This is a genomic window from Streptomyces yangpuensis (genome assembly GCF_001005295.1).
GTDB lineage: Bacteria > Actinomycetota > Actinomycetes > Streptomycetales > Streptomycetaceae > Streptomyces > Streptomyces yangpuensis.
On sequence record NZ_LBMK01000001.1, the window covers coordinates 993,241 to 1,049,834 of the forward strand.

Annotated in this window: 48 protein-coding genes, 1 tRNA gene and 1 pseudogene; 26 read left to right on the forward strand and 24 right to left on the reverse strand. The window is 72.3% G+C overall.

Going from position 1 to position 56,594, the window contains the following annotated elements; genetic code table 11:
* A partial coding sequence (locus AAT21_RS38300; protein WP_200904324.1) for a hypothetical protein occupies positions 1–341 on the forward strand: 341 nt, incomplete at its 5' end.
* A 62-nt stretch (positions 342–403) separates the two neighbouring features.
* Here the strand turns inward: AAT21_RS38300 and AAT21_RS04495 are convergent.
* A complete protein-coding gene (locus tag AAT21_RS04495; RefSeq protein ID WP_046775334.1) occupies positions 404–2,212 on the reverse strand; it encodes a bifunctional metallophosphatase/5'-nucleotidase in 1,809 nt (602 codons plus the stop codon).
* Positions 2,213–2,338: 126 nt separating this feature from the next.
* Between AAT21_RS04495 and AAT21_RS04500 the strand changes: the two genes are divergently transcribed.
* The 4 genes from AAT21_RS04500 (at position 2,339) to AAT21_RS04515 (ending at position 5,848) form a co-directional block, all read left to right on the forward strand.
* On the forward strand, positions 2,339–3,064 hold the full coding sequence (locus AAT21_RS04500; protein WP_046775335.1) for an SIMPL domain-containing protein: 726 nt from the start codon (positions 2,339–2,341) through the stop codon (positions 3,062–3,064).
* Between the two features lie 160 nt (positions 3,065–3,224).
* Complete coding sequence (gene pyk, locus AAT21_RS04505; protein ID WP_046775336.1) at positions 3,225–4,652, forward strand: pyruvate kinase; 1,428 nt, start codon at positions 3,225–3,227, stop codon at positions 4,650–4,652.
* 102 nt (positions 4,653–4,754) lie between these two features.
* Positions 4,755–5,213 carry a MarR family winged helix-turn-helix transcriptional regulator gene (locus AAT21_RS04510; protein WP_046775337.1) on the forward strand — a complete coding sequence of 153 codons (459 nt, stop codon included), beginning with the start codon at positions 4,755–4,757 and terminating at the stop codon, positions 5,211–5,213.
* A gap of 50 nt (positions 5,214–5,263) precedes the next feature.
* A complete protein-coding gene (locus tag AAT21_RS04515; RefSeq protein ID WP_046775338.1) occupies positions 5,264–5,848 on the forward strand; it encodes a GNAT family N-acetyltransferase in 585 nt (194 codons plus the stop codon).
* Here the strand turns inward: AAT21_RS04515 and AAT21_RS04520 are convergent.
* Complete coding sequence (locus AAT21_RS04520) at positions 5,845–6,609, reverse strand: helix-turn-helix domain-containing protein (RefSeq protein ID WP_412180295.1); 765 nt, start codon at positions 6,607–6,609, stop codon at positions 5,845–5,847. The genes AAT21_RS04515 and AAT21_RS04520 overlap by 4 nt on opposite strands.
* A gap of 111 nt (positions 6,610–6,720) precedes the next feature.
* Positions 6,721–6,793 (reverse strand) — tRNA-Leu (locus tag AAT21_RS04525).
* 126 nt (positions 6,794–6,919) lie between these two features.
* Between AAT21_RS04525 and AAT21_RS04530 the strand changes: the two genes are divergently transcribed.
* Positions 6,920–7,546: an ANTAR domain-containing response regulator gene (locus tag AAT21_RS04530; protein WP_046775606.1), complete on the forward strand. Its 627-nt coding sequence runs from the start codon at positions 6,920–6,922 to the stop codon at positions 7,544–7,546.
* 72 nt (positions 7,547–7,618) lie between these two features.
* On the opposite strand, the gene AAT21_RS04535 is transcribed toward AAT21_RS04530, so the two are convergent.
* The 8 genes from AAT21_RS04535 to AAT21_RS04570 form a co-directional block, all read right to left on the reverse strand.
* Positions 7,619–8,335: an ABC transporter ATP-binding protein gene (locus AAT21_RS04535; RefSeq protein ID WP_046775340.1), complete on the reverse strand. Its 717-nt coding sequence runs from the start codon at positions 8,333–8,335 to the stop codon at positions 7,619–7,621.
* Positions 8,332–9,378: an ABC transporter ATP-binding protein gene (locus AAT21_RS04540; protein WP_046775607.1), complete on the reverse strand. Its 1,047-nt coding sequence runs from the start codon at positions 9,376–9,378 to the stop codon at positions 8,332–8,334. The genes AAT21_RS04535 and AAT21_RS04540 overlap by 4 nt, the downstream gene beginning before the upstream one ends.
* 5 nt (positions 9,379–9,383) lie before the next feature.
* Positions 9,384–11,114, reverse strand: a complete 1,731-nt coding sequence (locus tag AAT21_RS04545; protein WP_046775341.1) for a branched-chain amino acid ABC transporter permease — start codon at positions 11,112–11,114, stop codon at positions 9,384–9,386.
* Positions 11,115–11,119: 5 nt separating this feature from the next.
* Positions 11,120–12,052 carry a branched-chain amino acid ABC transporter permease gene (locus tag AAT21_RS04550; RefSeq protein WP_046775342.1) on the reverse strand — a complete coding sequence of 311 codons (933 nt, stop codon included), beginning with the start codon at positions 12,050–12,052 and terminating at the stop codon, positions 11,120–11,122.
* Between the two features lie 116 nt (positions 12,053–12,168).
* Positions 12,169–13,401, reverse strand: a complete 1,233-nt coding sequence (locus AAT21_RS04555) for a branched-chain amino acid ABC transporter substrate-binding protein (RefSeq protein WP_046775343.1) — start codon at positions 13,399–13,401, stop codon at positions 12,169–12,171.
* A 540-nt stretch (positions 13,402–13,941) separates the two neighbouring features.
* On the reverse strand, positions 13,942–14,343 hold the full coding sequence (locus AAT21_RS36515; protein ID WP_046775608.1) for a hypothetical protein: 402 nt from the start codon (positions 14,341–14,343) through the stop codon (positions 13,942–13,944).
* A 315-nt stretch (positions 14,344–14,658) separates the two neighbouring features.
* Positions 14,659–15,150, reverse strand: coding sequence for a PaaI family thioesterase (locus AAT21_RS04565; RefSeq protein WP_046775344.1), 492 nt, complete (start codon positions 15,148–15,150; stop codon positions 14,659–14,661).
* 54 nt (positions 15,151–15,204) lie between these two features.
* The gene (locus tag AAT21_RS04570) at positions 15,205–17,475 is read right to left on the reverse strand and encodes an FdhF/YdeP family oxidoreductase (RefSeq protein WP_046775609.1); all 2,271 of its coding nucleotides are present in this window, start codon (positions 17,473–17,475) and stop codon (positions 15,205–15,207) included.
* Positions 17,476–17,675: 200 nt separating this feature from the next.
* On the opposite strand from AAT21_RS04570, the gene polA reads away from it, so the two are divergent.
* Positions 17,676–20,399, forward strand: a complete 2,724-nt coding sequence (gene polA, locus AAT21_RS04575; RefSeq protein ID WP_046775345.1) for a DNA polymerase I — start codon at positions 17,676–17,678, stop codon at positions 20,397–20,399.
* Between the two features lie 40 nt (positions 20,400–20,439).
* On the opposite strand, the gene AAT21_RS04580 is transcribed toward polA, so the two are convergent.
* Complete coding sequence (locus AAT21_RS04580) at positions 20,440–21,300, reverse strand: DUF4184 family protein (protein WP_046775346.1); 861 nt, start codon at positions 21,298–21,300, stop codon at positions 20,440–20,442.
* 184 nt (positions 21,301–21,484) lie between these two features.
* Between AAT21_RS04580 and AAT21_RS04585 the strand changes: the two genes are divergently transcribed.
* The 4 genes from AAT21_RS04585 to AAT21_RS04595 all read left to right on the forward strand — a co-directional run bounded on the left by AAT21_RS04585 (position 21,485) and on the right by AAT21_RS04595 (position 25,235).
* Complete coding sequence (locus AAT21_RS04585; RefSeq protein WP_052757635.1) at positions 21,485–22,726, forward strand: lytic transglycosylase domain-containing protein; 1,242 nt, start codon at positions 21,485–21,487, stop codon at positions 22,724–22,726.
* A 71-nt stretch (positions 22,727–22,797) separates the two neighbouring features.
* Positions 22,798–23,847 carry a hypothetical protein gene (locus AAT21_RS04590; protein WP_046775347.1) on the forward strand — a complete coding sequence of 350 codons (1,050 nt, stop codon included), beginning with the start codon at positions 22,798–22,800 and terminating at the stop codon, positions 23,845–23,847.
* Positions 23,848–24,085: 238 nt separating this feature from the next.
* Positions 24,086–24,226 (forward strand): SPW_0924 family protein, encoded by a 141-nt coding sequence (locus AAT21_RS36520; protein WP_107081194.1) that lies wholly within the window; start codon positions 24,086–24,088, stop codon positions 24,224–24,226.
* A 13-nt stretch (positions 24,227–24,239) separates the two neighbouring features.
* A complete protein-coding gene (locus AAT21_RS04595) occupies positions 24,240–25,235 on the forward strand; it encodes a PorA family protein (RefSeq protein WP_046775348.1) in 996 nt (331 codons plus the stop codon).
* Here the strand turns inward: AAT21_RS04595 and AAT21_RS04600 are convergent.
* Both AAT21_RS04600 and AAT21_RS04605 read right to left on the reverse strand, forming a co-directional pair.
* Positions 25,222–28,050 (reverse strand): ATP-dependent RNA helicase, encoded by a 2,829-nt coding sequence (locus AAT21_RS04600; protein WP_046775349.1) that lies wholly within the window; start codon positions 28,048–28,050, stop codon positions 25,222–25,224. The genes AAT21_RS04595 and AAT21_RS04600 overlap by 14 nt on opposite strands.
* Positions 28,051–28,054: 4 nt before the next feature.
* Complete coding sequence (locus AAT21_RS04605) at positions 28,055–28,903, reverse strand: class I SAM-dependent methyltransferase (protein ID WP_046775350.1); 849 nt, start codon at positions 28,901–28,903, stop codon at positions 28,055–28,057.
* A gap of 352 nt (positions 28,904–29,255) precedes the next feature.
* Between AAT21_RS04605 and rpsA the strand changes: the two genes are divergently transcribed.
* From rpsA to AAT21_RS04625, 4 genes are all read left to right on the forward strand, one after another.
* Entirely contained in the window at positions 29,256–30,764 is a 1,509-nt protein-coding gene (rpsA, locus tag AAT21_RS04610) for a 30S ribosomal protein S1 (RefSeq protein ID WP_030666059.1), read from the forward strand.
* Positions 30,765–31,008: 244 nt separating this feature from the next.
* The gene (locus AAT21_RS04615; protein WP_046775611.1) at positions 31,009–31,947 is read left to right on the forward strand and encodes a PAC2 family protein; all 939 of its coding nucleotides are present in this window, start codon (positions 31,009–31,011) and stop codon (positions 31,945–31,947) included.
* A gap of 31 nt (positions 31,948–31,978) precedes the next feature.
* Positions 31,979–32,590: a dephospho-CoA kinase gene (gene coaE, locus AAT21_RS04620; protein ID WP_046775612.1), complete on the forward strand. Its 612-nt coding sequence runs from the start codon at positions 31,979–31,981 to the stop codon at positions 32,588–32,590.
* Positions 32,591–32,656: 66 nt separating this feature from the next.
* The gene (locus AAT21_RS04625) at positions 32,657–33,043 is read left to right on the forward strand and encodes a tetratricopeptide repeat protein (protein ID WP_046775351.1); all 387 of its coding nucleotides are present in this window, start codon (positions 32,657–32,659) and stop codon (positions 33,041–33,043) included.
* 69 nt (positions 33,044–33,112) lie between these two features.
* Here the strand turns inward: AAT21_RS04625 and AAT21_RS04630 are convergent, their stop codons facing one another.
* Both AAT21_RS04630 and AAT21_RS36525 read right to left on the reverse strand, forming a co-directional pair.
* Positions 33,113–33,373: a DUF6343 family protein gene (locus AAT21_RS04630; protein WP_046775613.1), complete on the reverse strand. Its 261-nt coding sequence runs from the start codon at positions 33,371–33,373 to the stop codon at positions 33,113–33,115.
* A 65-nt stretch (positions 33,374–33,438) separates the two neighbouring features.
* Positions 33,439–34,056, reverse strand: a complete 618-nt coding sequence (locus AAT21_RS36525; RefSeq protein ID WP_046775352.1) for a hypothetical protein — start codon at positions 34,054–34,056, stop codon at positions 33,439–33,441.
* 175 nt (positions 34,057–34,231) lie between these two features.
* Here AAT21_RS36525 and AAT21_RS39625 point away from each other — a divergent pair, with 175 nt between their 5' ends.
* The 3 genes from AAT21_RS39625 to AAT21_RS04650 all read left to right on the forward strand — a co-directional run bounded on the left by AAT21_RS39625 (position 34,232) and on the right by AAT21_RS04650 (position 39,846).
* Positions 34,232–35,584 carry a helix-turn-helix domain-containing protein gene (locus AAT21_RS39625; protein ID WP_157879625.1) on the forward strand — a complete coding sequence of 451 codons (1,353 nt, stop codon included), beginning with the start codon at positions 34,232–34,234 and terminating at the stop codon, positions 35,582–35,584.
* Positions 35,585–35,713: 129 nt separating this feature from the next.
* On the forward strand, positions 35,714–38,644 hold the full coding sequence (locus AAT21_RS04645; RefSeq protein WP_412180300.1) for a DEAD/DEAH box helicase: 2,931 nt from the start codon (positions 35,714–35,716) through the stop codon (positions 38,642–38,644).
* Complete coding sequence (locus AAT21_RS04650; protein ID WP_046775353.1) at positions 38,641–39,846, forward strand: SWIM zinc finger family protein; 1,206 nt, start codon at positions 38,641–38,643, stop codon at positions 39,844–39,846. The genes AAT21_RS04645 and AAT21_RS04650 overlap by 4 nt, the downstream gene beginning before the upstream one ends.
* Here the strand turns inward: AAT21_RS04650 and AAT21_RS04655 are convergent.
* Entirely contained in the window at positions 39,827–40,375 is a 549-nt protein-coding gene (locus AAT21_RS04655; protein ID WP_046775354.1) for a hypothetical protein, read from the reverse strand. The two genes, AAT21_RS04650 and AAT21_RS04655, sit on opposite strands and share 20 nt — an antisense overlap.
* 126 nt (positions 40,376–40,501) lie before the next feature.
* Here AAT21_RS04655 and AAT21_RS04660 point away from each other — a divergent pair, with 126 nt between their 5' ends.
* Positions 40,502–41,191 (forward strand): chaplin, encoded by a 690-nt coding sequence (locus tag AAT21_RS04660; protein ID WP_079025424.1) that lies wholly within the window; start codon positions 40,502–40,504, stop codon positions 41,189–41,191.
* 165 nt (positions 41,192–41,356) lie between these two features.
* On the opposite strand, the gene AAT21_RS04665 is transcribed toward AAT21_RS04660, so the two are convergent.
* Complete coding sequence (locus AAT21_RS04665) at positions 41,357–42,049, reverse strand: DUF2293 domain-containing protein (RefSeq protein WP_046775356.1); 693 nt, start codon at positions 42,047–42,049, stop codon at positions 41,357–41,359.
* A 147-nt stretch (positions 42,050–42,196) separates the two neighbouring features.
* Here AAT21_RS04665 and AAT21_RS04670 point away from each other — a divergent pair, with 147 nt between their 5' ends.
* Positions 42,197–42,595, forward strand: coding sequence for a cupin domain-containing protein (locus tag AAT21_RS04670; protein WP_157879626.1), 399 nt, complete (start codon positions 42,197–42,199; stop codon positions 42,593–42,595).
* Between the two features lie 27 nt (positions 42,596–42,622).
* Here the strand turns inward: AAT21_RS04670 and AAT21_RS04675 are convergent, their stop codons facing one another.
* Positions 42,623–44,077: a WGR domain-containing protein gene (locus AAT21_RS04675; RefSeq protein WP_046775357.1), complete on the reverse strand. Its 1,455-nt coding sequence runs from the start codon at positions 44,075–44,077 to the stop codon at positions 42,623–42,625.
* A 92-nt stretch (positions 44,078–44,169) separates the two neighbouring features.
* Here AAT21_RS04675 and AAT21_RS04680 point away from each other — a divergent pair, with 92 nt between their 5' ends.
* Positions 44,170–44,817 (forward strand): nucleoside/nucleotide kinase family protein, encoded by a 648-nt coding sequence (locus tag AAT21_RS04680; protein ID WP_046775358.1) that lies wholly within the window; start codon positions 44,170–44,172, stop codon positions 44,815–44,817.
* A gap of 396 nt (positions 44,818–45,213) precedes the next feature.
* Here AAT21_RS04680 and AAT21_RS04685 read toward each other — a convergent pair whose 3' ends face one another.
* Positions 45,214–46,119: a carbohydrate kinase family protein gene (locus tag AAT21_RS04685; protein WP_046775359.1), complete on the reverse strand. Its 906-nt coding sequence runs from the start codon at positions 46,117–46,119 to the stop codon at positions 45,214–45,216.
* Positions 46,116–47,060 (reverse strand): pseudouridine-5'-phosphate glycosidase, encoded by a 945-nt coding sequence (locus AAT21_RS04690; RefSeq protein ID WP_046775360.1) that lies wholly within the window; start codon positions 47,058–47,060, stop codon positions 46,116–46,118. The genes AAT21_RS04685 and AAT21_RS04690 overlap by 4 nt, the downstream gene beginning before the upstream one ends.
* 81 nt (positions 47,061–47,141) lie before the next feature.
* On the opposite strand from AAT21_RS04690, the pseudogene AAT21_RS04695 reads away from it, so the two are divergent.
* Positions 47,142–47,986 (forward strand): annotated as a pseudogene (locus AAT21_RS04695) (class I SAM-dependent methyltransferase).
* Positions 47,987–47,997: 11 nt separating this feature from the next.
* Positions 47,998–48,378 carry a cupin domain-containing protein gene (locus AAT21_RS04700; RefSeq protein WP_046775617.1) on the forward strand — a complete coding sequence of 127 codons (381 nt, stop codon included), beginning with the start codon at positions 47,998–48,000 and terminating at the stop codon, positions 48,376–48,378.
* Here AAT21_RS04700 and AAT21_RS04705 read toward each other — a convergent pair.
* The 3 genes from AAT21_RS04705 to AAT21_RS04715 form a co-directional block, all read right to left on the reverse strand.
* Positions 48,368–49,573 carry an MFS transporter gene (locus AAT21_RS04705; RefSeq protein ID WP_079025461.1) on the reverse strand — a complete coding sequence of 402 codons (1,206 nt, stop codon included), beginning with the start codon at positions 49,571–49,573 and terminating at the stop codon, positions 48,368–48,370. The genes AAT21_RS04700 and AAT21_RS04705 overlap by 11 nt on opposite strands.
* A 258-nt stretch (positions 49,574–49,831) precedes the next feature.
* Entirely contained in the window at positions 49,832–50,395 is a 564-nt protein-coding gene (locus AAT21_RS04710; protein ID WP_046775362.1) for a methylated-DNA--[protein]-cysteine S-methyltransferase, read from the reverse strand.
* A gap of 78 nt (positions 50,396–50,473) precedes the next feature.
* Positions 50,474–51,376: a glycerophosphodiester phosphodiesterase gene (locus AAT21_RS04715; RefSeq protein ID WP_046775363.1), complete on the reverse strand. Its 903-nt coding sequence runs from the start codon at positions 51,374–51,376 to the stop codon at positions 50,474–50,476.
* Positions 51,377–51,610: 234 nt separating this feature from the next.
* Between AAT21_RS04715 and uvrB the strand changes: the two genes are divergently transcribed.
* The 3 genes from uvrB to AAT21_RS04730 all read left to right on the forward strand — a co-directional run bounded on the left by uvrB (position 51,611) and on the right by AAT21_RS04730 (position 56,436).
* A complete protein-coding gene (uvrB, locus tag AAT21_RS04720) occupies positions 51,611–53,776 on the forward strand; it encodes an excinuclease ABC subunit UvrB (RefSeq protein WP_046775364.1) in 2,166 nt (721 codons plus the stop codon).
* A gap of 88 nt (positions 53,777–53,864) precedes the next feature.
* Positions 53,865–54,443, forward strand: coding sequence for a TerD family protein (locus AAT21_RS04725; protein WP_046775365.1), 579 nt, complete (start codon positions 53,865–53,867; stop codon positions 54,441–54,443).
* A 43-nt stretch (positions 54,444–54,486) separates the two neighbouring features.
* The gene (locus tag AAT21_RS04730) at positions 54,487–56,436 is read left to right on the forward strand and encodes a TerD family protein (protein WP_046775366.1); all 1,950 of its coding nucleotides are present in this window, start codon (positions 54,487–54,489) and stop codon (positions 56,434–56,436) included.
* The last annotated feature ends 158 nt before the right edge of the window (positions 56,437–56,594 follow it).

A 56,594-nucleotide genomic window follows, 5' to 3' on the forward strand; every position in this document is an offset into this window, starting at 1 on the left:
CCACCTGCTGGCGCTCCCACGGCGAGCACCCCGCCACCCCCCGCCCCGCCGGCACCCGCTTCCGCAAGAACCCCCTGCGCCGCCTCATCACCCCCCGCGACGAAAGCGGCGAATACCTCCTCACCTCCTGGGGCCTGGTCGTGAGCGACGGCAACCGCGACGAACACGACATCCGCTACGACGAGATCGCCCTCGTCCGCCACGAAGGCCCCGGCCGCGTCGTCCTCACCGGCTGCGGCTGCGACCTGCACATCCACCCGGACCACGTCGCCCGCGGCGAACGCCTCATCGCCGCCCTCGACGCCGCCGTCCCCGCCCACCTCGTCCACACCGACACCTGAAAACACGCGCGGGGCCGGTGCCCGCCGCCGCGGGCACCGGCCCCGTCACGCGCGAGGGCGAACTAGAACACCGGCACGCCCGCCCGCGTCAGCCGCCAGTCCACCGAGGCGAACTGCGCCGGGTCGATCGTCCCCTTCGCCTTCACCCACTGGATGATCGTGTTGCGGATCTCGTCCGAGTTCGACCACAACTGCTTCGCCTGCGGCACATGGGGGAAGTTCCCGCCACCCGACGCCCGGTAGTTGTTCACCGCCAGCACGAACTGCGCCGCCGGATCCACCGCCTTCCCCCCGAAGGACAACCCCGAGATCCGCGAACCCGCCGGCTGCGCGATGTCGATGTCGTACGCCAGCCCGTACACCGCGTCGTAGTTGTAGTCCGGAATCGACTCGGCGTTCGTCAGCTTCGCCGGATCCACCGCATCACCCGGCGCCGTCCGCACGAAGTACCGCGCCGAGTACTCCAGATACTCCTTCAGCTGCGCCCCCGTCAGCAGCCGCGCCTCCATCGTGTTCTCGAACGGGTACAGACCCGCCGCATCCCGGATCGTCACCTGCCCGGCCGGGATCGCCGCCGTCCGCGAGAAGCACGAAGCCTGCGACAGCACCGGCAGCGCCGCCCACTCGGTACCCGCCAGCGCCGCCTTCACCGTCTCCGCCTGCACATGGTTGATCAGATCGATGATCGGCACGTCCTTGACCGGACCCTCCGCCGAGGACATCGCCTGAGTCGAGGTACCGATCACCTGGTTCACGTACGCCACGACCTTGCGGTGCTCGTCCGACAGCAGCCGCGTGATCTTCGCGTCCTCCGCCACCGTGTTCGAGTTCAGCACCTTCGCCGCGACCTTCGCCACCGACCAGCGGCCCTTCTCCCACACCAGCTCGAAGTCGAACAGCGTCAGCCGCTGCCCCCACTTCAGCGGCTCCGACAGCACCACGTCCTTGCCGGTCGCCTTGTTCTTCACCCGGTACTCGGAGATCTCCGTGTGCGCGTGACCCACCAGGATCGCGTCGATCCCCGGCACCTGCTCCGCCACCAGCGCCGCCGCGTTCTCGATGTACGGCAGCTGGTCACCGTAGGACGACGTACCGCTCGACCCCGAGTGCGCCGACACGATCACCACGTCCGCACCCATCGACCGCAGCCGCGGCACATACTTCGCCGCCTGCTCCTCCAGCCCCGGGAACGTCATCTTCCCCTGCACGTTCGCCTTGTCCCACAGCGCGATGCCCGGGTTCGTCAGCCCCAGCACCGCCACCTTCACGTCCCGACCGCAGGGCGTGCGCAGCTTGTGCATGCTGTACGGCGCGAACGCCGGCTTCAGCGTCTTCGCATCCAGCGCGTTCGCCCCCAGCAACGGGAAGTCGCACTGCTCCTCGAACTTCCGCAGCACCGGAATGCCGTAATTGAACTCGTGGTTCCCCAACGCCGCCGCGTCATAACCGATCGCGTTCATCGCCTGCGCCATCGGGTGCACCGGACCACGCCGCGCCGTGATCGGATCGACCTTCGCGTAGTAGTACGACAGCTGCGTGCCCTGGATGGTGTCACCCGCGTCGATCAGCAGCGTGTTGCGCCGCCCCTTCTCCGCCCGCACCTGCTCCACCAGCGTCGAGATCTTCGCCAGACCGACGTCGTTGTGCGCCTTGTCGTCGAACTCCTTGTCCGTGAAGTAGTCCCAGTTGAAGACGTTCCCGTGCAGGTCGGTCGTCCCCATCACCGTGAACGCGTACGTCCGCGGCCCCTTCGCCTTCGCATCCTGCACCCCGGCGGCTGCCGAAGCCGGTGTGCTCGCGGCCCCCGCCAGCGCCACGGCCGCCCCCGTCGCGGCCGTGGTCCCTATGAAAGTCCTGCGGTCGAACGCCATGCCATCTCCCTCTTACGGCTGAACAACGCGCGTAGATTCTGACCCAGCAGTAACAAGCCGCAACACCCCCGCCAGGTTTCGATCCGGTGACCACACCCGAACGGGCGACAGTGCGAGAGTGAATCCATGACCCAGGACGCAGCGCACACACCGCACGCATCCCACCAGCCCTACGGCACCCCCGAAGTACCCCGCGTAGCAGTCCGCGGCGAAGCCCGCCTCGAAGTCGACCCCGAGATCGCCCGCATCGGCATCACCGTCAACGCCCGCGGCACCGACCGCCGCACGGCACTCGAAGACCTCACCCGCCGCAACAACACCGTCCTCGACCTCATCAAAAGCTACGGCGACCCCGTCGAGAAACTCGAAACCGGCGCCCTCTCCATCACCCCCGAACTCACCCGCCACGGCCGCGCCGAACGCGTCCGCGCCTACCACGGCCGAGTCCACATCACCGCCGAACTCAGCGACTTCACCACCCTCGGCGAACTCACCACCCGCCTCGCCGACCTCGAACTCACCCAGGTCGACGGCCCCTGGTGGGCCCTGCGCCCCACCTCACCCGCCCACGGCGAAGCCCGCCGGCAAGCCGTACTCGAAGCCGTCCAGCGCGCCCGCGAATACGCCGAAGCCCTCGGCGCCCGCCTCTCCGCCCTCGTCGAACTCGCCGACCTCGGAGCCGAGAACGCCGCCCCCTTCCCCCAGGCCCCCGGCGGATCCGGCATGCGCACCATGGCCTTCAGCACCGCCACCGAGGACGCCGGCCCCCCGCCGCTCGACCTCGAACCCCAGCGCCAGACCGTCTACGCCCAGGTGAACGCACGCTTCACCATGACCCCGCCCCAACTCTGAAACGCGGAACTCGGAAACGCGGATAAAACGGGCCCCGGGGGTGCTCATCAGAGCACCCCCACGCACATTCAACAATTGTCAACAACCTTTTGCCCATTGGTTGTTGAGAGGACACCAGGAAGCGATTACCTACCCGTTGGTAGGGGAATAGGCTCGCCCCATGCGCCGAGCGAAAATCGTATGTACCCTGGGCCCCGCCACCGACTCATACGACCAGATCAAAGCACTGGTCGAAGCCGGAATGGACATCGCCCGACTCAACCTCAGCCACGGCACCTACGCCGAACACGAGGAGCGCTACCAACGCGTACGCAAGGCCTCCGACGAGACCGGCCGCAGCGTCGGCATCCTCGCCGACCTTCAAGGCCCGAAGATCCGCCTCGGCCGCTTCCACGAAGGCCCCGTACTCCTTGAACGCGGCGACGACTTCACCATCACCGTCGAAGACCACCCCGGCGACCGCCACACCTGCGGCACCACCTACAAAGGACTCGCCGCAGACGTCACCACCGGCGAACGCATCCTCGTCGACGACGGCCGCGTCACCCTCGAAGTCACCCACGTCGACGGACCCCACGTCCACACCCGGGTCATCGAAGGCGGCATGGTCTCCGACCACAAAGGCCTCAACCTCCCCGGCGTAGCCGTCTCCGTCCCCGCCCTCTCCGACAAGGACATCGAAGACCTCCGCTGGGCCCTGCGCACCGGCGCCGACGTCATCGCCCTCTCCTTCGTCCGCAGCGGCCGCGACATCGAAGACGTCCACCGCATCATGGACGAAGAAGGCCGCCGCCTCCCCGTCATCGCCAAGATCGAAAAGCCCCAGGCCGTCGACAACATCGACGACATCGTCGCCGCGTTCGACGGCATCATGGTCGCCCGCGGCGACCTCGGCGTCGAAATGCCCCTGGAACACGTCCCGATCGTCCAGAAGCGCGCCATCAAACTTGCCAAGCGCAACGCCAAACCCGTCATCGTCGCCACCCAGATGCTCGACTCGATGATCGACAACTCCCGCCCCACCCGCGCCGAAGCCTCCGACGTCGCCAACGCCGTCATCGACGGCACCGACGCCGTCATGCTCTCCGGCGAGACCAGCGTCGGCAAATACCCCGTCGAAACCGTCCGCACCATGTCCCGCATCGTCGAAGCCGCCGAAGAGGACATCCTCGCCAAGGGCCTCCCGCCCCTCACCGACCGCAACAAGCCCCGCACCCAAGGCGGAGCCGTCGCCCGCGCCGCCGCCGAAATGGGCGACTTCCTCGACGCCAAGTTCCTCATCGCCTTCACCCAGAGCGGCGACACCGTCCGCCGACTCTCCCGCTACCGCTCACCCATCCCCCTCCTCGCCTTCACCCCCGACCCCGCCACCCGCTCCCAGCTCAACCTCACCTGGGGCGTCGAAACCTTCCTCGGCCCCCACGTCGACTCCACCGACGCCATGGTCGCCCAGGTCGAAGAAGAACTCTTGCGCATCGGCCGCTGCGTGACCGGCGACACCGTCGTCATCACCGCCGGCTCACCCCCCGGCGTCAGCGGCTCCACCAACCTCGTCCGCATCCACCACATCGGCGACCCCGTCCGCTGACCCCCACACCCACCACCGCGCCGGGCCCACCGAACGGCCCGGCGCGACGCCGGCGCGACACCCCTTGACCCCAAGTCCACTTGAGGTCCTACGGTCACCCACATGACCACCACCCGGCAGTACTCCCGCGAACAACTCGCCGCCCAGCCCATCGGCCACTGGAGCCGCACGGCCGCCGGCCTCGTCATCGCAGGCCTCCGCACCGCCCTCGCCGAGGAACACCTCACCCAACCCCACTGGTGGACCCTCAACCACGTCGCCGGCGCCCCGGGCCACTGGACCCGCCCCGCCCTCACCGCGAAGCTCACCCCGTACGACGACCAGCACACCGACTTCGACACCGTCTACGACGACCTCGCAGCCCGCGGCTGGCTCACCGAGACCACCGACGGCCTCACCCTGACCGAGGCGGGCGAGGCCGGACGCCTCCGCGCCCACGACCGCAACGCCAAGGTCCACACGAGGCTGCGAGAAGGCATCGACGACGCCGCATACGCCACCACGATCGACGTCCTGCGCCGCATCGTCGCCAACCTCGGCGGCGACGGCGACCTGCCGTAGCCGAAGAAAGGGCTGGCGGCAGGCCCCGGCCGCCCAGTAGGAAGGGCGGCATGAGCACCTCCATACGGACCTTCGCCCGCACCACGCTCGACCTCGGCGACGCGCAGCTCCACCCCTGGGGCCGCAAGCCCGCCGGACCGGAACTCCTCGACGACCTCGTCGCCGCCGCGGCCGACCCGGCGATCGCCCTCTGGAACCCCCTCCCGGCCGCCGACCACGAAGCCGCCCGCGCCTGGCTCGACGCCCGCGAGGACGGCTGGGACCGGGGCGCGGGCGCGGCCTTCGCGGTACTGGCCGCCACCGACGGCGCCCTGCTCGGCACCGTCAACCTCCGCTGGGTCGACCGCGCCGACGGCCTGGCCATGATCGGCTACTGGTTCCTGCCGGACGCCCGCGGTCGCGGCCTCGCCACCCGCGCCACCAGGGCGGTCACCACCTGGGGCTTCCGCACGGGCGGCGCCCGCCGGATCGAACTCGCCCACGCCGCCGGCAACGAGGCCTCCTGCCGCGTCGCCCACCGCTGCGGCTACCTCCCCGAGGGCGTCCTGCGCGAGTCCCACCTCTTCGGCGACGGCCGCCACCACGACGAACACCTCCACGCCCGCCTCGCCACCGACCCGGAACCGGGCCCCTAGTACTTCGGCCCGATGTGGGCGTCCATGAGGGCTACGCAGTCCTTGCGGGCGATGGAGACGTTGAAGGGGTCGCTGCCGCGCGCGAGGACGGTCCACCGGACGCCGACCTTCGCGAGGGTGTCGGTGCAGAGCTTCCGGATGTCGTCGGACTTGTTGGTGAAGAAGTACCGCGGGTACTCGTAACGCTTGCCGTTGCGCACGGTCCAGTTGGTGACCCGACACCCGTCGGAGTGGATCAGCCCCCGGAGGAACTCCCACGGGTGGGCGTCGACGATCTCCTGCTGCCAGTCTTCGAGGACGATCCGCCGCTCGTGCTTCTTCCCGGGCCCGTGCTGCGGGAACAGGCACGTCCAGTGCCATGTGTACGACTTGACTTCGACGCAGCCGTGCTGCCGGCGCCGGCCCACCTTCGGCTGGGGCATGACCCGGTGCATGGCTTCTTCCGCTGCGTCGATGAGCCCCGGCTGTGACGCGTTGCAGAAGATGGACAGGTGGTGCTGCTTGTACTTGGAGATGATGTGGCCGTCTCCGAGGTACAGGCCCAGGAGGTAGGCGTAGGCGGGGCGGTCCAATTCCCGAGTCGTGCAGCGCGGACAATCGGTGGGTTGGACGTACACCTCGCCGCGCTGTCTGCGGTCCTCGTGTCGCCACCAGCCGACTGTTCCTCGGGGGATGCCCAGGTGCTCGGCCACGACCCTGTTGGTCACACCTCTGCGCAGCAGAAGGACTGCTTCTTCGCGTATCGCGGGATTGTGCTCCACGTACGGGAGCTTTGCCGACATTCGGCCGGTCGGTCGCAATTCGAAGTTTCGTTCACTGCGACGAGTGAAGATCGCGAAATTCGCTTGGCGACCTTGAAATCGAAGGAGAAGTGCCCCGGGTCGGATTCGAACCGACGCTGAATGGGTTTTGAATCCATGGCCTCTGCCGCTGGGCTACCGGGGCCCCTTCGAAATGAAGGATACAGAAGACCCTCCGTGTCACAAACATACAGGAGCTAGGTAGGCTCGGGGGAGCTGAATCGCCTTGCAACAAGGAGCCCCCGTGACCGCCGAGCACGAGTCGACGCCCATGCCCGACGCCGACCAGTCGCACGTTCCGCCGATGACGACCCGGGTCGTCATCGCCGAGGACGAGGCGCTCATCCGTCTCGACCTCAAAGAGATGCTCGAAGAAGAGGGCTACTCCGTCGTCGGCGAGGCCGGCGACGGGCAGACGGCCGTCGAGCTCGCCCGCGAGCACCGGCCCGACCTGGTCATCCTCGACGTGAAGATGCCCGTCCTGGACGGGATCTCCGCCGCCGAGAAGATCGCCCAGGAGTCCATCGCCCCCGTCCTGATGCTGACGGCGTTCTCGCAGCGCGACCTCGTCGAGCGGGCCCGGGACGCCGGGGCCATGGCGTACCTGGTGAAGCCGTTCAGCAAGAGCGACGTGGTGCCGGCCATCGAGATGGCCGTGTCCCGGTTCGCCGAGCTGCGCGCGCTGGAGCAGGAGGTCGCCGACCTCTCGCAGCGGCTGGAGACCCGCAAGCTGGTCGACCGGGCGAAGAGCATCCTGCAGACGCAGTACGGGCTGACCGAGCCGGCGGCCTTCCGCTGGATCCAGAAGTCGTCCATGGACCGCCGGATGTCCATGCAGCAGGTCGCCGAGGTGGTCATCGAGGACGCCGAGGCGAAGAAGAAGGAGAGCGGGAAGTAGTTCCCGTCCCGGGCTTCCCGGAACATGCGTGAGGCCCGCCTCCCCCGAGGGAGGCGGGCCTCACACGTTGTGTCAGTCCTCGCCGAGGTAGGCCTTGCGGACGTCCTCGTTGTGGAGGAGGTCCTGGCCGGTGCCGGAGAGGACGATCTTGCCGATCTCCATGACGTGCGCCTGGTCGGCGAGGGAGAGCGCCGCCTGGGCGTTCTGCTCGACGAGGAGGATCGTCATGCCCGAGGCCTTGAGCTCGGAGATGGTCGACATGATCTTCTGCATCATCAGCGGGGAGAGGCCCATGGAGGGCTCGTCCAGCATGAGGAGCTTCGGCTGGCACATGAGCGCGCGGCCCATGGCGAGCATCTGCTGCTCACCGCCCGAGAGGGTGCCGGCGGCCTGCTTGCGACGCTCGCCCAGGATGGGGAAGAGGTCGTAGGCGCGCTGGATGTCCTTCTCGATGCCGTCCTTGTCGCTGCGGAGGAAGGCGCCGAGCTGGAGGTTCTCCTCGATCGTCAGCCGGGGGAAGATGTGGCGGCCCTCGGGGGAGTGCGCCAGCTTCAGGGCGACGATCTTGTGGGCGGGGACACCGACGAGGGGCTGGCCGTCGAAGGTGACGCTGCCCGCGGTGGGCTTCAGGAGCCCGGAGAGGGTGCGCAGGGTGGTCGTCTTGCCGGCGCCGTTGGTGCCGACGAGGCAGACGATTTCACCTTCGTTGACCTCGAAGGAGATTCCCTTGACGGCTTCGATCTTGCCGTAGGCGACCTTGAGGTCCTCGACCTTGAGCAGTGCGGTCACTTGGCCTCTCCTTCCGTGCTGGTGGTGCCGGTGGTGCTGTCCGCGTCGGCCTCGGCCTCGGCGTCCGCGGCCGGTGCGTCGTCGGAGTCGGCCGCGGGGGCCTCGTCGTCGTCCGCGGCTTCCGCCTCGGTCTCGGCGGCCGCGTCGGCCTCGGGCTCGGGCTCGGCCTCCGCCTCGGCCGCGGCCTCGGCGTGGGCCTCGGCGGCCTCGACCTCGGCGATCTCCGCCGCGCCCGGCTCGCCCTCGAAGGGGGTGCCGAGGTAGGCCGCGATGACGCGCTCGTCGCCCTGGACTTCGGAGGCGGTGCCTTCGATGAGCTTCTCGCCCTGGACGAGACAGGCGACGCGGTCGCACAGGTTGAAGATGAAGCGCATGTCGTGCTCGATGACGAGTACGGCGATGCCCATGTCCCGGATCGCGAAGATGAGCTCTTCGGCGGCGCGGGTCTCCTGCGGGTTCATGCCGGCGGTGGGCTCGTCCAGGAGGATGAGGCCGGGGTCGCTGGCAAGGGCGCGGGCGATCTCCAGCTTGCGCTGCTCGCCGTAGGGGAGGTTCTTCGCGAGGTGGTCGGCCTTGTGCTCCAGGCCGATGAACTCGAGGAGTTCCATGGCGCGTGCCTCGCTGGCGGCTTCGGCCTTCTTGAAGCCGGGGCCGCGCAGCAGGGCGGACCAGAGGCCTTCCTTCGTGCGGGTGTGGCGTCCGACGAGGACGTTCTCCAGCACGGTCATGTTGTGGAAGAGCCGGATGTTCTGGAAGGTGCGGGCGATGCCGGCCTCGGTGACCCGGTGGGGCTTGGGCGGGAGGACCTTGCCCTTGTAGCTGACGGAGCCCTCGGTGGGGACGTACAGCCCGGTGAGGCAGTTGAAGAAGGTGGTCTTGCCGGCGCCGTTGGGGCCGATGAGTCCGACGATCTCGCCTGCGTTGACCTGGAGGTCGACGCCCTTGACGGCGGTGAGGCCGCCGAAGCGCATGGTGACGCCCTTGGCTTCGAGGACCGTGGTCTTCGTGGTGGTCGTGGTGGTGGTGTCCGTGGTGGTCGTCATGTTGTTCACGCCCCCGCCTTGGCGGTGGCCAGGTCCTTGGGGGCCTGGTCAGCGGTGTCGTCGTGGAACTCGAGCTGCGCGCGCTTGTTGGCGATGAGGCCTTCAGGGCGGAAGCGCATGAGCAGGATGAGGGCGATGCCGAAGGCGAGGAGCTGGTAGTCCTGGAGGAAGGCCAGCTTCGCCGGGATCAGGAAGAGGAGTGCGGCGCCGAGGATGGGGCCGCGGATGGTGCCCATGCCGCCGAGGATGACGGCGGCGAGGAGGAACGCGGAGTTCGGCGGGACGGGCCCGGCGAAGACGTAGTTCTCGGGGACGACCGTGGTGTTGACGTGTGCCTGGACGGTGCCGGCGAGGCCGGCGAGGGTGGCGCCGAGGGCGAAGGCGATGAGCTTGACCTTGAAGCCGTTGATGCCCATGGCTTCGGCGGCGGTCTCGTCCTCGCGGATGGCGACCCAGGCGCGGCCGATGCGGCTGTTGCCTGCGCGGGCGAAGACCAGGACGACCAGGGCCATCACCAGCAGCATCAGGAAGTAGTAGTTGGCGTAGGCGCCGAGTTCGATGCCGGCGACGATGTGGGACTCGCCGAAGTTCCACCCGAAGATTTCGAGGTGGGGGATGTTCGGGATGCCGTTCGGGCCGTTGGTGACGTCGGGGCCGGAGGTGCCGTCGAGGTTGCCCATGGCGATGCGGAAGATTTCTCCGAAGCCGAGGGTGACGATGGCGAGGTAGTCGCCGCGCAGGCGGAGGGTCGGTGCACCGATGACCACGCCGAAGACGAGCGAGACGATGGCGCCGACGATGACCGCTGCCCAGAAGGGGAGGTGGATGCCGAAGGCGGAGGCGGTGCTGCCGGAGACCAGGGCGGCGGCGTAGGCGCCGACGCCGAGGAAGGCGACGTATCCGAGGTCGAGGAGGCCGGCGAGGCCGACGACGATGTTCAGGCCGAGGGCGACGGTCGCGAAGATCAGGATGTTGACCGCGATCAGCGTGTAGGTGTCGCCGCTCTGCTGGATGAACGGGAAGGCGATCGCGGCGGCCGCGGTGCCGAGGAGGGTGACCTGGCGGTTGTTCGCGGTGAGGACCGAGAAGCGGGCGAGGAGGCCCGACTTGTTCAGGGCGAGGGCCGCGAGGCCGACCGTGATCAGGTAGGCGACGAAGAGCTGGGGTTCCTTGTCATCGGTGTCGATGCCGAAGGTGATGACGAAGAGGCCGAGGGCGAAGACGCCGGTGATGATGAGGATTTCGGCCCAGTTGGGCAGCGTGCTCTTGGCCGGGGTGACCTTGCGGCTGTCGTCGGGGAGCTTGTACGCGGCGAGGGCCGGGACGAGGGAGCCGACGAGGGCGACGTAGGCGCCGGGTTCGAGGTTGATCACGCCGCCGAGGACGACGGTGATCGCGATGACCGTGAACCAGGTGGCTGCGGCGTTGCCGAGGGCGAGGAACCAGATGGCCTTGCGGGAGCCGGCGGGGGTGAGCCAGCCGAAGCCCTTGACGCCGAGCGCGGAGAGCGCGTGGACGAGGGTGAGGGCGGCGCCGGCCAGGGTGATGTACTGCAGGTCGGCGGGGCTGCCGTAGAAGGTGAGGTCGCCGGGGAAGTCGGCGGTCCACGTCCAGGCGAGGAAGGCGCTGACGATGGTGAGGAGGCTGCCACCGATGATCGCGTAGAGGAGCGCGGCGGGTGCGGGTGCCGTCTTCGCGGTCTGCGTCTGCGTCTGCGGGGTGGTGTCTGTGGTCATGGTTCTCACGCCCGATCCGTGACGCGCTGGCCGAGCAGGCCTTGGGGCCGCACGAGGAGGACGACGATGAGGAGAACGAAGGCCCAGACGTTGGACCAGGCTCCGCCGCCGAGCTGCTGCATGCCGGGGATCTCTTCGATGTAGGCGATCGAGAGGGCTTCGGCGAGGCCGAGGACGACGCCGCCGACCATGGCTCCGTAGATGTTGCCGATGCCGCCGAGGACGGCTGCGGTGAAGGCCTTGAGGCCGAGGATGAAGCCCATCTCGAAGTTGATCTGGCCCTTGTCGACGCCGTAGGCGACGGCGGCGACGGCGGCGAACGCGGCACCGATGGCGAAGGCCATGACGATGATGCGGTCGGTGTTGATGCCCATCAGCTTGGCGGTGTCGGGGTCCTGCGCGGTGGCCTGCATGGCGCGGCCGCTGCGGCTCTTCTGGACGAAGACGCCGAGGGCGAGCATGCAGAGCGGGGCGAGGATGAGGACGAAGAGGTCCGCACGCTGGATCGCGAGGTTTTCGGTGATCTTGAAGGCGGGGCCCGTGAACTCGGGGAAGCTGACGGCCTTCTTGGCGTCCGGGTAGAACTGCCAGACGAGCTGCTGGAGCGCGATCGAGAGGCCGATTGCGGTGATGAGGGGTGCGAGCCTGGGAGCGCTGCGCAGGGGGCGGTAGGCGAAGCGTTCGGCTGCGCATGCCACGGCGACGGAGCAGATGGCGCCGCCGATGATCATGACGGGTATCGCGATCAGCAGGCTGGTGCCGGTCGGGAGGATGGCGTAGGCGGTGAGCGCGCCGAAGCCGCCGATCATGAAGATCTCGCCGTGGGCGAAGTTGATGAGCTGGACGATGCCGTAGACCATGGTGTACCCGATGGCGATGAGGCCATAGAGAGCACCGAGGGCCAGGCCATTGGCCAGCTGTTGCGGCAGTTCGTGCACCGCAGGGCCTCCGATGAGCGTGTCGGATAAGACTCCGCGCGAGGGCACTGTTTGCGCCCTCGCGCGGCGTTGGTTCAGGTGTTGCGGGTGTTACGGGTGGCGCTGGGTGTTACGGATTACTGGTTGAAGGTGTCGCTCTTGACGTCGACCCACTTGCCGCCCTCGACCTTGTAGACGGTGAGCTGCTTGTTGGTGGTGTCGCCGTACTGGTCGAAGGCGACCTTGCCGGTCACGCCCTCGAAGGACACCTTGCCGAGAGCCTCGACGACCTTGGCGCGGGCGTCGGTGGGGAGCTTGCCGTTGTTGGCGGCGGCGACGGCCTTGACGGCCTGGATGACGGCCCAGCCGGCGTCGTAGGAGTAGCCACCGTAGGCGGCGTACGGGTCCTTGTAGCCCTCGGCCTTGTAGTCCTCGATGAACTTCTTGGCGGTGTCGAGCTTCTCGACCGGGTAGCCGATGGAGGTGGCGAGGTCGCCCTCGTTGGGCTCACCGGAGGCGCTGATGAAGGCGGGGTCCTGGATGCCGTCGCCGCCCATGAGCGGGACGTTGGCGCCGGTCTTCTTGATCTGGTCGGCGAGCAGGCCGCCCTCGGGGTACTGGCCGCCGAAGTAGACGGAGTCGGCGCCGGAGGACTTGACCTTGTCGGCGGTGGAGGAGAAGTCGGTCTCCTTCACGGTGACGTGGTCGGTGCCGACGACCTCGCCGCCGAGCTTCTTGAACTCGTCGGCGAAGATGGCGGCGAGGCCGGCGCCGTAGGTCTGCTTGTCGTCGACGATGAAGACCTTCTTCTTGCCGGCGTCCTTGAAGAGGTACTGGGCGGCGAACTTGCCCTGGACCACGTCGGTGGCGGCGGTGCGGAAGTAGGTGTCGAAGCCGCGCTTGAACTCGCCCTTGCCCCAGTTGTCGCCCTGGCTGAGCGCGGGGTTGGTGTTGGCGGGGGAGACCTGGGCCAGCTTGGCGGAGGCGAAGACGCCCTGCATCTGCTGGGCGACGCCCGAGTTCAGGGGGCCGACGACGCCGAGGACGTCCTTGTTGCCGACGAGCTTGGTGGCGTTGGCCTGACCGGAGGCCGGGACGGCCTGGTCGTCGAGGGCCTCGACCTTGAACTCGATGCCCGGGACCTCGTTGTTCTTGTTGGCCGTCTTGGCCGCGAGGTCCACGGAGTTCTTGATGCCCTGACCGAGAGCGGAGAGGGATCCGGTGAGCGGGGCGTCGACGCCGATGACGACGACGGTCTTCTTGCCGCCGCTGTTGTCCTTGGAGCCTCCGTCGCGCGATCCGCAAGCGGTGAGGGTCAGTGCTCCCGTGGTGATCACGGTGGTGAGGATGAGCAAAGAACGGTGTCGCACGATTCTTCCTTTCCCTGGCGCAGCCCTCTGTCGAGGTGCCGTTGGGTCGCCGGGCCGCACTGGAGAGGTCCACGGCCGTGCTGATTCGCGCCCTGCGGCGCGGTGACTGGCCGTGACTCTAGGGCCGAGGTGGTGAGCACCGGGAGGCGGGAAAGGAGGATGTGACGCTCTTGTTATGCCAAGGCCAAGAATGTGTGGTGGGAGTTTGAACAAACCGGACATTTAGATACCCCGGAGATCGTCCGCATCGTGAGAATTCGCAGTTCCTCTAAGGGGCTTGAGCCCTTCATGCTCCTGTCTTAGATCAAATTGAGCCGAATGTGGCTGCGTGTGTCCAAAAGAATCCTCCGGGTGGTCATTCCCGAGGGAAAAGGCGGATTCGAGCCGCCCTGGGCATTACGCAGCGTGATGATTGGGGCGGTGTGCCGGGACTGTGAAGGATCTTGGGTGGGTGGGGGAAAGGCCCCTCACCTGCGGTTCGGCCGTGCGGAGGCATCTGCCCGGAAGGCGGACAGCCTGCACGGAATGCGGTGACGCCGGTCACACCGGCGGGTGCTGGTTCTCCGAGCTGCGGGTCGCGCCGCCCTGCTCGGCGCAGCGCTGCGCCACGAACCGGTCGATCAGCTCAAGTGCCTTGTCCTGTCCGGCAGTTCGCTCCTCGGCCCGCCCCGCGGCCACCGCGTCCTCGTGGATCGCGTACTGGTCGTTGGAGAGCCCCTTCTGTTCCCAGTCGAGGCCGGACCATTTCGTGCCCAGGAGGGTCTCCTTCGCCCAGTAGGACACGAGGCTCGTGCACACCTGTACGGGAGAGGCGGGGGTGGGGGCGGAGGGGCTCGCGGAGCCCGCCGCGGAGGGTGGCGCGGAGGAGGAGCATCCGGTCAGGGCGAGCGCCGCGAGCAGGGTGTGGGCGGCGTACCGGGCCGTACAAGGCATGGTCCCCATGGGGGGACGGTAGGCGGTGGCCACCGGCGAGACAACAGATGTCACCGCGAAGCGTGCGGAGTGGCCAATTCCGGGCGGTTGACCGACCGGCGGCTCCGGCTGCCCGCGCCGCGGGGGCCTGGCGCGGACGCCGGCGACCGGGGCCGTGCTGCCAGTCGTCGAGGGGTTCCTCGGGCATCGGCGAGCCGGCGGTGCGCCGGGAGGCGGTCGACGCGGTGGGGGAGCTGCGCCGGCGCCTCCGGGGCGGCCGGGCGGGGCCGGCCTGAGCCCCGGCGGCGGGCGGGTGGCGTGCTCGTCGGGGCCGTGCGGGCCGGGTCAGGCCTGCGCGTGGGCCTCGGCGCCGCCGGCGACCTGGTCGACGTCGCGCAGCAGGCAGGTCAGGCGGGCGGTGCAGATCCGCTTGTCCTGCTCGTCGGTGATGACGATCTCGAAGGTGGTGGTGGAGCGGCCGCGGTGCACGGGGGTGGCGACGCCGGTGACGATGCCGCTGCGGGCGCCCCGGTGGTGGGTGCAGTTGAGGTCCACGCCGACGGCGATCTTGGTGATGCCGCCGTGCATCATGGCGCCGATCGAGCCGAGGGTCTCGGCCAGTACGGCGGAGGCCCCGCCGTGGAGCAGTCCGTAGGGCTGGGTGTTGCCCTTGACCGGCATGGTGCCGACGACGCGGTCGGCCGAGGCCTCCAGGATGCGGATGTCCATGCGCTCGCCGAGGTCCCCGGCCGAGAACAGCGCGGGCAGGTCGACGCCCAGGGCCGCGTACTCCTCCAGGACCTCCTGCGGGAACTTCACTGCGTGCTGCTCACCCATGGTCAGGCTCCGTTCGACAACGCTCGTTAACTTCATTTCCTGAAGGTCGTTCTATCAGGCCGGTTCGAAGCGCACGACGACGGACTTGCTGGCCGGGGTATTGCTGGTGTCCGCGGTCGAGTCGAGCGGGACCAGGACGTTCGTCTCGGGGTAGTACGCGGCCGCGCAGCCGCGGGCGGTGGGGTAGTGCACGACGCGGAAGCCGGGCGCGCGCCGTTCCACGCCGTCCTTCCACTCGCTCACCAGGTCGGTGTACGAGCCGTCGGCGAGGCCCAGCTCGGCGGCGTCGGCGGGGTTGACCATGACGACGCGGCGGCCGCCGGTGATGCCGCGGTAGCGGTCGTCGAGGCCGTAGATGGTGGTGTTGTACTGGTCGTGGCTGCGCAGGGTCTGCAGCAGCAGGCGGCCCTGCGGGACGCGGGGGTACTCCACGGGCGCGGCGGTGAAGTTCGCCTTGCCGGTCCTGGTGGGGAAGCGGCGTTCGTCGCGCGGGGCGTGGGGGAGGCGGAAGCCCTCGGGGCGGGCGGCGCGGGCGTTGAAGTCCTCGAAGCCGGGGACCACGCGGGAGATCCGGTCGCGGATGGTGGCATAGTCGCGTTCGAACTCCTCCCAGGGGGTGGTGGAGGCGGGGCCCAGGACGGCGCGGGCCATCCGGGCCACGATCGCGGGTTCGGAGAGCAGGTGCGGGGAGGCGGGGGCGAGGTTGCCGCGGGAGGCGTGGACCATGCCCATGGAGTCCTCGACGGTCACGAACTGCCTGCCCGTGGCCTGGACGTCCTTGTCGGTGCGGCCGAGGGTGGGCAGGATCAGGGCGCGCCGGCCGGTGACCGCGTGGGAGCGGTTGAGCTTGGTGGAGACGTGCACGGTCAGGGAGGTGCGGCGGATCGCGGCTTCGGTGACGTCGGTGTCGGGGGTGGCGCCGACGAAGTTGCCGCCCATGGCGAAGAGGACCTTGGCGTGGCCGTCGCGCATGGCCTGGATGGAGCGGACGACGTCGTAGCCGTGGCCGCGCGGCGAGGTGATGCCGAATTCTTTGTCGAGGGCGTCGAGGAAGGCGGGGGCGGGCCGTTCGAAGATGCCCATGGTGCGGTCGCCCTGGACGTTGGAGTGGCCGCGGACGGGGCAGACGCCGGCGCCGGGGCGGCCGATGTCGCCGCGCAGCAGGAGGAGGTTGACGACCTCGCGGATGGTGGCGACGGAGTGCTTGTGCTGGGTGAGGCCCATGGCCCAGCAGACGATGGTGCGCTTCGACGCCAGGATCATGGCGAGGGCGCGCTCGATCTCGGGGCGGGTCAGGCCGGTCGCGGTGAGAGTCTCCTCCCAGTCGGCTTCCTTCGCGGCGGCGGCGAGGTCCTCGTAGCCGTGGGTGTGCTCGCGGATGAAGGCCTCGTCGGTGGCGCCCTCGGTCTCGATGACGAGTTTGTTGAGGAGGCGGAAGAGGGCCTGGTCGCCGCCGATGCGGATCTGCAGGAAGAGGTCGCACAGGGCGGTGCCCCGGAGCATGCCGAGGGGGGTCTGCGGGTTCTTGAACCGCTCCAGGCCGGCCTCGGGCAGCGGGTTCACCGAGATGATCTTCGCGCCGGCGGCCTTGGCCTGTTCCAGGGCGGAGAGCATGCGCGGGTGGTTGGTGCCGGGGTTCTGCCCGGCGACGATGATCAGTTCGGCCTGGTGGAGGTCTTCGAGGGAGACGCTGCCCTTGCCGATCCCGATGGTCTCCGTCAGTGCGGAGCCGGAGGACTCGTGGCACATGTTGGAGCAGTCGGGCAGGTTGTTGGTGCCGAACTCGCGGGCGAAGAGCTGGAAGAGGAACGCGGCCTCGTTGCTGGTGCGGCCCGAGGTGTAGAAGAGGGCCTCGTCGGGCGAGCCGAGCGCGGTCAGCTCCTCCGCGATGATCGCGAAGGCGCGGTCCCAGCTGACGGCTTCGTACCGGTCGCCGCCCTCGGGGAGGTACATGGGCTGGGTGATGCGGCCCTGCTGGCCGAGCCAGTAGCCGGAGCGGCCGGCCAGGTCGGCCAGGGGGTGCGCGGCGAAGAACTCGGGGGTGACCCGGCGCAGGGTGGCTTCCTCCGCGACGGCCTTGGCGCCGTTCTCGCAGAATTCGGCGGTGTGCCGTTTGTCGCCCTCGGGCCAGGCGCAGCCGGGGCAGTCGAAGCCGTCCTTCTGGTTGACCTTGAGAAGCGTGCGGGCGGTGCGGGCCAGGCCCATCTGCTGCTGCGCGATCCGCAGGGTGTGGCCGATCGCCGGAAGGCCGGCCGCCGCGTGCTTGGGCGGTGTGACCTGCGGTGCGTCCTGTACCGGATCGCCTGTGGGCGGCTTGGTCGCCATCGCGCTCCCCTTCGAGCGTTCGTACGTGCGCAGCACGGGTGGCCGCGTGCTTCGATCCTTGCACGACCCACGGGAATCGGGGGAGGGCGGTCCGGTGTCCGTGGTGTCCGCCCGGGTGCGCCGGGGGCGTCCGGTGGGGCGGGTGCGCCGGTGGGGGCGACGGGCCGGAATTGTCGGTGGGGGCGCCTAGGATCGGGGACGTGGCAGATTCAGCATCGAAGAAGACGGACCAGACGACCGCAGCGGACCGCCCCCGCCTGATGCTCATGGACGGGCACTCCCTGGCGTACCGGGCGTTCTTCGCGCTGCCCGCGGAGAACTTCACGACCGCGACGGGGCAGCCGACGAACGCCATCTACGGCTTCGCGTCGATGCTGGCGAACACGCTGCGCGACGAGGCGCCCACGCACTTCGCGGTGGCGTTCGACGTGTCCCGCAAGACGTGGCGTTCGACGGAGTTCCCCGAGTACAAGGCGAACCGTTCCAAGACGCCCGACGAGTTCAAGGGGCAGGTCGAGCTGATCGGCGAGCTGCTCGACGCGATGAAGGTGCCGCGGTTCGCGATCGACGGCTTCGAGGCCGACGACGTGATCGCGACGCTGGCGACGCAGGCGGAGGCCCTCGGTTTCGAGGTGCTGATCGTGACCGGCGACCGGGACTCCTTCCAGCTCGTGTCCGAGCACACGACCGTGCTCTACCCCACCAAGGGCGTCTCGGAGCTGACGCGCTTCACGCCGGAGAAGGTCGAGGAGAAGTACGGGCTCACCCCGCAGCAGTACCCGGACTTCGCGGCCCTGCGCGGCGACCCGTCCGACAACCTCCCGGGCATTCCGGGCGTCGGTGAGAAGACCGCCGCCAAGTGGATCACGCAGTTCGGGTCGTTCGCGGAGCTCGTGGAGCGCGCCGAGGAGGTCAAGGGCAAGGCCGGGCAGAACTTCCGGGACCACCTGGAGGCCGTCAAGCTCAACCGGGTCCTGACCGAGATGGTCAAGGACGTGGAGCTGCCCAAGGGCGCCGCCGACCTGGGGCGCCTGCCGTACGACCGGGCCGCGGTGACCGGTGTGCTGGACGTGCTGGAGATCCGCAACCCGTCGCTGCGGGAGCGGCTGCTGGCCGTGGACCCGGGCGCGGCCGAGGAGGAGGCGGCCCCGGCGCCCGCCGCGGGCGTCGAGCTCGACGCGTCCGTGCTGGGCACGGGCGAGCTGGCGCCGTGGCTGGAGAGCCACGCGGGCGGGCCGCTGGGTGTCGCGACCGTCGACAGCTGGGCGCTGGGCCAGGGCAGCGTCGCCGAGATCGCGCTGGCCGCCGCCGGGGGAGCCGCCGCCTGGTTCACGCCGGCCGAGCTGGACGAGAGCGACGAGCGGGCCTTCGCGGCCTGGGCGGCGGACGCGGCCCGTCCCAAGGTCGTGCACAACGCCAAGGGCCTGATGCGGGTCTTCCCCGAGCACGGCTGGAGCCTCGCCGGCGTCACCATGGACACCGCGCTCGCCGCCTACCTGGTCAAGCCGGGCCGGCGGTCCTTCGCGCTGGACGCCCTGTCCACCGAGTACCTGCACCGTGAGCTGGCCCCCGCCGCCGCGGACGGGCAGCTCGCCTTCGGCGCCGACGAGACCGCCGAGGCCGAGGCGCTGATGGCGCAGGCCCGCGCCGTCCTGGACCTGGGCGACGCCTTCTCCGGCAAGCTCGCCGAGGTCGGCGCGGCCGAGCTGCTGCACGACATGGAGCTGCCGACCTCCGAGCTGCTGGCCCGGATGGAGCGCGCGGGCATCGCCGCCGACCGCGACCACCTGGAAGCCATGGAGCAGCAGTTCGCCGGCGCCGTGCAGCAGGCGGTCAAGGAGGCGCACGCGGCGGTCGGCCACGAGTTCAACCTCGGCTCGCCCAAGCAGCTCCAGGAGGTCTTCTTCGGTGAGCTGGACCTGCCGAAGACGAAGAAGACCAAGACCGGCTACACCACGGACGCCGACGCGCTGGCCTGGCTGGCCACGCAGACCGACCACGAACTCCCGGTGATCATGCTCCGGCACCGGGAGCAGGCCAAGCTGCGCGTCACCGTCGAGGGCCTGGTGAAGACCATCGCCGCCGACGGCCGGGTGCACACCAGCTTCAGCCAGACCGTCGCCGCGACCGGCCGGCTGTCCTCCACCGACCCGAACCTGCAGAACGTGCCCGTGCGCACCGACGAGGGCCGGGCCATCCGCCGCGGCTTCGTCGTCGGCGAGGGCTTCGAGTCGCTGATGACGGCCGACTACAGCCAGATCGAGCTGCGCGTGATGGCCCACCTCTCCGAGGACGAGGGGCTGATCGAGGCGTTCGCCTCCGGCGAGGACCTGCACACCACGGTCGCCTCCCAGGTGTTCGGGGTGGAGCGCGACCAGGTCGACGCCGAGATGCGCCGCAAGATCAAGGCCATGTCCTACGGCCTGGCCTACGGGCTGTCCGCCTTCGGCCTGTCCCAGCAGCTGGGCATCGAGCCGGCCGAGGCGCGCGGCCTGATGGAGACCTTCTTCGAGCGCTTCGGCGGGGTCCGCGACTACCTCCAGCGCGTCGTGGACGAGGCCCGGGCCACCGGATACACGGCGACGGTCTTCGGCCGCCGCCGGTACCTGCCCGACCTCAACAGCGACAACCGTCAGCGCCGCGAGGCCGCCGAGCGGATGGCGCTCAACGCCCCGATCCAGGGCACCGCCGCCGACATCGTCAAGGTCGCGATGCTGCGCGTCGACAAGGCGATCACCGAGGCCGGTCTGCGCTCGCGGATGCTGCTCCAGGTCCACGACGAAATCGTGCTGGAGATCGCCCCCGGAGAGCGGGAGCAGGTGGAGGAGCTGGTGCGCCGCGAGATGGGCGCCGCCGTCGAGCTCCGTGCCCCGCTGGACGTATCGGTGGGCGTCGGCTCCGACTGGGAGTCCGCCGCGCACTGACCTGCATGGCGATGCGCGGGCAGCGCCCGTCCCCGTCCGCTCAGGCGGCGGGGACGGGCGTTCGCGTCTCCTCGTCCGAGCGCGGCCTGTCCCGGTCGCGGCGCTGCCGCAGGCGTACGAGGACCCCGTAGACCAGCAGGGCCACGCAGAGGCCGCCGCCCGCCCCGAAGCAGATGGTCGGGATGATGTCGAGGGGCGTACGGATCCGGTCGAAGAAGGTGAAGAAGCGGATCACGCGGAAGGTCACCCCGATCGCGATGCCCGCCCCGATCAGCGCCAGCGCACCCCAGTACTCCGCGCGGCCCAGCACCGGCACCGACGCGGGCGGCGGGGACGCCGGCAGGCGGCGCAGCGCGGTCGCCGTGAACCACAGCAGCGCACCGGCCGCGATCGCCGAAGTGCCGTACTGCAGGAAGGTGTAGGGCGGGAAGCCGAAGGCGATGGGCTCGCCGAGCCAGGGCAGTGCGTTCGTCCCCCAGCGGTCCATGTGCGTGAAGCTGTCCCACAGCACGTGCGTGAGCGAACCGATGACGGCCGAGACGTAGAACCAGGCGAGGAGCGCGGGCAGTCGACGGTGTACGCGCCATTCCTCGCCCCGGACGAAGGCGTGGACCCGGCCCTGCAGGCGGCGCGGCAGGAGCGCGACGAGCGGCTCGCGCAGCAGCAGCCAGCACCCCACGAGGGCGGCGGTGAGCACCGCGTCCAGCGTGAGGATCCCGGGCAGTGAGTGCGTGACGCTCCCGTACGCCATGAAGCCTTCGACGACCGCGTCGGTGAAGTAGAAGGTGTCCGGTGCGAAGGAGCCGAGGACCATCGCGGAGGCGACGAGGGGACCTCGTGCACGTCCCGTCCGGCGGATGGCCGGAAGTACGGCGGCCGCATGGCTGAGAGTGAACGGCATGGCACCTCTTCTGTGCGTTGCTGCGGTCGTTCCCTCTTTCGGGCCAATGCGCCCGAAGGGTCCCGACAGTATGCGTGAGCTGCCTGTGGACGTGGGGATCCGGTGAATTCCGGCCCGTGGTGCGTGCCCATTGCAGGGAGTTGACGTAGGGTCACGCGGACGTCGAGGGGGAGGGGTCCGGCTCATGTCGTCTCGGATATTCGGCCGCAGGCTGCGCAGGGGAACGACGGCCGCGCTGGTCTGTGCGCTGACGGCCGCCGCGCTGACCGCTTCGCGGGGCCCGGCGGGCGCGGTCTGGGACACGGCGGTCACGGCCGGCGGCAGCGCGGACCGGCCGCTCCCGGCGCAGGAGAGCGGCGGCGACTCGGCCTACTTCACCGAACTGCCGCCGCTGGTGAGCCCGCAACCGCCGCCGGTGCTGCTGCCGGACGGGCCGCCCGAGACCCGGCCGCAGGAGCAGCCGGCGCCACAGCCGGCGACGGCGGTCGCCGTGGGCGGGGCCTCGCAGGGGATACCGGCGAGCGTCCTCGCGGCGTACCAGCGGGCCGAGGAGACGGTGGGGCAGAGCGACCCCGGATGCGGACTGCGCTGGCAACTCCTCGCGGCCATCGGCAAGGTGGAGTCCGGGCAGGCGCGCGGCGGCCAGGTGGACGCGGCCGGCACCACCCTGCGGCCCATCCTCGGTCCGGTGCTCGACGGCAACGGCTTCGCGAACATCGCGGACACCGACGGCGGCGCGTACGACGGCGACGCGAGATACGACCGGGCGGTCGGTCCGATGCAGTTCATCCCCTCCACGTGGGCGGCCTGGGGCCAGGACGCGGACGGCGACGGGCGCCGCAACCCGAACAACGTGCACGACGCGGCCCTCGCGGCCGCCCGCTACCTGTGCGCGGGCACCAGGGACCTCCGGGTGGAGGCGGACCTGGACCGTGCGGTGCTGTCCTACAACCGTTCCACGGAGTACCTGCGGACGGTGCGGTCCTGGTTCACGTACTACCTGAAGGGCACGCACGAGGTCCCGGACAGCGGCGGTACGACGGCCCCCGCACCCACGGCCCCGTCGCCGAAGCCCACCCCGAAGCCGGACCCGACACCGACGCCCACCCCGAAGCCGGACCCGACGCCGACGCCCACCCCGGACCCGAAGCCGAGCCCGACACCGACTCCTGACCCGAAGCCCTCGCCGACGCCGACGCCGACGCCGACCCCGGAGCCGAAGCCCTCCCCGACGCCCACTCCCACCCCCACGCCTACGCCGGACCCGAAGCCGACACCCACACCGACTCCGACGCCCAGTCCGGCCGTGACCCCGTCGCCGAAGCCCAGCCCCACGGCGAGCTCCGAGCCGACCCGGCGTCCGACTCCGACTCCCACGCCGACTCGGACCTCGACGCCGAGCGCGAGCCCGACCGGTACCCCTTAGGGCAAAAGGAGTTGGCGACCCGTCATCCGACCCCTGATGATTCCGGTGGTTCAGGGGGCGGAGGAGGGTGCATGGCCGATGCGTTCGCGTGTGCGGGGTGCGGAGCCCCGCTGACGGCCTCCCTGACGCGGGTCGCGCTCCCCGCCCGCGCCCACCAGCGCTACGGGCACGATCTGCTGCCCGCCCTGATGGAACAGGGCACTTACGCCGTCGACCCGGAGCCGTCCGGCCCGCCCTGGCAGCCGTGGAGCGGTATCGGGGCAGACGAGGCGGCCGCCCGCGGTGTGTTCGCCCCGGTCCCCTCCCTCTCCTTCGGGCCGCCGGGCGCGTTCCTCGCCGCTCCGGGCGATACCCGCGGCACCGTCCTGATCCCCGAGCGCTGCGACGGCTACTGCCTGGGCCTGGACGGGCGGGCCGGCCCGAACCTGGCCTGCGCGCACTGCGGACGGGCGGTGGCCACCCGCATCGACGACTGCACGTTCTGGCAGGTGGTGCGGCTCGACCCGACCGCCGTCGACCGGATCCCCTCCGCAGACTCCGCCCCGACCGCCGACTGGGCCGGGCTCACCCGTGCTCCGGAGTCCGCGCCGCCGATCGAACCGCCCGGCCGCTGGAGCCCCCAATGGGAGGCGGCCGTGGCGGTCGCCCTGGCCCACCTCCTGGCCGTCTCGGGAGGTGACCGCGTCAGCGTCCCCGCCGGCCTCCTCGCGACCGCCTTCGGCCGCGCGCTCGACGGGCTGCTCCCGGCCGGGCCGACGACGAAGATCCTGGCCCTGGCCGGACCGGGCCTGCCCACCCCCGCTCCCGCCACCGGCATCGTCCTCGTCCCGCAGCACCCGCAGACGGGCGAAGCCTGGCAGTCGCCGTCCGGCACCGCCGAGGCCGTGCCGCTGGCCGCCGACGTATGGACGCATCTGGCCTTCCACGACGACCGGCGGCTGGTCCCCGCGACCGGCGTGCTTCCCCACGGAGTCCTGCGTGACGATCCACTGCCCCGCCATCCCTGGGGAGTCTTCCGCCCCGACCCGCGCGTGCTCCTGCACACCCTGTCCCGGCTACCCGCCGTTCGCGAACCCTGGCTGCGCGCGATCCACGACCGCCTGAGCAGCCGCCCCTGGTAGGCCCCGTCGTCAGAGGGGGTCCCCCGGCGCCCGTGCGCCGGTGCCGGGTACTCGGTGCGTCCCTGGGGCGCGGGAGCCTTGGACCACGCTCAGGGGCGACCCTCACGGCCTTGGCGTGGAGAGCCGGCCGAGGGCAGGGGCCGTTCCCGCTGATCCACGGTCCGGACAGTTCTCATCTCGACCCCGCGTTGCTACGGTGCCCCATCTCTGACGCCTCATCAGATTTCGGAGCCCCGGCATGCGCGCATTCGTCGCCGCCGTCGTCGGCCTCGCGGCCGCGCTGGCCCTCGTGTTCGCCATCACGGCGTCCGGGGTGCCCGAAGGCGAGACCTCACCCAAGCCCCTGCTCACCACCGCGCCCCCCGCGCCCGGAAAGTAGAGGAGGGCCGGGCGTGCGACGCAGAGCGAGCCTTGTCCTGCTGGCCGTTGCCGTGTTCTGCGCGGCCCTCGCGCCGCTGCTGCGCTGGTACGCGTACCCGCGACTCGCCAAGATCCCGCCGAACCAGTACCAGGAGATGGTGCTGGAGGCGAAGGACGCGACCCTCCTCGACTACACCGGCGGCATGCAGCCCAAGAAGGTCGACAAGGTCACGATCGTCCAGACCCTCAAGGGCAACGTGGAGGCGTCCAGGGAGATCGAGACCAGCGCCGGCAAGGATGTCGTCGTCTGGGACACGCTGTCCTACATCATCGGGCCCGACGGCAAGATGGTCTCCCAGATCCCCGAGCGCTACATCTTCGACGCCCACACCCAGGACCCCGTCCACGCCACGGGCGAGATGGTCGACGGCGACCCCGTCAGACGCGAGGGCATCGAGTTCAAGTGGCCCTTCTTCACCGAGCCGCGCGACTACCTCTACTTCGACGCCCAGACCCGCACCTCCTCGCCGATCCACTACGTCGGACCGCGCAAGTACCGGGGTATGGACGTCTACTACTTCGAGCAGACCGTCCCCTGGACCAAGGTCCCCATGCCGAAGAAGATGCCGATCGAGGGCATCGACCCGGCCACGATCGAGGCGGCCACCGGCACCACCCTCTGGTACACGACGAAGGCGATGTTCTGGGTCGACCCGGTGACCGGGGCGCCCGTCAACGCCGAGCAGGAGATCCAGCAGGAGATGCGCGGCGGGATCGCGGCGGGCGGCCCCGACGGCAAGCTCACCGCCTTCGCCGGGCATGTGAAGATGCGCGAGGACTACGCCGAACACACCCTCGACCTGGTCGCCTCCAACCGTACGAAGATCCTCGCACTGCACACCTACGCCCCGGCCGCCCTGGCCGCCGGCGGGCTGGCCTTCCTCGGGCTTGCCCTGTGGCTGGAGGCCCGCGGCCGTCGCGTACGGGACGGGGTGCGGGAGGGCGGGGAAGGGATCAGCCCCGCCTGAGCCGGGCGTTGGTGTGGCGGGTGGGCTCGGCGGTGGCCGGGTCCTCCGGCCACGGGTGCTTGGGGTAGCGGCCGCGCAGCTCCGCGCGGACGGCCCGGTAGCCGCCCTGCCAGAACGAGGCCAGGTCCGCGGTGACCGCCGCGGGCCGCCCGGCCGGCGACAGCAGGTGGACGAGTACGGGAACCCCCGCCACCCGCGGGGTCTCGGCCAGCCCGAACAGCTCCTGGAGCTTCACCGCGAGCACCGGCTGCTCGGAGGTGTAGTCGACGCGGATCCGGGAGCCGCTGGGGACCTCGATCCGCTCGGGCGCCAGCTCGTCCAGCCGGACCGCCTCGCCGGTGGCCCACGGCAGCAGCCGGTTCAGGGCCTGGCCGGCGTCGATCCGGGCGAGGTCCGCGCGGCGCCGGGCCCGGGACAGCTCCGGCTCCAGCCAGTCGTCGGCACGCGCCAGCAGTACGGCGTCGTCCGCCACGTCGGGCCAGGCGCCGCCGAGCGTCCGGTGCAGGAACCCGAGGCGGGCCCGGAGCCCTTCCGCGTCCGCGGACCAGCGCAGGAGCCCCAGCCCCTCGGCGCGGAGCCCGTCGAGCAGGGCCGCTCGTACGAGCGCCGGGTCGGGGGTGCGCAGCGGGCGTACCGCGAGTTCGATCGCGCCCAGCCGCTGCGCCGCTCGGGCGACGAGGTCCCCGTCCTCCCAGCGCACCTCCTCGACGTCGGTCCGCAGGTGCGCGGCGGCGGCCAGGGCGGTGTCCTCGTCGATGACGGCGGCCAGCCGGATGCGTGCGGCGGCCGAGTGCGGGGGCCGGTCGGCGACGGCGACTGCCAGCCAGGGCGCGTGCCGCAGCGGTGACCCGTCCCCGAGCCCCGCCCCGGTCCCGGAGGCCATGAGGAAGGCCCCCTCGCCCCTGGCCTTCGCCACCCGCTCGGGGAAGGCGAGGGCGGCGACGAGCCCGGCGGCGAGGTCATCGGGTGCGGCTCCACCGCCGGGGCTCCGCCCCGCACCCCGCTCCTCGAACGCCGGAGGGGCTGGATTCGCCGACTGCCGTGCACCGGTGTCCGCGGCGGAGGCCGGGATCCCGGCCCCGGCCGCAGAGCCCGGCCCCATGGTGCCGGTGCCGGTGCCGGTGCCGGTGCCGGTGCCGGTGCCGGTCGCGGGCACGCGCCCGGCGACTCCGGCCCCGGTTCCGGGCGGGCGCCCCGCGGCCCCGGACGGGGTCCCGGTCCCGAATTCGGCAGTGCGCCCCGCCCCGGCTCCTGCCCCAGTCTCTGCCCAGGTCCCGGACGGGGTCCCGGAGGCGGGTTCCGCAGTGCCCCCCGCAGGGGCAGCGGCGCGCTCCAGACGGCGGGCCTCCGTGCGCCAGCGTGTCGCGTAGGCGTCGGTGCCCGCGCGGGCCGCGCGCCAGGCCGCGGCCAGGTCGTCCCCGTACTCGCGCGGCGGCTCCTCGCTCAGCAGGGCCACCACCTCCGCCGCCCGGCGGGCGCCGAGCGCGGCGCTGCCGTCCAGCAGGGCCCGCGCCAGCCTCGGGTGCAGCCCGAGCCGGGCCATCCGCAGCCCCCGCGGGCTCGGCCGGCCGGCCGAGTCCACCGCGCCGACGGCCACGAGGACCTCCCGCGCCGCGGCCATCGCCCCGGCCGGCGGGGCGTCGAGCAGCGCCAGCCCGGCCGCGTCCGGGTCGCCCCAGCACGCCGCCTGCAGGGCGAACTGCGCCAGGTCGGCGATGCGGATCTCCGGCGCCGGGAACGCCGGCAGCCAGCCGTCCTCCGCCTCCGTCCAGCAGCGGTACACCACTCCCGGCGCCTCGCGTCCGGCCCGGCCCGCCCGCTGGCGCCCGGCCGCGCGGGAGGCCCGTACGGTCGCCAGCGCACCCAGCCCGCGGGCATGGTCCACCCGCGGTTCGCGGGCCAGCCCCGAGTCGACCACCACCCGCACCCCGGGGACGGTCAGGCTCGACTCCGCGACCGCCGTCGCCAGGATCACCCGGCGGTGGTCCGCAGCCGTCAGCGCCGCGTCCTGCACGGCCGCCGGGGCCCGGCCGTGGACCTGGAGCACCTCCGCGTCCACCCCGCCCAGCTGCCCCGCCACCCGGGCGATCTCGCCGACGCCGGGCAGGAAGCACAGCACGTCACCGGAACGTTCCGCCAGCGCCCGCCGCACCACCGAGGCCACGTGCGCGAGCTGCGCCGGATCCACCCGCATCCCGTGCGGGGGCCGCACCGGGCGGGCCGGGGGCGCCCAGACGGTCTCCACCGGGTACGACACCGCTGCCGCCTCCACCACCGGCGCACCCCCGAGCACCCGGGCCCAGCCCGCGGAGTCCGTCGTCGCCGAAGCCGCCACGAGCCGCAGTTCCGGGCGCAGGGTCTCCCGTACGTCGAGGAGGAACGCCGCGACCGTGTCGGCGTCCAGGTGCCGCTCGTGGCACTCGTCCAGGACGACCACGTCCACGCCGGACAGCTCCTGGTCGCGCTGGAGCCGCTGGAGCAGCACCCCGGTGGTCACCACCTCCACCACCGTGCCCGGCCCGGTCACCCGCTCGCCGCGGACCGTGAAGCCGACCGAACCGCCGGTCCGCTCGCCCAGCAGCCACGCCATCCGGCGCGCCGCCGCCCGGGCGGCGATCCGCCGCGGTTCGGCCACGACCACCCGGCGCCGCGGGCCGCCGCCGACCAGGCCCGCGAGGACCAGCGGGACCAGCGTCGTCTTGCCGGTGCCGGGCGGCGCGCACAGCACCGCGGCGCCGTGCGCGTCGAGTGCGCAGACGAGCCCGGGCAGGGCCTCGCGTACGGGGAGGGCGTCGAGGGCGGCCTGGCGGATCAAGGGGTCAGGCCCTCTCGCAGACGAAGATCGCGGTGCCGGGGATGAGGTTGCCGCGCAGCGGGGACCAGCCGCCCCACTCCTGGCCGTTCCAGTCGGGCCACTCGGGCTCGACGAGGTCGAGCAGGCGGAAGCCGCCCGCGACCACGTCGCGGACCCGGTCGCCGACGGTGCGGTGGTGCTCGACGTACACGGCGCGGCCCTGCTCGTCCTGCTCGACGTACGGCGTCCGGTCGAAGTAGGAGGCGGAGACGGTCAGGCCCTCGGGGCCGGGCTCGTCGGGGAAGGCCCAGCGGACGGGGTGGGTCACGGAGAAGACCCAGCGGCCGCCGGGGCGCAGGACGCGGTGTACCTCGCGCATGACGCCCACCGGGTCGGCGACGAAGGGGACGGCGCCGTAGGCGGAGCAGGCCAGGTCGAAGGAGCCGTCGCGGAAGGGGAGCCGGCCGGCGTCGGCCTCGACGAGGGGGACGTCGTCGCCGATGCGCAGGGCGTGCTGGAGCTGGCGGTGGGAGAGGTCCAGGGCCACGGGCCGGGCGCCCTGGGCGGCCAGCCAGCGGGAGCACTGGGCGGCGCCGGCGCCGATCTCCAGCACGTCCTTGTCCTTCAGGGAGGCGGCGGGGCCGAGGAGGGCCGCGTCCGCCTCGTCGAGGCCCTCGGGGCCCCAGACGAAGCGGTCGTCGCCGAGGAAGGCGCCGTGCTCGCTCTGGTACTCGTCGGCGTTGCGGTCCCACCAGCCGCGGCTCGCCCGGCTGCTCTCCGCTTCCCCGGCGTCACGGCGTGTGGCCTCGGCGTCGTCCGTGGAGCCCGGATCGGCCGTGTACGCGTTCTCGGGGGCGTCGTCCTCTTGGTTCATGGGGCCCGTCGTCGTAGTCTGCGAGTGTCTTGGGAAGTGGCAGGAACCGCCATCAGGGCGTTCCCGCCCATGAATTGTGCCGGTTGTGCGGTGATCCGCCCGGGCTGTGGGCCTTCGCGCATTGACCCTGTCCGGCCGCCCCCGTATGCTACAAGTTGCGCTGCGAGCCTGTGCTCCTCAGACCTAGCAGGCTGCGCTTGCATCTGTTGATGTCCCCTCGGTTTTCGAGGCCTCCCCGCTGCTGCGGATCAGGGGCTTCCTTGGCTGTCCGGCTTCTTCGGCAGATGCCGATAAGGGCTCCCGGCGTAGCAGTACCTACGACTTTCTGTCCGTAACCGGAGCCCTTTCCCACATGACGAGCAGCACCGAGACCACCTCTACCACTCCGCAGGTAGCGGTCAACGACATCGGTAACGAGGAAGCCTTCCTCGCCGCGATCGACGAGACGATCAAGTACTTCAACGACGGCGACATCGTCGACGGCGTCATCGTGAAGGTCGACCGGGACGAGGTCCTGCTCGACATCGGTTACAAGACGGAAGGCGTGATCCCGAGCCGCGAGCTCTCGATCAAGCACGACGTCGACCCGAACGAGGTCGTCAAGGTCGGCGACGAGATCGAGGCCCTGGTTCTCCAGAAGGAGGACAAGGAAGGCCGTCTGATCCTGTCCAAGAAGCGCGCTCAGTACGAGCGTGCCTGGGGCACGATCGAGAAGATCAAGGAAGAGGACGGCATCGTCACCGGTACCGTCATCGAGGTCGTCAAGGGTGGTCTCATCCTCGACATCGGCCTCCGCGGCTTCCTCCCGGCCTCCCTGGTCGAGATGCGCCGTGTCCGCGACCTCCAGCCCTACGTGGGCAAGGAGCTCGAGGCGAAGATCATCGAGCTGGACAAGAACCGCAACAACGTGGTCCTGTCCCGCCGTGCCTGGCTGGAGCAGACCCAGTCCGAGGTCCGCCAGACGTTCCTCACCACCCTGCAGAAGGGTCAGGTCCGCTCCGGCGTCGTGTCCTCGATCGTCAACTTCGGTGCCTTCGTGGACCTGGGTGGCGTCGACGGTCTCGTCCACGTCTCCGAGCTGTCCTGGAAGCACATCGACCACCCGTCCGAGGTTGTCGAGGTCGGCCAGGAAGTCACCGTCGAGGTCCTCGACGTCGACATGGACCGTGAGCGTGTCTCCCTGTCGCTGAAGGCGACGCAGGAGGACCCGTGGCAGCAGTTCGCCCGTACGCACCAGATCGGTCAGGTCGTCCCGGGTAAGGTCACCAAGCTGGTTCCGTTCGGTGCGTTCGTCCGCGTGGACGAGGGCATCGAGGGTCTGGTCCACATCTCCGAGCTGGCCGAGCGCCACGTGGAGATCCCGGAGCAGGTCGTCCAGGTCAACGACGAGATCTTCGTCAAGGTCATCGACATCGACCTCGAGCGTCGCCGGATCTCGCTGTCCCTGAAGCAGGCCAACGAGTCCTTCGGTGCCGACCCGGCGTCGGTCGAGTTCGACCCGACCCTGTACGGCATGGCCGCGTCCTACGACGACCAGGGCAACTACATCTACCCCGAGGGCTTCGACCCCGAGACCAACGACTGGCTCGAGGGCTACGAGAAGCAGCGCGAGGCCTGGGAGACCCAGTACGCCGAGGCGCAGGCTCGCTTCGAGCAGCACCAGGCTCAGGTCATCAAGAGCCGCGAGGCCGACGAGGCCGCCGCTGCCGAGGGCGCTGCCGCCCCGGCCGCCGGTGGCAACGCCGGTGCGGGCATCTCGGGTGGTTCCTACTCCTCGGAGTCGGACGAGACCTCCGGCGCCCTGGCGTCGGACGAGGCCCTGGCCGCGCTCCGCGAGAAGCTGGCCGGCGGCCAGAGCTGATCGCAGCGCGCATCGCACTGACGGTGTGAGCAGAGCTGATCGAGTACGACGGTGAGGCCCGTCCCCTTCGGGGGGCGGGCCTCACCGCGTTCCCGGCACGAGCCGGCGCGGATACCGGTGCCGGTGCGGATGCCGGGTGCCGATGCCGTGATCCGTTGCGTTCCTGTGAATGCGGCCAACTGGGGAATGGCGCCGCCGCCTTGGACGTTCTTCGCAGAGAACGAGACGAGGAGGAGTGGTGGCGGTGCTTGATCCACAGGGCTTGTACGAATGGGATGCCAAGGGTCTGGCGGTGGCGGACCTGGCGGTCGCCCAGGACTCGGCCGGGCTGGTCATGCTGTACCACTTCGAGGGGTACATCGACGCGGGAGAGGCCGGCGAGCAGATCGTCGAGCGGCTCCTGGACACCCTGCCCCACCAGGTGGTCGCCCGCTTCGACGCGGACCGCCTCGTGGACTACCGGGCACGCCGGCCGCTGCTGACCTTCCAGCGCGACCACTGGGCCGAGTTCGAGGAGCCGCGGCTGGAGGTCCGGCTGGTCCAGGACGCCACCGGAGCGCCCTTCCTGCTGCTGTCCGGCCCGGAGCCGGACGTGGAGTGGGAGCGCTTCGCCGTCGCCGTCCGGCAGATCGTCGAGCGCCTCGGGGTCCGGCTCTCGGTCAACTTCCACGGCATCCCGATGGGCGTCCCGCACACCCGGCCCGTCGGCATCACCCCGCACGGCAACCGGACCGACCTCATGCCGGGCCACCGCAGCCCCTTCGAGGAGGCCCAGGTGCCCGGCAGCGCGGAGTCCCTGGTGGAGTTCCGCCTGTCCCAGGCCGGGCACGACGTCCTCGGTGTCGCCGCGCACGTGCCGCACTACGTGGCGCGCTCCGCGTACCCGGACGCCGCGCTGACAGTGCTGGAGGCGATCACGGCGGCGACCGGCCTGGTGCTGCCGGCCGTGGCGCACGCGCTGCGGACCGAGGCGCACCGTACGCAGACGGAGATCGACCGGCAGATCCGCGAGGGCGACGAGGAGCTGGTCAGCCTCGTACAGGGGCTGGAGCACCAGTACGACGCCGCCGCGGGCGCCGAGACCCGGGGCAACATGATCGCCGAGCCGGCGGAGCTCCCGTCGGCGGACGAGATCGGCCGCGAGTTCGAGCGCTTCCTGGCGGAGCGGGAGGGCGAGAACTGACGTACGGGCGGCGCCCCCTATGCTGCGGGGCATGCTGAAAGTGGGCCTGACGGGCGGAATCGGTGCCGGTAAGAGCGAGGTCTCGCGACTGCTGGCGGGGTACGGGGCGATCGTCGTCGACGCCGATCGGATCGCACGGGAGGTCGTCGAACCCGGTACGCCGGGCCTCGCGGCCGTCGTGGCGGCCTTCGGGGAAGAGGTGCTGACCCCCGAAGGAACGCTGGACCGGCCGAAACTGGGCTCCGTCGTCTTCGCCGACCAGGACAAGCTCCGGACCCTCAACGCGATCGTGCACCCGCTCGTCGGCGCCCGGTCCGCCGAGCTGGAGGCCGCCGCGGGCCCTGACGCGATCGTCGTGCACGATGTACCGCTGCTCACCGAGAACGGCCTCGCACCCCTCTACGACCTGGTGGTCGTGGTGGACGCGGCGCCGTCCACGCAGCTCGCCCGGCTGACCGGGCTGCGCGCGATGGCCGAGGAGGAGGCCCGGGCCCGGATGGCCGCGCAGGCCACGCGCGAGCAGCGGCTGGCGGTGGCCACCCTCGTCATCGACAACGACGGGCCGCTGGAGGCGCTGGAGCCCCAGGTGCGCAGGGTGTGGGAAGAGCTCACCGCGCGGGCGGCGGGCGGCCGCACCGCCTGACGTGTGCATGGAATAGTGGCTGGGGCGGGGGCGTTGAAGGCGCCGGTAGAGGGAAGGATTCATACCGTGTCCGAGACCGCACGCCCCACGCCGTCCAGCCCGGAAACACACGTCATCGACTTCCGGGCGGCCGAGCAGCTGCTCGCCGTATGCGACCCGCGCGGTGCGGTCAAGCTGCTCGACTCGGTCGTGGCCGCCCACCCGGAGAACACCGCGGCCCGGCTGCTGCGCGCCCGGGCCTTCTTCGCCGCCGCGCAACTGCGCCCGGCGGAGCTGGAGTTCGAGCTGGTGCTGGAGCGGGAGCCGGACAACGCCTTCGCCCACTTCGCGCTGGCACGCACGCACGAACGTGCCGGCCGGCCCGAGCAGGCCCGCAAGCATTTCCGGCTGGCCGCGGCCCTCGACCCGCAGCCCGACTACCTCGCGGCGGCCCGCTTCGAGGAGCAGGCCTGACCGCTCCGCGCGTTTCGTCCGCGGGTTCGTTCCGGGTCCGTGTTGCGTGGGGCTCGTCCAGCGTGCCGCTCACCGGCTGCCGGGCGGCTCGTACGGGGGGATGTTCCGGCCGGGCTGGTAGTGCGGGCCCTGGCGGATGTGGCGCACGATCATGCACAGGTCCACGCTCACCACGACCGCCAGCGCACCGCACGCGGCCGCCCATCCGGGACGGCCCGCCAGCGAGAAGGCGGCCGTCCCGGCGGCGGCCCAGACCAGCCCCCAGACGCCCAGCCAGAATCGCAGCCGCAGCGGACTGCGTGCTGTGACCGGTTCGTTCCCGGACCGCATGGCCATCGCCTCTCGCTGTCCATGGTCCCACCCGGCCGGGCGCCGGGCGGGGCCGGGGCGCGCGGCTACGGGTTGAGCCTGTTCACGGCCTTCGTCGTCGTCTTCTTGAAGGCGGCGACCGGGGCCTGGGAGAGGTCACCCATCTGGCCCCACTTCACGACGGTCACGGTGGAGCCGTCGCGCCCGATCCCGTACAGGTGCACGCCCGGCTCGGACTCCGGGATCGAGGTGTGGACCCCGTAGACGTGAGCGCCCTCCTCGACGGGGAGGGTCCCGTAGTCCTGCCACGAGGCCGTGCCGCCCGGGGTCGTGCGCAGCCAGTCGGCGGCGCAGGCGGCGACCCTGCGCTCCAGCGTGCCGACGAGCTTGGCGGCCGCGGCGGGCGAGGCGGACCGTACGGAGACCTGCACGGCGCCCGTGTCGAACTCGGTGCCGAACGTGCGGTGCCAGCTGCCCGCCGCCGGGAGCGCGCCGTCCAGGCAGAACGGCGCCGTCTCGGGCAGCCCCGCGGTGATCTCGCCGGCGTACCAGGCGGACGACGGGTGGGGCGGCAGATCGGTGCCGTTGAGGAAGCCGGGCGCGGTGGCGGCCGCGGCGGAGGTCGAGGCGGTCAGGGCGAGGGCGGCGGCCGCCGCGACCAGCGCGGTCGCGAGGCCGGCGGCGGTGTCGGTACGTCGGAACATGTCGGTTCTCCCCGTGGATGCATCGGTGTGCGTGCCTGACGAGACTGTTCCCCGGCCGGGGGCGGGGGCCACGGTTCGGGGCGAAATCGGGACACTGGAACGCCCGTACACGCTGTCACCTGGGGTAACACCTCAGGCATGGAACGGAGCCACGGGACGGGGGACGGGGGACACCGTGAGTGAGGCCGAGGATTTCGCGCGGCTGATGCGGGAGCTGAAGGAACGCGGCGGGCTGAGTTACGGCGTACTGGCGCGCAGACTGCACACGAGTACGTCGACGCTGCACCGCTACTGCAGCGGGGAAGCGCTGCCCGTGGAGTTCGCCGTGGTGGACCGCTTCGCGCGGGCCTGCGGGGTCTCGGCGGCGGAGGCGGTGGACCTGCACCGGGCGTGGCTGCTGGCGGACGCCCGGCGGCGCGCGGGGGCGGCGGCATCCCGGCCCGCGCCGGAGCCCGCGCCGGAGCCGTCGGCCGTGCCCGCGCCGGAGCCGGTGCCGGCGCCGACCGTCGCTGTGGAGCCGGAGCCCGCTGTCGCCGGGGAGCCGGCCGTGGTGGTGGGCCCGGCCGGGGCGGCAGGGCCGGGGGCCCGCCCGTCCTGGTACCGGCGCCGGGCGGCCGTGGTCGCCGCCGCCGGGCTCGCGGCGGGGGCGGTGGCCGTGGCACTGCTGGCGGTGACCGGGCCGGACCCGGGGGCGCCGTCCGCCGGTACGGGGGCAGGGGGCGGGGCCGGTACGCGGGGGCCTTCGGGATCCGCCTCCGCGGGGCGGACCCCGCCGGAGGCCGGAGCGGCTCCACCGGAGTCGGCGACGGGTTCCGCGACGGGTTCGCCGCCGCCATCGGAACCGGGGGCAGGATCCGCCACCGCGTCGGCTCCGTCCTCCGCCTCGCCACCCGGCCCGGCCCCCGGCCGGGTACCGGCGGCGCCTCTGAAGGCGGCGGTGCGGTCGCACGTGTGGGCCGCGGGCTGCGATCACGCGTACCTGACCGAGCGGGGTCCCGGTTCGGTGCCCCCACCGCCGGTGGAGGCCGACGCGCCCGCCTGGGCGGCGGCGCAGCGCGCCGTGCACGCGGGGTCCCAGATCGTCGAGGTCACCCTGCACGGCACGGATGCGGGAGCGGTTGTCCTGGAGGGTCTGGAGGTGCGGGTGGGTGCCCGCCGTACGCCGCCCGCCTGGAACGTCTACCAGATGTCCCAGGGCTGCGGTGGAGGTCTCACCCCGGCCGCCTTCGCCGTCAACCTGGACGCGCCGCGCCCCCTCGCCCGCCCCGTCGCCGGGAACGACGCGGGGGGCCGGCAGCCGGCCCCGGCCTTTCCGATGCGGGTCTCGGCGGCCGAGCCGGTCGTCCTGCGGGTGGAGGCCGCCACCACGGGCTGCGACTGCGACTGGTCCCTCGACCTGCGGTGGACCTCGCCGGCCGGCTCGGGCACCCTGCGCGTCGACGACGGGGGACGCCCGCTGCGCACGAGCGCCGCGCCCGGGCGGCCGGTCTACGGGTACGCGCTGGAGCAGGGCCGCTGGGCACGCTGAAACAGCAGGTCAGGAGCGTTGTCGGTGGGCGCGCCTAAACTCGTGGCAAAGGGGCCGGAAGGTCCGCGAGGACCGTGTGAGCACGTCGTGAGGGAGCGGGAGGGGGACATCATGACAGCGCAGCCGGATATGCAGCCGGAGACACAGGCACAGACGCCTGCGCAGACGTCTGCGTATACGTCTGCGCAGGCGCCGCGGTGGTCGCAGCAACAGCAACAGCAGCCGCAGTCTCAGCAGCCGACGCCGCAGCCGTCGGCGCTGTTGCGCCACGCCGCCGTCTTCCTGCCCGCCGCCGTCCCCCGGGAGGGCCGGGTCGCCTTCTGGTCGCCCGACGGGGACCCGCTGCCCGAGGCCGGCACACCGGGGCCGCTCACCGTCGTCCGTCCGCACGGCACCGGGGTCCGCAGCCGGACCGTGCCCGCGGTGACCTTCTCCGTGGCCGCCGCCCTGCCCCTGCTGGTACGGGCCCCCCGCAGCCCCGCCGCGCATCCCGCCACCCGGGCCTGGGGCACCGCCGCCACGCAGGCCCTCACCCTGGCCGCGCGCGGCAGGCTGCTCCCCGGGCTCACCCCCGAGGGCGTCGACGCCTGGCGGGTCGGCCCGCCAGGCGCCGCGGACATCGCCCATCTGCGTGCGATCGCCGCCGCCCTGCCCCACGAGGGGTATGCGACGCCCCTCGCCGGGCGCCGCCCGCTCCGGCTGCCCGAACCGGAGGCGCTGGTCCGCGCCTTCCTCGACGCCGTCGCCGACAGCCTGCCCCGCACCCCGGCGGCGGCCGTCGCCGCCGGGCGGCCGTTCGCCGCGCGGGAGCCGCAGCGGGTCCCCGGGATACAGGAGTGGGCCGCGCAGGTCGCGGCCGGGGCCGACACCGGAGTCGGGCTCTCGCTCCGGCTCGACCTGTCCTCCTTCCGCCTCTTCGACGAGGCCGAGGGGGAGGAGACCCGGCGCGCCGGCGCCGCCGTCGTCCAGGTGCACAGCCTCGCCGACCCGACGCTGGTCACCGATGCCGGGCAGCTGTGGGCCGGCACGGCCGGGGCCGGCTTCGGGCCGCGCGCCCGGATCGACGCCGTGCTCGCGCTGCGCCGGGCCGCGCGGATCTGGCCGCCCCTGCTGCGCCTGCTGGACCAGCCCGTGCCCGACGCCCTGGCACTGTCCGACCCCGAGCTGGAGGACCTGCTGGGGGTGGCCGCGACCCGGCTGGCGGCCGCCGGGGTCGTGGTCCACTGGCCGCGCGAGCTGGCCCGTACGCTGTCCGCGACCGCCGTCGTACGGTCCACCGCGCCCGGGTCCGCCACCGACGGGACCGCCTTCTTCGACGCGGAACACCTCTTCGCCTTCTCCTGGGAGCTGGCCCTCGGCGGCGACCGGCTCACCCCCGGCGAGATGGACGCCCTGGCCCAGGCCCACCGGCCCGTCGTGCGGCTGCGCGACCAATGGGTACGGGTCGATCCGGAGCTGGTGCGCAAGGCGCGCCGGCGCGAGCTGGGTCTGCTCGACCCGGTCGACGCGCTGGCCACCGCGCTGTCGGGCACGGCCGAGATCGACGGCGAGCAGGTCGAGGCGGTGCCCGTGGGGGCGCTCGCCGCCCTGCGGGAACGGCTGACGGCGGAGCTCGCCCCGCTCCCGCAGCCCGCCGCGCTCAAGGCCACCCTGCGCGACTACCAGGCGCGCGGCCTGGCCTGGCTCGACCTGATGACCTCTCTCGGTCTCGGCGGCTGCCTCGCCGACGACATGGGCCTGGGCAAGACCGTCACCCTGATCGCGCTGCACCTGCACCGCGACCGCCGCGAGCCCACCCTCGTGGTGTGCCCCGCCTCCCTCCTGGGCAACTGGCAGCGGGAGATCGAGAAGTTCGCGCCGGGCACCCCCGTACGCCGCTTCCACGGCGGCGGTCGCAGCACCGAGGACCTGACGTCCTGCACGGGCGGGTTCGTGCTCACCACCTACGGGACGATGCGCGCCAGCGCCGCCCTGCTCGCCGAACAGCGCTGGGGCATGGTCGTCGCCGACGAGGCGCAGCACGTCAAGAACCCCCACTCGGCGACCGCGAAGGCGCTGCGCACGATCCCGGCGCCGGCCCGGGTGGCGCTGACCGGCACCCCGGTGGAGAACAACCTCTCCGAACTGTGGGCGCTGCTCGACTGGACCACGCCGGGGCTGCTGGGTCCGCTGACCACGTTCCGGGCCCGGCACGCCCGCCCGGTGGAGCACCAGCAGGAGGAGGACGGCGGCAACGAGGCGGCGGTCGCCCGGCTGGCGGCGCTGGTCCGGCCGTTCCTGCTGCGGCGCAAGAAGTCCGACCCGGGTATCGCGCCCGAGCTGCCGCCGAAGACGGAGACCGACCACCCTGTGTCGCTCACGCGTGAGCAGGTCTCGCTGTACCAGGCCGCGGTGGACGAGGCGATGGCCGTGATCGAGTCCAGCGAGGGCATCGAGCGGCGCGGCATGATCATGAAGCTGCTGGCGTCGCTCAAGCAGATCTGCAACCACCCCGCGCAGTACCTGAAGGAGGAGCAGCCCCGGCTCCCGCACCGCTCGGGCAAGCTCGCCCTGCTGGACGAGCTGCTGGACACGATCGTCGCCGAGGGCGGGTCGGTGCTGGTCTTCACGCAGTACGTGACGATGGCCCGGCTCATCGAGCGGCACCTGGCGGCCCGCGGGATCGCCGCGCAGCTCCTGCACGGCGGCACCCCGGTCGCCCGCCGCGAGGAGCTCGTGGACCGCTTCCAGGCGGGCGAGGTCCCCGTCTTCCTGCTGTCCCTGAAGGCGGCGGGCACCGGCCTCAACCTGACCCGCGCCGGCCACGTCGTCCACTTCGACCGCTGGTGGAACCCGGCCGTCGAGGAACAGGCCACCGACCGCGCCTACCGCATCGGCCAGACCCAGCCCGTACAGGTCCACCGGATCATCGCCGAGGGCACCGTCGAGGACCGCATCGCCGAGATGCTGGAGGCGAAGCGGGCCCTGGCCGACGCCGTCCTCGGCTCCGGCGAGGCGGCGCTGACCGAGCTGACCGACCGCGAGCTCGCCGACCTCGTCTCCCTGCGGAGGCCCGCATGATCACCGCCCGGGACGACCGCCGCCGCACCTTCGAGACCGTGCCCGCCGGGGTGGAGGCGGTGAGCTGGTGGGGCCGGGCCTGGGTGGCCGCCCTGGAGGAGGTCTCCCGCGACCCGGCCCGGCTGGCCCGGGGCCGCGGGTACGCCGAGGGCGGGCACGTCGACGCGGTGACCGTCACCCCCGGCCGGATCGTCGCGTACGTCCGGGGCAGCAGGCCCCGCCCGTACCGCACCGAGCTGATCCTGCCCGCCTTCGCGGACGCGGAGTGGAGCGAGCTGCTGGAAGAGGTCGCGGCCGACCCCGCGGCGCTCGGCGCCCTCCTGGAGCGAGAGGTTCCGCAGTCGCTGGCGGGGACCGTCCTGCCCGGGGCGGGCGAGCTCGTCCCGCACTGCTCCTGCCCGGACACCGGGCGCCCGCCGTGCAAGCATGCCGCCGCCCTCTGCTACCGGGCGGCCCGCCTCCTCGACGAGGACCCCTTCGTCCTGCTGCTCCTGCGCGGCCGCGGCGAGCGGGAGCTCCTGGACGACCTGACCCGCCGCAATGCCGCCCACGCCGCCCGGGAACAGCCCGAGGAGGCACCGGACTTCCCCGGGGTACCGGCCCGGGAGGCGCTCACCCGGACCGTGCTGCCGCCGCTGCCCGCGCCGCTCGCCGCGCCCGCGGCGGCGGGCCTTCCGCCCGCCTACCCGGCCGACCCGGCGGCCCCGGACCCGCTGGCACTCGACCAGTTGGCCTCCGACGCGGCCGCCCGCGCCCTCGCGCTGCTCACCACCGGCGAGGACCCGATCGCCGGGCTCACCCTCTGGCAGGACGCCGTCCGGCTGGCCTCCGCGGATCCCACGGCGGGCCTGACGGGTGCGGCCCGCGTCCTCTACCGGGACCTGGCCCGCGCCACCGGGCGTACCACCACCGACCTCGCGCGGGCCGCGGCGGCCTGGCGCCAGGGCGGGCGTGCCGCCCTGGCCGCGCTCGAAGAGGCCTGGGACCCGCCGGCCGGACCCTTCGACCGGGCCCGTCCGGCGCTCCTCGCCGCGTCGCAGGGGGTCTTCCGCCCCGAGCGCAACCGCCTGACGTCCCGCACCCGCCAGCTCCGGCTCGGCCGGGACGCCCTCTGGTACGCCTACGAGTCCCGGCCGGGCGACGACGACTGGTGGCCCACGGGCCGCCCCGCCCAGGACCCGGTCAGCGCCCTGCTGGGCTGAGACCCTCCGCCCATCGGGTCAGGGCCGTGAAGTCGCGGTCCCGCAGGCCGTGGCGCGGGTGGACGCGCAGCAGGAGGGCCGGGGCCGGATGGTGGGCGGCGACCCACGCCCGGTCCCGCGGGGTGATCATGTCGTCGACCCAGGCGAAGGGGCGGCCGGCGGCCCAGTCCCTCAGGTGCCGGGTCTTCCAGGAGAGGCCGTCGGGGTCCTCGGCGAACAGTTCGGGCCATTCGACGACGGACAGGTCGCCGGGGAGCCCGATGTGCGGGGAGATCAGGGTGTTGGCCTGGTGCGTCCACGCGGTGGCCCAGGTGAGCTCGAAGGGCAGGGCCAGCAGCCGGGCGCCGTGGGAGGGGTGGAGGCGGATCCGGGCACCGCGTCGTGCCCTGCGGGATTCGGGGTCGCGGTAGGAGAGCCAGACCTCCGGCCACATGCGGTGGCTCTTGTACCCGCGCAGCCCGGCGAAGGGGGCGCGGAAGGGGTTGAGGGGGCCGTCCACGTCGAGGAGGAGCAGCGGGCGTGCAGTCATGAAGTACCCAGTACCCAGTACACGATTGAGTGAAATGCCTACCGCTTCTATAACCCGTATGGGTTCGCAGGCGTTGTCTCCGGTGCGGGGCGAGGCCCCGAAATCCACCGGAAGGCAGGGAAAGTGATGCGTAACAGTCGTCGAAGCGGCTTGATCGCGGCGGTCGTTGCGGGCGGCGGTCTGGCCGTCGCGGGTGTGGGCGGCTTCGCCCACGCCGACGCGGACGCGGACGGCAGGGCCGAGCGCTCGCCGGGTCTGCTGTCCGGGAACCTGATCCAGCTGCCCGTGAACCTGCCGGTGAACGCCTGCGGGAACACCGTGAACGTGGTCGGCGTGCTGAATCCCGCGGCCGGCAACCGCTGTGCGAACGAGTCCGGGGGCGGCGGCCATGCCGAGCAGGGCGGCGGGAACGGCGGGGGAGCCGTGGCAGAGGGGCGCGGAAAGGATTCTCCGGGCGTATTGTCAGGCAATGGGATCCAGTTGCCCGTCGACCTCCCGCTGAACGTCAGCGGCAACTCCGTCAACGTGGTCGGCATCGGGAACCCCGTGTACGGCAACTCGTCCGTCAACGGCGAGAAGCCCACCCCCGGCAAGCCCGTCCAGCCGCCCGTCGTCGAGAAGCCGGTCATCCCGGCCGAGCCGGCCAAGCCGGCCACCCCCGTCACGCCGGTCGTCCCGGTCACCGAGGTCCAGCCGCCGCGGCACAGTGAGGCGCTCGCCCACACCGGCGCCGACGGTGTCGGCTACCTGGTGCCCGCCGGTGGTGCCCTGCTGCTCGGGGGCGCCCTGCTCTACCGCCGCTTCCGCCTCAACTAGGCCGTCTCTTCCGGATCTTGCCTGACCCGCGCCGCCCGGCACCGCACCTCACCGCGTTGTCGAGGCACCCGAGTGCGTCCGGTACACGGGCGCCTCTCCGTCTTGCGATGCTTCCCCTCGGCCCTGCGGGCCTGGGGAGGCCCCATGGCACCGGACGACGCGGGCTCAATCGGCAAGATCCGAAAGAGACGACCTGGCCTCCCTCCGCGGCACGGTGCGCCACCCGTCCAGGATGGCGTCGATCCGCGCGGCCAGCCGGGCGCGGGCCGCGAAGCGGGGGACGCCCGCCATCAGCAGGGCGTCGTACTCGGTGTCGGTGTGCCGTACGGCCGCCCGCACCGCCACCGAGACCGCCGCCTCGTCCAGGGCCCGCCCGGCCGCGGTGCGGCCCACCCGGCCGCTGCCGCGCAGCGAGGCATGGGCGGCGATCGCCACGGCCCGGTCGGCCGGGCAGCCGGGGAACAGCCGCACTATCTCGGCGGCGAACGCCGCCGTGAAGCGGACGTCCTGCGCCGCGCGGCGCAGCCGGTCGCGCTCCCGGCGGCGCGCCCGCGCCTCGGAGTCCGCCAGGCAGGCCCGTTCCGCGCCGGCCAGCGCCGCCTCCTCGACGAGGAGCCCGAGACGCTCGTACCGGCGGCGCCGCCTGTGGAAGCGGACCACGACCGCGCTGAGCGCACTCGCCTCGCGCGAACGGCGGGTCAGCGCGGCGTCCCCGCGCGGCAGGTAGACGAGATGCCCCAGATCCGCGCAGTCCAGACACCGGGGCACACCGGCCTCGCGCACCAGGTGCCGGAGGGGCCCCTGTCGGCACTCCGCGCAGTGGATCTGCTTCAGCGACTCGAAAACGACCAGGCTCATACAGGTGTGATACCGCCGTCCGGCCCTCATATCACCTGGTGGGGAAGGACGTTGAGGTTTCACCGACTCTTCCGGATCCGGCCTGATCACTCCTACGGTGGGCCGTGGACCATGGACCACGGGGGCCGGTCCACGGAGGAGGAGCACATGCGCGCACGGCGGACGACCACGGCGCGGCCGCCGGTGACCGGCTTCGGCATGGGCACCGGCAGGGCATGCGTGACCACGATCCCGGCAGGCCGGGAGATCGTCATCCCGCCCGGCGGCTGCACCGGCTGGCACTACCACCGGGTGCGGCTGGAAGCCGTCGTCCTGGCGGGCACCCTGACCCGGGTCCTGCACGACCTCACCGTCGAGGTGCACCGGCCCGGGACCGCCTTCGTGGAACCCGCGGGCATCGGACACATACACCTGGGCCACAACCTGGGCACCGAACCGGTCGTCCTGCACGTGACCCCCCGACTGCCCGAGGGGACCCCCTTCTCCATACCCACGCCGGCTCCGGCCGGCGCCACCCCGGAGGTCTGCCTCCACCACACCCACTGAGCCGCCGCCCAGGCAGCCCGGCCGCGCTCACACCAGTCGGCGTATCTCCCCGCGGACCCGGTAGAAGCCCCCGGAGGCCGCGTGCAGGCCGTCGACCACGTACCGGGCGCCGACCTCCCTGATCCCCCGCGGGAACTGCACGTTCCAGGACGGCTCGAAGCCGCCCGACACCACCTGCACCCGCATCCGGCCCCCCTGCTGGACGCACTCCACCACCACGGAGCCCGCCGGCTCCGAGGCCACCGCGGCCATCGAGACCGTCGCCACCGCCGAGGCCGAGGCGGCCGGGGTGAACACCGGCAGCGCTGCCGCCGACTTCACATCCATCGGTGCGGGCACCGAACCCTGCTGGGCCGCCGCGATCGCCTGCTCGCTCGCGTCCACGCAGACCAGGGAGCCGTCCGTGGTCACCAGATACAGCCGCTCGTCCAGGTACTGCATCGACAGCGCCGACCCGCCGCCGGTCCCCAGCTTCCACAGCCGGTTCCCGTCCGCGTCGAAGCAGTAGACCGAGGAGGAGGAGTCGCCCGCGAAGACATGACGGCCGTCCGGCGAGGTCGCGCACGAATACACCGCCGCGTCGCACCGGTAGGTCGCCTCCGTCGCGCCCGAGGCCTTCGACAGCCGCTGCACGGTGTTGCGGACCGTACCCGCATACACCGAGTGCTCCTCCTGCCAGCCGAACAGGACACCGCCCGGGGTGGCGCTGTGCCACAACTGCCCGGTGCCGTCCGCTGCGTAGGCCGTCACACCGGCGCTGTGCCCGTGGTAGACCGCCCGCTCGTCGGCCCGCACCATCCATGCACCCGACCCGGAGGACTTCCGCGACCACTGGTGCTCGTCCTCGTGGTCGATGACGGTCAGACCGCCGTTCGCATCGGAGACGTTCAGCACGCCCTCGTGGATGTCCAGCCAGTAGATGTCCACATCCGCAGCGATGCCGTAGGCACCGAACGGCACCTTCGACGACAGGTCGTACACCGTGCCGTCGTCACAGCCCGCGTATATCCAGAACTCGTCCGCCACCAGGCACTTCACCCCGTCCGGCAGTGAATAGCGGGCCAGCACCTCACCGCCGTGGCTCAGCGTGTAGACGTCACCGGCCTGGTTGCCGACCCAGCAGCGGTCCTCGTCGACGTGGATCCCGAAGGCCGCTGAACCGGTACGGAAGCGCCACAGCACCGGGGCCACGGCACGCGCCGTCGACGGCGCCGACGTCACCTGGCGGCGCGTCACCGCCCGGGCGGCCCGCTGCCCCTGCACGGCCGGGGCGTACCCCTTGCGGACCTTCTCCCCGATCTTCTTGGCGGCGGCGGCCCGGGCCTTCTCGGCCGTCGGGAACGAGGAGCTCTGCAACTGGCCGGGCGCGCCGATCCGTCCGTAGCGCACGGAGACGGCCGTGCCGTCCACGGTCACCTCGTAGAACTTGTGCGCCCCGCCACCGTCCTGCGACAGCTCCAGGTACGTCGTCTCCCGAGCCATGACAGACCCCTCCCCGAAAACCGGTCCACCGGCGCCGTTTCCGCGGTGATCCCTCCTGAGAAAAGCTACGGGTGACCACTGACAATGGGCCGGTGCAGTGGAAAGCGATCACATGGCAGCGGATGGCCGAGCGGCTCGCCGGTCACCTCGACGACCCGGACCACGCCCCCGGGCCCGACGCCTGGCAGCGCGTGGGCATCGACGGAGCGCCCGCGGCGGACACCGGCGCCCTCGCCGGGCTGCTCGCGGAGGAACTGCGGCTGCGCGGACGCTCGGTCCTGGTCGTGCCGACCGGCGGCTTCCTGCGGCCGGCGTCCCTCCGCTTCGAGTTCGGACGCCGGGACGTGGACGCGTACCTGGACGGCTGGTACGACACGGCAGCGCTGTGGCGGGAGGTGTTCGGGCCGACCGATCCCGGCGGGACCGGGCTGGTGCTGCCGGACCTGTGGGATCCGGCGACCGACCGGGCGACCCGCAGCCCCTACGTCGAACTCCCGGCCGGTGGTGTGCTGCTGGTGCACGGGCCGCTGCTGCTGGGGCGGTGGTTCCCCTTCGACCTGAGCGTTCACGTCCGGCTGTCGGCGGGGGCGCTCGCGCGGCGGACGGAGGAGTCCGAGCGGTGGACGGCGGCGGCGTTCGCCCGGTACGAGGCGGAGGCGGATCCGGCCGGCGCCGCCGACGCGGTGGTGCGGGCCGATGATCCCAGGCATCCTGCCTGGACCGGGATTCGGGGGCGGTGACGTGGGGTTGGGGTGCGGGTGCGGGTGCCGCTGCGCGGGGCCTCCTCCCCGCCCCGCCCTTTCGCCGTTTCCCGGGCTCTGCCCGGACCCGCGCCTCAAACGCCGGCGAGGCTGAACGGCAGGGGTTCCACCCGGACCCCGCGCCTCGAAGGCCGGCGGGGCTGAACGGCAGGGGCTCCGCCCCGGACCCGCGCCTCAAACGCCGGCGAGGCTGAACGGCAGGGGCTCTGCCCGGACCCCGCGCCTCGAAGGCCGGCGGGGCTGAACGGCAGGGGCTCCGCCCCGGACCCGCGCCTCAAACGGCGGCGGGGCTGGAGTGGGCCGGTCGGGCGGGGAGTGGGCTGCGTCGGGCGTCGGGCCTGTTCGGGGGCAGGCGTTGCGGCAAGGCACCCCTGGCTAGGGGCGGCCGCCTGGGTGGGTTATGGCCTGGGCTGCTGCGCGGCAGCCTGCGCGGGCCGATTCCGTCTGGTCCGCGCCGTCCAGCCGGGCCGCCAGGAAGGCGCCGGTGAAGGCGTCACCGGCGCCCGTGGAGTCCACCACCGGCTCGGCCGGTTCCGCGGCCGCCACCTCGGCCGTGATCCTGCCCCGCTCGGCCACCAGCGCCCCCGCCGGGCCCCGGGTCACCACCACCAGCGGCACCCGCCGGCTCAGCTCCGTCGCCGCCCGGGCCGCCCCGGCCCGCTCCGGCAGCCCGGCCAGCAGCCGGGCCTCGTCCTCGTTCGGCAGCAGCACCCCCGCCCCCGCCACGGCGTCCAGGAAGCGCTGCGGGCCCAACGCCGCCAGGAACCCCGCCGACGCCGGGTCCACGCTCACCGGCACACCCCGCGTCCGCGCCGCCCGCAGCGCGACCATGGCCAGCTCCCGGCTGCTGTCCGCGAAGAAAAGATAACCGGACAGATGGAGATGCGCCGCCCCGTCCAGCAGGGACGGAGCCCAGTCGGCCGGGCACAGCCGCAACGAAGCCCCGCTGTCGGTGAGGAAGGTCCGCTCCGCGTCCGTGCCGACGAGGGCCACCACCGTCCCGGTCGGCTCCTCCGCGTCGACCACCAGCCGGGGCCGCACCCCCGCGTCCACCAGGGCCCGCTCGTGCCACCGCGCCGATTCCGTGCCCACCCGCGCAAGGAGGCGTACCTCGGCGCTCCCCGTACGGGCGGCCCAGCACGCCGCGTTGGCCCCCGCCCCGCCCGGCAGGGTCCGGATGCGGGCCGCGGTGTCGGTGGCCGGGGCCAGCGGCTCCGGATGCATGGCCACCACGTCCGTCACCACGTCGCCGACCACGAGCAGCGCCCCCGCCGCGGTCATGCCCGCGCCGCCCAGGCCCCGGCGATCCGGGCGCCGAGCCGTACGTTGCCGCGTACCGCCGCCAGGTTCGCCTCCAGCGAGGCCCCGGCCGTCGCCCGTACCAGGAACCCCAGCAGGAACGGGGTCACGGCCTGCCCCGTGATCCCCTGCTCGCGGCACGCGGCGAGGGCCTCGGCCAGGACCCGGTCGTGCAGCTCCGGGTCCAGCTGCTGCCCGGCAGCCACCGGATTGGCCACCAGCAGCGCCGACTGCGGGCCGCCGAGCGCGTCCTGGGCGGCCATCACCGCCGCGACCTCCTCGGGCCGGTGCACGGTCCAGTCCACCGGCTCGCCGGAATCGGCCAGGTAGAAGCCGGGGAACCGGTCCGTGCCGAACCCGAGCACCCCCACTCCCAGCGTCTCCAGCCGCTGCAGCGTGGCCGGCACGTCCAGGATGGACTTCACCCCCGCGCACACCACCGTGATCCGGGTCCGCGCCAGCAGGGAGAGGTCCGCCGACTCGTCCTGCGTCTGCGCCCATTCGCGGTGGACGCCGCCCAGCCCGCCCGTCGCGAACACGCGCAGGCCCGCCCGGGCCGCGAGGAAGGCCGTCGCGGACACCGTCGTCGCCCCGGTCGCGCCCGTCGCCAGGGCCGGCGCCAGGTCCCGGTGGCCCAGCTTGCGCACACCGTCACCGGCCGCGATCCGCTCCAGCTGGGACTTGTCCAGGCCCGCGCGGGCCACGCCGTCCACGACCGCGACCGTCGCCGGAACCGCCCCCTCCGCGCGGACCAGTTCCTCCAGTTCGAGGCCCACCTCCAGGTTGCGGGGGCGGGGCAGGCCGTGCGCGATGATCGTCGACTCCAGGGCCACCACGGGCCTGCCCTGCGCGAGCGCCTCGCGCACCTCTTCCGACAGGACCGGTCCACCGGACGGGGATGCAGTTGCTCTGTGCTGTGACATGTCCCCATCCATGGCACGGGATCGGCGCCCCCAAACGCACTCCCGTCACACCCGTCCCAAGCTGTCCGAGTAGCGTGCCCCATGGACACACGCGGCTTCCACGACGGACTCGCCGACCGCTACGAATTCGTCTACGCGGACTGGAACGCATCCGTCGCCCGGCAGGGCCGGGCCCTCGACGCCCTGCTCACCGCCGCGCTGGGCCCCGGACCGCACACCGTCCTCGACAACGCCTGCGGCATCGGAACCCAGGCACTTGGCCTGTCCGCGCTGGGCCACGCGGTCACGGGGACCGATCTGAGCCCCCGCTCCGCCGCCCGCGCCGCGCGCGAGGCCGCCGACCGCGGACTCGCCCTGCCCGTCGCCGCCGCCGACATGCGGGCCCTGCCCTTCGCGGACGCCTCCTTCGACGCCGTGGTCTGCGCCGACAACGCGTTGCAGCACCTGCTGACCGCGCAGGACGTGCGCACCGCCCTGGCCGAAACCCGGCGCGTCCTGCGGCCCGGCGGAGTGCTGCTGCTGTCCACCCGCCCGTACGGGGACCTGCTGAGGGACCGGCCGCGGAGCGAGGCCCCGTACGTCCACACGGACCCCGACGGGCGGCGCACCATCACCTTCCAGCTGTGGCACTGGCACGCCGACGGGGAGCGCTACGACCTGGAGCTCTTCCAGCTGCTGCCGGCCGGGGACACCTGGACGCCCCGCACCTCGCGCGCCACGTACTGGGCGCTCGCGCCGGAGCGGACCGCGCAGTTCGCCGGGAGGCGGGCCTGTGCGACACCGCCTGGCACGCGCCGGCGGACACCGGCTTCCACCAGCCGCTCCTCACCGCCGGACGCCCCCCGGTCCGACTGGACAGGATGACGCGTGGGCCGGCCCGCCGCTGGACGCTGTGGCCACCGCGCCGGGCGGGCGGCCCGCACTAGGCTGGCGCGCCATGAGCACCAGTGATCACTCCGCCGGACCCGTATCCGTCCCCGCCTCCTTCGCCGTCACCGTGGCGGACGTGGAGCTGGAGCCCGACGACCTCGACCCCGGGCAGATCGTCTCCGGCGATCCGGTGGTCACGGGCAAGGTCCTGTGGGAGTCGCCGGACGGCAAGCAGGTCCGCGGGATCTGGCAGATCACCCCGGGCGTGGTCACCGACGTCGAGGCGAACGAGCTGTTCGTGGTGGTCGGCGGACGCGCCACCGTCGAGGTCGAGGGCGGCGAGACCCTGGAGCTGGGCCCGGGCTCGGCCTGTGTCCTGCGGGAGGGCGACAAGACGGTCTGGACCGTCCACGAGACGCTCCGCAAGGCCTACCACATCAGCTACTGACCCCCTTGGGATCCGCGGGGTGGCGGCGCGCGGTGAACAGGGCGAGCGCCGCCATCGGCAGCAGCAGCGAGGCCCCGACGGCGTTGAGCCAGCCGTAGCCCGCCTGGGACATGATCACGCCGGCGGCGGCCCCGCCGACACCCGCGGCCGTGTTCATCGTGAGGTCGCTCAGGCCCTGCACGGCGGCCCGCGCGGCCTGCGGCACCGAGTCGGTCAGCAGGGCCGAACCGGCCACCATCCCGGCGGACCAGCCGAGGCCGAGCAGGAAGAGGCCGAGCGCGCTCCGGCCGTGGCTGGGCCCGGCCGTCCCGGCGAGCAGCGCCGCGACCGACAGCAGCCCCGCGGCGAGCCCGATCACGGTGAGCCGGCCGAGCCGGTCCGCGAGCCATCCCATGAGCGGGGAGAAGGCGAACATCCCCGCGATGTGACCGCTGATCACCAGTCCGACGAGTTCCAGCCCGGCGCCGTGGTGGCCCAGGTCCACCGGGGTCATGACCATGATCGAGACCATGGTGGTGTGGGACACGGCGACGGTGAGGAGCGCGAGCCGGGCCCGCGGAGACGCCCGCACGGCGGCGATTCCGGCGCGGATCGAGTGGCCCTCGCGGGTCCGCTCCTCGGGCGCGGCGAGCGCCCGCGCCGTCAGCAGGGGGTCGGGGCGCAGGAGTACGGCGATCAGCGCGCCGGTCAGCACGAAGACGACGGCGGCCCACACGAAGGGGCCCGCCGTCTCGGGTATGGAGGTGCCGGCGAAGCTGCGGCTCGCCGGAGCGGACAGGTTGGGGCCGAGCACCGCGCCGAGGGTGGACGACCACACGACGAGCGAGATGGCCCGGGCCCGGCGGTCCGGGGCGGCGAGGTCCGCGGCGGCGAACCGGGCCTGGAGGTTGGCGGAGGAGGCGGCGCCGAAGGCGGCCATGCCGAGCAGCAGCAGCGGGAAGCTCTTGATGGTGGCGGCGAGGACGACGAGGCCCGCCCCGGCGGCGCCGATCGCGTACGCCAGGACCAGGCCGGGGCGCCGGCCGCGCGCGGTCATCAGGGCGGCGAGCGGCAGCGAGACCAGGGCGGTGCCGATCACCGAGGCGGTGGAGGCGAAGCCGGACAGCGCCTCGGTGCCGCTGACCTCGGTGGCGAGCACGGGGGCCAGGGCGATGCTGATGGGCACGCCGAGGCCGCCGAGGACCTGGCCGGCCATGAGCACCCGGGAGGTGCGCTTCTGGAGCCGTGCGAGGTCCGGGAGGGCGAGCGGCGGCGTGGCGGGGCGGTCCGTGCCGGGGGTGGCGGTCACGCCGGACCCCGCCCTCGCGGGTACGCGGTGCGGGGCGCCGAGGACGCGGTGGGGCCGGGTGCGGCTGCAGCAGTACTCACCGCCGCAGTGTGCCACCCCTTACCGCCGTGTGGAACCGGGCCGTCGCGGCGGCCTGTCCCGCAGGCCACGGACGTCACACGGGGCTCAGAACAGCGGCTGCGGGAGCACGCCCTCCAGTGCGAGGAGCTGCCGCTTGGTCTCCAGTCCGCCGCCGAACCCGCCGATGCCGCCGTCGTTCTCCACGACACGGTGGCAGGGCACCACCACCGGCAGCGGATTGGAACCCATGGCGTTGCCGACGGCCTGGGCGGCGCCGGGCTGTCCCGCGCGGGCCGCCAGCTCCCCGTAGCCGACGACCGATCCGTAGGGCACGGAACGGTCCAGCTCCTGGAGCACCTGCCGGTTGAAGCCGGAGCTGAGGCGCCAGTCCAGCGGCAGGTCGAAGCGCCGCAGGGTACCGGCGAAGTACGCGGCGAGCTGGCGCACCGGCTCGGCCAGCAGCACTTCCTCGCCCGGCGCGGGCCGCCGGGCGTCGGCGCCGAGCCGGGAGATCAGCGGACCTGTCATCCGGTCGATCCGGTCCGGCCCGGCATGGAACTCGACCCTGACCAGCCCCTCCGGGGTGGCGGCCAGGAGCAGGGGGCCGATGTCGCTGGCGACGACGGTCCATTCGAGGTGCGGCCCGCGGGGGCGCTCGGTGCTGTCCACGCGTCCACGGTACGGCGCGCCTCCGACAGGCCGGGGCGGTCCGGGACCGTCCGGGTGCGGTCGCGGCCGTGCGGGGGCTCAGAAGCCGCCGACCGCCTCGCGGACCACGTCCGGGGCGTTCGTGATGATCCCGTCCACGCCCATCTCCTGCACCTTCCGGGCGGTCGCGGCGTCGTCCACGATCCAGGTGTCCACCTCCATCGCCCGGCCGTGGGCTCCGAGCAGGCCGTGCACGGCCGCGACCCAGTCGGCCGAGATGGTGGTGTGCCAGGGGTTGATCCGGTCGGTGAACTCCGCGTACCGGGGCAGCTCCGCCACGGGCGGGGTCCCCAGGAACGCCGTCACCAGGTCGGGGCGCAGCCCGTGCACGATGCGCACGCAGTCGGCGCTGAAGCTCTGCACCACCAGGCGCTGCGAGACGTGGCGCGGGTCGAGCCAGCCCGCCTCGCCCAGCACCCTCAGGGTCTGCTCCTCGATCCCGGGGTGGAGCTCCGGCTTCTTGATCTCCAGCAGCAGCCGCTGCCGGTTGCGCTGCACCCGGTCGAGGTACTGCCGCAGGGTCGGTACGAAGGCGCCCGCGTACTCCTCGCCGAACCAGCTGCCCGCGTCCAGCCGGGCGATCTCGGCCGCCGTGAAGTCCTTGACCCGCCAGGGCTTGCGGTCGGGGAAGACCTGTTCGACGTCGGTGGTCCGGGCCAGGGTGTCGTCGTGGATCACCACCAGCTCGCCGTCCTTGGTGCGCTGCACGTCGTTCTCGACCCAGTCGAAGCCCATGCGCCGCGCCAGGTCGACGGCTTCGAGGGTGTTCTCCGGGGCGTACGCCGAGGCCCCCCGGTGCGCGTACACGACGGGACCACCCAGGCCCAGCGGCCCGGCGGCGGATCCGGGCCCGGTGGCGGCGTACGAGGCCGTCCCGCCCAGCAGGGTGAGGGCGAGGCCCAGGAATGCGGCGGCGGCCGCGGCGGCGGGTCGGACGTACATGTGCGTTCTCCTCGGGTCGTGAGCCCTGTTCCTGCGTCAGACGGGTGCGGAGCGGCAGACGTTGTGGCGATGCACTTCACCGCGATCATGGGGTTGAAGATCACCGAGCCGCCACCGAACTACGACAAACGGACCAGAAGGGATGACGTCGGCCCCGACCGGCGGGCCGGCCGGGAGCGCGCCGGTCCCGGGCGGGGAGACGTGAGTGTCAGTGGGGGGTCGTACGGTGGAGTCATGCGGCCCGTATCGAAGATCGAACGCACGGTGGCGCCTTTCGAGGTCGTCAGCCCCTACCAGCCCAGCGGCGACCAGCCGGCGGCCATCGCCGAGCTGGAGAAGCGCATCCGTGCAGGTGAGAAGGATGTCGTCCTGCTGGGTGCGACCGGCACCGGCAAGTCGGCGACCACCGCCTGGATGATCGAGAAGCTCCAGCGCCCCACCCTGGTCATGGCGCCGAACAAGACGCTGGCCGCCCAGCTGGCGAACGAGTTCCGCGAGCTCCTGCCGAACAACGCCGTCGAGTACTTCGTCTCGTACTACGACTACTACCAGCCCGAGGCCTACGTACCGCAGTCGGACACGTACATCGAGAAGGACTCCTCGATCAACGAGGAGGTGGAGAGGCTGCGCCACTCCGCCACCAATTCGCTGCTGACCCGGCGCGATGTGATCGTCGTCGCCTCCGTGTCCTGCATCTACGGCCTCGGCACGCCGCAGGAGTACGTCGACCGGATGGTCTCGCTCAAGGTCGGCGAGGAGATCGACCGGGACCAGCTGCTGCGCCGCTTCGTCGACATCCAGTACACGCGCAACGACGTCGCCTTCACCCGCGGCACCTTCCGGGTGCGCGGCGACACCATCGAGATCTTCCCGGTCTACGAGGAACTGGCCGTCCGCATCGAGATGTTCGGCGACGAGATCGAGGCCCTCTCCACCCTGCACCCGCTGACCGGCGAGGTCATCAGCGAGGACCGCGAGCTCTACGTCTTCCCCGCCAGCCACTACGTCGCCGGCCCCGAGCGCATGGAGAAGGCGATCAACGGCATCGAGGCCGAGCTGGCCGAGCGCCTTGCCGAGCTGGAGAAACAGGGCAAGATGCTGGAGGCACAGCGCCTGCGCATGCGCACCACCTACGACCTGGAGATGATGCGCCAGATCGGCTCCTGCTCCGGCATCGAGAACTACTCGCTGCACATGGACGACCGCGAGCGGGGATCGGCGCCCAACACCCTCATCGACTACTTCCCGGAGGACTTCCTCCTGGTCATCGACGAGTCGCACGTCACCGTCCCGCAGATCGGCGCCATGTACGAGGGCGACGCCTCCCGCAAGCGGACCCTGGTCGACCACGGCTTCCGCCTGCCGTCCGCGCTCGACAACCGGCCGCTGAAGTGGGAGGAGTTCCAGGAGCGCATCGGCCAGACCGTGTACCTGTCGGCGACCCCCGGAAAGTACGAGCTCTCGCGGGGCGACGGCTTCGTCGAGCAGATCATCCGCCCCACCGGCCTCATCGACCCCGAGGTCGTGGTCAAGCCGACCGAGGGCCAGATCGACGACCTGGTGCACGAGATCCGCACGCGCGTGGAGAAGGACGAGCGGGTCCTGGTCACCACCCTCACCAAGAAGATGGCAGAGGACCTCACGGACTACTTCCTGGAGCTCGGCATCCAGGTCCGCTACCTGCACAGCGACGTCGACACCCTGCGCCGCATCGAGCTGCTGCGCGAGCTGCGCGCCGGTGAGTACGACGTCCTGGTCGGCATCAACCTGCTGCGCGAGGGCCTCGACCTGCCCGAGGTGTCCCTGGTGGCGATCCTCGACGCCGACAAGGAGGGCTTCCTGCGGTCGGGCACCTCCCTGATCCAGACCATCGGCCGCGCCGCGCGCAACGTCTCCGGCCAGGTCCACATGTACGCGGACAAGATCACGCCGGGCATGGAGAAGGCGATCGAGGAGACCAACCGGCGCCGCGAGAAGCAGATCGCCTACAACACGGCGAACGGGATCGACCCGCAGCCGCTCCGCAAGAAGATCAACGACATCGTCGCCACCATCGCCCGCGAGGAACTCGACACCGAACAGCTCCTCGGCACCGGATACCGGCAGGCGAAGGAGGGCAAGGGAGCCAAGGCGCCGGTGCCGGCGCTCGGCGGCCTCGCCTCCCACGCCCCGGCGGCTGCCAAGGGCGCCAAGGGAACGAAATCGGCCAAGGGCGGCAAGGCCGCCGAGGTGCTCACCGACCGGCCCGCCGCCGAACTGGCCTCGCTCATCGAGCAGATGACCGAACGCATGCGCGCCGCCGCGGCGGAGCTCCAGTTCGAGGTGGCGGCCCGGATCCGGGACGAGGTCGGCGAGCTGAAGAAGGAGCTTCGGCAGATGAAGGAAGCGGGCCTCGCCTGAGTCCGGGGGTGTCAGTAGGGTTGGGTCACAGCCGCAGGAACACGCTGCGCACCAGTCAACTGGGGCGGGCTACGGAGAGGGGACGCGCGTGACGGTCAACATGACCAAGGGTCAGGCCATCAGTCTGCAGAAGGCGGACGGAGGGACGCTGACCGCGGTCCGGATGGGCCTGGGCTGGCAGGCGGCGAAGCGCCGCGGACTGTTCGGCTCGCGGACGCGGGAGATCGACCTCGACGCGTCGGCGGTGCTCTTCGCCGACAAGCAGCCGGTCGACGTGGTCTTTTTCCGCCACCTGCAGAGCGACGACGGCTCGGTGCGCCACACCGGTGACAACCTGGTCGGCGGCGTCGGCCAGGGCGGGGACGACGAGGCGATCCTCGTCGACCTCCAGCGCGTGCCGGTCCACATCGACCAGATCGTCTTCACGGTGAACTCCTTCACCGGCCAGACGTTCCAGGAGGTGCAGAACGCCTTCTGCCGCATCGTCGACGAGACCAACGGCCAGGAGCTGGCCCGCTACACCCTCGACGGCGGCGGCGCGTACACCGCGCAGATCATGGCGAAGGTGTCCCGCGTGGGATCCGGCTGGCAGATGACGGCCCTGGGCAACCCGGCCAACGGCCGGACCTTCCAGGACCTGATGCCGGCGATCCTGCCGCACCTGTAGCAGTACCGGAAAAGCGAAGAAGGCACGGGGGAGGGGCTGCACGATGACGGCCGAACTGGTCCGGGGGCAGAACCACCCCGTGTCCCAGAGCCGGGTGGAGATCAGGGTTTCGGCGGGTGCGCCCGTGCTGGCCCTGGCCTCGCTCGCCGACGAACAGGGCCGGCTCGCCGGCAGCGAGGTCCTCGCCCACCCGGGCGCCAGGTCCCTCCCCGGCGTGGACGCGCCGGCGGAACTCGCCGACCGGCACACCTTCGCGGTGGACCTCGACGCCGTCGCGGCGGACGTCCACCGCGTCGGCGTGCTGCTCGTGCTGCCACCCGGCGGCCCGGTCCGCTTCGGCGCGGTCCCGGCCTCCCACGTGGCCGTCGCCGGCCCCGACGGCGGAACCGAGATCGCCGGCTACACCCTGACCGGGCTGGATGCCGAGACCGCCGTGGTCGCCCTGGAGCTGTACCGGCGCCAGGGCGCCTGGAAGGTCCGGGCCGTCGGCCAGGGGTACGCCGACGGCCTCGGTGCCCTGCTCGCCGACGGCGGGCTGTCCGTGCCGGCCGCCCGGGAGCTGGCCGCCGCCGCGCTGCGCACGGTCGCCCCGGTGAAGGAGGCCGACGCGACACGCGCCGCCCTGCCGACCCTCGTCGGCGACGTGCGCGCCCCGCAGACCCCCGCCCAGGCCCCGGCGTCCGTCCCGGAGCCCCCGGGCCCGGTCCCGGTCTCCGGTGTCCCGTACGCCGGTACGCCGTCCGGTGGTGACGGCTCCCCGCCCACGATCAGCTACACCCACCCGCGCCGCCGCCGCACCAGCAGCGAGCCGCCGGAGCCCGCCCCGCGGCCCGCCGCCGCGGCGGAGCCGGGCCAGCCCCCGCGGCCCGTCGCCGGCGACGCCAGTGGCTGGTCCATGGACGAACGGCTCTACAACCAGGTCTGGGGCATGTTCGAGGACCTGGCCCGCACCGCCGCCGCCTACCGCAGCGCCGTGGAGTTCGCCGACAACCGTATGGAGCGCGAGCTCGACGACGCCCTCTCCGACCCGCGCCACCGCCTCGGCGGCTCCGGCAACGCCGCCCGCGACACCGCGCGGGCCCGCCGCGAGGAACTGGTCGCCCAGGCCCAGGCCGTCCTCGACCGGGACCTCGCCCAGCTGGTCGCCGAGGCCGAGGTCGTCGAGCCCGCGCTGCCGGCCGCGTACGCCCGCTGGGACAACCCCGTCTGGCACGGCCACCGCACGCCCGAGGAGGGCCCCCTCGCCCTGCGCCTGGGCGATCTGCACCTGCCCGAGCGGCCCGACCTGCGCATCCCCATGCTGGTCCGGCTCCCGCTGGAGCGCGGGCTGTGGATCGACAACGGCCGCACCGGGTCCGAGGCCGCGATGGCCATGGACACCGACCGGCTGCGCCGTGCCGCCATGGACATGGCCGTCGCGCACGCGGTGCGGCTGCTCGCGGTCCACCCCGCCGACCGGTTCTCCGTCCACGTCATCGACGCGGCCGGGGCAGGCGCCGCCTCCCTGGCGCCCCTGGTACGGGCCGGGGTGCTGGCCGCGCCGCCCGCCGCCGGGGTCGCGGGCGTCAGCAGGACGCTGGCCGAGCTGACCCGGCGGGTGGACCTCGTACAGATGGCGCTGAAGGCCGGGGCGCCCGAGGACCTGCCGCCGGACGTGGACACCGCCGAGCAGCTGCTCATCGTGCACGACTTCCCGCACGGCTTCGACGACCGGGCCGTGACCCAGCTGCGCTACCTCGCCGACGAGGGCGCGGCGGTCGGGGTGCACCTGCTGATGGTCGCGGACCGCGACGAGGCGTCGGCCTACGGGCCGCTGCTGGATCCGCTGTGGCGCTCGCTGATGCGGCTGTCGCCGGTCCCGGACAACCACCTGGCCGACCCCTGGGTCCACCACGCCTGGACCTTCGAGCCGGACGTCCCGCCGCAGGGCAGCCGGGTCCTCGACCAGGCACTCGACCGGGTGGCGGCGGCCCGGCGCACTACCCGTCCGTGACCATCCTTTGGCGTTTTCTTTACCTTTACCGCCTTCGGCGGGTAAGCTCGTCAGCGCGGAGGGGAGTATTCCTGCTTTCCTGCTACGGCGTGCCCGTCAATACGGACCACCGCCGCGCACACGAGCGCGGTCGGTCCCGGGGCGTCGGCCCACGGCCT

What these genes read in the sequence shown, in the direction of transcription:
- AAT21_RS04585 (WP_052757635.1), top strand. Translation starts at nt 21,485, where the DNA reads ATGTCGTCTCGGATATTCGGCCGCAGGCTGCGCAGGGGAACGACGGCC.
- AAT21_RS04545 (WP_046775341.1), bottom strand. Translation starts at nt 11,114, where the DNA reads ATGACCACAGACACCACCCCGCAGACGCAGACGCAGACCGCGAAGACG.
- AAT21_RS04570 (WP_046775609.1), bottom strand. Translation starts at nt 17,475, where the DNA reads ATGGCGACCAAGCCGCCCACAGGCGATCCGGTACAGGACGCACCGCAG.
- pyk (WP_046775336.1), top strand. Translation starts at nt 3,225, where the DNA reads ATGCGCCGAGCGAAAATCGTATGTACCCTGGGCCCCGCCACCGACTCA.
- AAT21_RS04700 (WP_046775617.1), top strand. Translation starts at nt 47,998, where the DNA reads ATGAGCACCAGTGATCACTCCGCCGGACCCGTATCCGTCCCCGCCTCC.
- AAT21_RS04685 (WP_046775359.1), bottom strand. Translation starts at nt 46,119, where the DNA reads ATGACCGCGGCGGGGGCGCTGCTCGTGGTCGGCGACGTGGTGACGGAC.
- AAT21_RS04580 (WP_046775346.1), bottom strand. Translation starts at nt 21,300, where the DNA reads ATGCCGTTCACTCTCAGCCATGCGGCCGCCGTACTTCCGGCCATCCGC.
- AAT21_RS04675 (WP_046775357.1), bottom strand. Translation starts at nt 44,077, where the DNA reads ATGGCTCGGGAGACGACGTACCTGGAGCTGTCGCAGGACGGTGGCGGG.
- coaE (WP_046775612.1), top strand. Translation starts at nt 31,979, where the DNA reads ATGCTGAAAGTGGGCCTGACGGGCGGAATCGGTGCCGGTAAGAGCGAG.
- AAT21_RS04645 (WP_412180300.1), top strand. Translation starts at nt 35,714, where the DNA reads ATGCAGCCGGAGACACAGGCACAGACGCCTGCGCAGACGTCTGCGTAT.
- AAT21_RS04515 (WP_046775338.1), top strand. Translation starts at nt 5,264, where the DNA reads ATGAGCACCTCCATACGGACCTTCGCCCGCACCACGCTCGACCTCGGC.
- AAT21_RS04500 (WP_046775335.1), top strand. Translation starts at nt 2,339, where the DNA reads ATGACCCAGGACGCAGCGCACACACCGCACGCATCCCACCAGCCCTAC.
- AAT21_RS04495 (WP_046775334.1), bottom strand. Translation starts at nt 2,212, where the DNA reads ATGGCGTTCGACCGCAGGACTTTCATAGGGACCACGGCCGCGACGGGG.
- AAT21_RS04605 (WP_046775350.1), bottom strand. Translation starts at nt 28,903, where the DNA reads ATGAACCAAGAGGACGACGCCCCCGAGAACGCGTACACGGCCGATCCG.
- AAT21_RS04630 (WP_046775613.1), bottom strand. Translation starts at nt 33,373, where the DNA reads ATGCGGTCCGGGAACGAACCGGTCACAGCACGCAGTCCGCTGCGGCTG.
- AAT21_RS04730 (WP_046775366.1), top strand. Translation starts at nt 54,487, where the DNA reads ATGACGGCCGAACTGGTCCGGGGGCAGAACCACCCCGTGTCCCAGAGC.
- uvrB (WP_046775364.1), top strand. Translation starts at nt 51,611, where the DNA reads ATGCGGCCCGTATCGAAGATCGAACGCACGGTGGCGCCTTTCGAGGTC.
- rpsA (WP_030666059.1), top strand. Translation starts at nt 29,256, where the DNA reads ATGACGAGCAGCACCGAGACCACCTCTACCACTCCGCAGGTAGCGGTC.
- AAT21_RS04690 (WP_046775360.1), bottom strand. Translation starts at nt 47,060, where the DNA reads ATGTCACAGCACAGAGCAACTGCATCCCCGTCCGGTGGACCGGTCCTG.
- AAT21_RS04565 (WP_046775344.1), bottom strand. Translation starts at nt 15,150, where the DNA reads ATGGGTGAGCAGCACGCAGTGAAGTTCCCGCAGGAGGTCCTGGAGGAG.
- AAT21_RS04650 (WP_046775353.1), top strand. Translation starts at nt 38,641, where the DNA reads ATGATCACCGCCCGGGACGACCGCCGCCGCACCTTCGAGACCGTGCCC.
- AAT21_RS04660 (WP_079025424.1), top strand. Translation starts at nt 40,502, where the DNA reads ATGCGTAACAGTCGTCGAAGCGGCTTGATCGCGGCGGTCGTTGCGGGC.
- AAT21_RS04670 (WP_157879626.1), top strand. Translation starts at nt 42,197, where the DNA reads ATGCGCGCACGGCGGACGACCACGGCGCGGCCGCCGGTGACCGGCTTC.
- AAT21_RS04715 (WP_046775363.1), bottom strand. Translation starts at nt 51,376, where the DNA reads ATGTACGTCCGACCCGCCGCCGCGGCCGCCGCCGCATTCCTGGGCCTC.
- AAT21_RS04540 (WP_046775607.1), bottom strand. Translation starts at nt 9,378, where the DNA reads ATGACGACCACCACGGACACCACCACCACGACCACCACGAAGACCACG.
- AAT21_RS36520 (WP_107081194.1), top strand. Translation starts at nt 24,086, where the DNA reads ATGCGCGCATTCGTCGCCGCCGTCGTCGGCCTCGCGGCCGCGCTGGCC.
- AAT21_RS36515 (WP_046775608.1), bottom strand. Translation starts at nt 14,343, where the DNA reads ATGGGGACCATGCCTTGTACGGCCCGGTACGCCGCCCACACCCTGCTC.
- AAT21_RS04590 (WP_046775347.1), top strand. Translation starts at nt 22,798, where the DNA reads ATGGCCGATGCGTTCGCGTGTGCGGGGTGCGGAGCCCCGCTGACGGCC.
- AAT21_RS04530 (WP_046775606.1), top strand. Translation starts at nt 6,920, where the DNA reads ATGCCCGACGCCGACCAGTCGCACGTTCCGCCGATGACGACCCGGGTC.
- AAT21_RS04510 (WP_046775337.1), top strand. Translation starts at nt 4,755, where the DNA reads ATGACCACCACCCGGCAGTACTCCCGCGAACAACTCGCCGCCCAGCCC.
- AAT21_RS04705 (WP_079025461.1), bottom strand. Translation starts at nt 49,573, where the DNA reads ATGGCCGGCCAGGTCCTCGGCGGCCTCGGCGTGCCCATCAGCATCGCC.
- AAT21_RS36525 (WP_046775352.1), bottom strand. Translation starts at nt 34,056, where the DNA reads ATGTTCCGACGTACCGACACCGCCGCCGGCCTCGCGACCGCGCTGGTC.
- AAT21_RS04665 (WP_046775356.1), bottom strand. Translation starts at nt 42,049, where the DNA reads ATGAGCCTGGTCGTTTTCGAGTCGCTGAAGCAGATCCACTGCGCGGAG.
- AAT21_RS04655 (WP_046775354.1), bottom strand. Translation starts at nt 40,375, where the DNA reads ATGACTGCACGCCCGCTGCTCCTCCTCGACGTGGACGGCCCCCTCAAC.